Consider the following 55,775-nt stretch of genomic DNA (forward strand, 5'->3'; position numbering starts at 1 on the left):
CCCACCCGCTCATGTTCGGTGAATCCAAGCTCGCCCCGAGCTGCCGATCGACCGTGCCCGGCAGACTGAGACCGATGCCGAAGATGCGGTCGCCGCGGCGCCTGGAGTCGTCGAGTAGCTCATCGAGCCGTTTCACCAGGTCGGGCATCAGATCGTCCGGGCCCATGCCGGGCTCCTGATCGATCTCGGCGGTGGCGAGGATTTCGCCGGCGAGGTTGCACAATGCCAGCTGGGTGCGACTGCGCCCGATGGCCACCGCGAAGACGATGCCGGCATCGGCGTTGAACATGAGCTGCGTGGCCGGACGCCCGCCCGTCGACGCCACATGGTCGGGCTCGATCACCAGATTGTCGGCTTCCAGTGCCGCGATCCGCGTGGTCACCGCGGTACGGGACAGGCCGGTGATTCGGCCGATCTCGCTGCGGGTAATAGCCCGGTGATCCCGGATCACGGCGAACACTTCGCCGGCAGTAGGTGACACCGACGTGCCGCTGAGCGCCATGGCAGCCATTGAAGCAAGGCGGCACGTGCCGAGGCAAGCGTAAGTCACCACCACTTAGGTATTTGGAGTACGTAATGGGCTTGCAGAAAGTCCCAATGGGTGTATGGTTCGTTCTGAAACGATCAAGCGAGGAGCATCAGCAGTGACTATTCGGATCGGCGTCAACGGTTTCGGGCGTATCGGGCGTAACTTTTTCCGGGCCCTGGACGCACAAATTGCGCAAGGTAAGAACACCGATCTGGAGATCGTCGCGGTCAATGACCTGACCTCGACCGATGCGTTGGCGCATCTGTTGAAGTTCGATTCGATCCTGGGCCGGCTGCCCTATGACGTCCGCGCTGATGGCGACACGCTGATCGTGGGTGAGACCAAGATCAAGGCCCTGGCGGTCAAGGAAGGCCCGGCGGCGTTGCCGTGGGGCGATCTGGGTGTGGACATCGTGGTCGAGTCCACCGGTATCTTCACCGACGCCGCCAAGGCCCGTGGCCACCTGGAAGCCGGGGCCAAGAAGGTCATCATCTCCGCGCCGGCGACCGGTGAGGACATCACCATCGTGATGGGGGTCAACGACGACAAGTACGACGGCAGTCAGGACATCATCTCCAATGCCTCGTGCACCACGAACTGCCTGGGCCCGATCGCCAAGGTCCTCAACGACGAGTTCGGGATCGAGCGCGGGTTGATGACCACGATCCACGCCTACACCCAGGATCAGAACCTGCAGGACGGGCCGCACAAGGATCTGCGCCGGGCCCGCGCGGCGGCGATCAACATCGTGCCGACCTCCACCGGCGCGGCCAAGGCCATCGGCCTGGTGCTGCCCGAACTCAAGGGCAAGTTGGACGGGTACGCGCTGCGGGTGCCGGTGCCCACCGGGTCGGTCACCGATCTGACCGCCGAGCTGGGCAAGTCGGCGTCGGCTGCGGAGATCAACGCCGCGATGCAGGCGGCGGCCGAGGGGCCGCTCAAGGGAATTTTGAAGTACTACGACGCGCCGATCGTGTCGTCCGATATCGTCACCGACCCGCACAGTTCGCTGTTCGATGCGGGGCTGACCAAGGTCATCGACAACCAAGCCAAGGTCGTGTCCTGGTATGACAACGAGTGGGGCTACTCCAACCGCATCGCCGATCTGGCCGCGCTGGTCGGCAAATCGCTGTAGTCCGTACCTGGAGCCGATGCGCGATTCGCCCCTAGTCGGCGGGCCGCTCGTCGGCCAGGAGCAGCTGGTCGATGGTGCTGGTGCTCTCGGCCGACAGACCGGTGCGCCGCAGGGAGCTGACCAATTGTGCCGCAACGTTGTTGAGTCATTGTTCGGCCATTACGGCCCAAATCGGTTCAGGCCAGCAGTAATTCGGCATCGGTCGTCCGAGTGCCGGCTTCCCGGCCGACGGTCTAGTCGGTGAATTCGATGCGCACCGACACCGGCGCGGTCCCGTAGGACGCGATTCTCGGTCCGGCCGCACCGGACAGCCGCACGCGGGCACGCACGTCGTCCTCCGGCGCAAAAGTCGCGATGCCGGACCGCCATCGATCACCCTGCTGGAGGCGAACATTCGGATTGGCCTCGATGTTGGCACCCCAGCCCGACAGCGTGCCGTGCCCGCAGATGACCCATGCGCCGGTCTCGTCGAAGATCGGCGAAACCGGAACCCGCCGCAGCTGCCCGGTTTTACGACCGCGGGTTTCCAATTCGCTTACCTGCGTTGGGCGGACGGCGCCGAGACGCGCCAGACCCCGCACCGTCGGGTTGAGCAGGTAACGCCCGACCGCGCGGAACACCCGGAACTGTCGTTGCTCGGCGCGAGTGTGAACTGTTCCCACGAGCTTCCTCCTTGGCGGCCACGGCGATGGGCCCGATACGGTGAATATACCGATCGGTCTACCAATCGGCAAGGTCCTCATAGGCCTGGCATGAACTCGGCAACCGCGAGAATGCTCAGCACGACCAATGCGAGTCCGATCAACCCGCCCGCAGGAATCATGCTGCTGCACACCGCGATCCAGACGGCGAGCTGCGGCCACTCGAAAGGCTGGTTGCCGACCACGCCACCGCGGCGGGTCCGGAGCAGGTGAAAAGACGCCCACACGGCCGTTCCGACCGCCGCCACCGTGATGATCCGCAGCCCGACCGGCGTTGCCGCCATCGCAACACCGGCCGCTATCGCCGCGGCCGCGATTCGGCTCCACATCACCGTGGCGCCGAAACCTGTGCGGGCGCACGACTGACTGCGATCGGGCTCGCTGCGGTACCGCGGCAACCGGCCGTCGATACCCAACAGCCGCCACAACCAGCGGGTCCAGACGGTGCGCAAACCGAGGTCGTCGGCAGCGAGTCGGACGTCCGCGGCCGATTCGGCCAACATCTGCCTGGATCGAGCGCTGCGCCAGTAGGCAGCCTTGAAGACGCGTCGCGGTACCCCGAACTGGCGGGCGAATGCGCGTGGTGGTGCGATCATCTCGCCGATCAGCCAGCGAAGGTAGATCGGGAATGCCATGGCGTAGCACCACCGCCGCAACCGTCCCGCTGCCGGGATTCGTTGTGCCAGATAGTGGTTTGCGAACGAGATGTGCCTGGCTTCCTCGGCGAGGTGAATGGAGGTGACCTTGTTCAACAGCGGGGGCACTCCCGCTGAACCGCGATGCTGCAACGTCTGCTGGAAGTGCAACGGCTGTTCCCCGCACAGCACTCCGATGAACAGGAAGATATTGGCGTAGCCGCCGAGGAAGCCCAGGATCGGCCCGAAGAACCGGGATCCTCGGCGCATACCGGGAACGTCGGCGCCCGTGCGGTTGACGAACTCCTGGAACATCTGGATGTGGTGGCATTCGTCGGTCAGCTCATGGAGTAGGTACTGAAACACCACTGAACCGTTGGGCAAGGTGCCGGCGTGGTGAATCACGCCGCGGATCAACATCATCTCGAATTGCAGTGTCACCTTGAGGATGTTCGCGGCGAGCCAGCGGCCCATCGCGACGCGCCGCTCGAGGGGTTGCTGTGCGTACCACTCGGTGGCGGCGAGCGGAGCGATGTCGGAGTCCAGCTGCCAACGCGCGTCATCGGGGTCCAGTGCGTTTTCGGCGGCGTCCCAGTCGATGTCGATGAACGGATCGAAGCCCCGGCGCGTGCTCGCCCGGCAGAGCGCTGCGGCGATGTCGGTATCGAGTCCTGCCGCCGTACCGGTGTTCAGGTGTGACCTGGTCGATTCGGCGGCGGTAGGTGCGGTGAAGCCCACAGTCATGGCGTGACCTCCGTTGGTATCGAAGGGATCGGGATGCCGACGAGCGTGCTGCCAGGCATTTGCGCGCCGGTGTCCACCGCGTTGCGGCGTCGGCTCTTCGCGTGGGAAGTGTTGTCCCAGTGTGGGATACGCGGTCGACACCACGGCGAAACGTGGCAGAAACAGCGGGATTTCTATACTCGGCGATGCTCACCACGGACAATCAGGTGCCACTGCACGGCCTGGGCCCGCGCACGCGCCTGGGCGGCCTGGATCGCGGCGCGCTGGGCGCTGCCGATGTTGCGGCACAGTCCGTTTCGGCCATGGCGCCCTGCGGCGCCGCGGCGGCGAGCCCGATATTGGTCGCTGCCCACGGCGGTCCGGTCGTTGCGAGCACGGCCATTGCGTTCGCTCTCGCCCTGGTCCTGTCGTGGCTGGTTCGGGGATTCGCGCGGCGTGTGCCCGCAGCGGGTTCGCTCTATACGTACGTTGCCGTTGGCGTCGGGCCGGTGGCCGGGTTCGTCACCGCCGGTGCACTGTTGCTCGGCTACCTCGGCATCGGAATGGTCGCGGTCACCGAGTCCTCGGCGTTCGCGTTACGGTTGGCATCCTCGGTGGGGCTGACGGCGCACGGCTGGCTGGTCGCGGTCGGCGCGCTCGGGTTCGCAGTTGCCAGCGGGGTGGTGCTGGTTCGCGGTATCCGTCTGTCGGCGCGGGTCGCGCTGGTGACCGAGACCATCGCGGTGGGTCTGGTGGTGGTGGTCGCGGGGTGGCTGGTCTGGCATGGTGACGTACGCCGTCTACATGATTCGGTGCTGGCTCCCATCCTCGATCTCGGGCACCTGGCTGGTGGTGTCGCGGTCGCAATGGCGGCATTCGCCGGCTTTGAGACCGCGACAGTGCTGTCGGTCGAGACCCGCGCTCCGCTGCGCACTGTGCCAGCGGCAATCCGTGGCTCGCTGCTGCTGGCCGGGCCCGTCGTGATGCTTGCGACCTTGACCCAAGCCGGAACACCAAGCCAGACACCGACAGATTCGTGGTTCGGGGCACTGGCTGCCGAACCCGGTGGCCGGATACTGGTGCCGGCCCTCTACCTCGCGACGACGCTGTCGTCTTTCGCCTGCGCGCTGGCATTCACGACAGCGGCAGCCCGGGTCTTGCTGTCCCTGGCCCGCGAAGGCGTCTTACCGACGGCACTCGGCCACACCGATCTACGCAGCAAGGCACCAACCGTCGGGATCTGGGTGTGCACCGCGACCGTGTTCGGCGTGCCTTTCGCCATGAGTGCATGCGGTGCCGACCCGGCAGCGGCATGCGGCTCGCTGATGGCCGGCGCGGTCTGCGGCTACCTGCTGGCATATGCCGCACTGGCCGGCGCGATGCCCGCGATGCTGCGGCGCCTGGGCGAACCCAGCAGGGTGGCGTTGGTGATCGGACCGGCCTGCGCACTGGTTCTCACCGCCATGGTGGCCGAATTCTGGGGACTGACGATCACCGGTCCGTTCTGGATTGGAGCGGTAGCCGCCATGGCCTGGATGCTGCTGTGGGCCGCCGCCGGATGGCGATTGCGCAGCAGCCGTCCGGACGCGTTCGCGTCGATCGGCGCGCACGCGGGAACCGTCAGGTCCGAGGTCTGGCGTGGCTACTTGCGGGGCTCGTCATGACCCGAGCGCTGCGCCCCGACGCCGGTTCGCGTTCGGCGCTCGCCGCGCTGTCCATCATCGAAGAGGTCGCGGCCGCGGGACCCGGGATCACGGCGCTGGAGATCACGCACCGGCTGCGGATGTCCCGGTCCTCGGCGTACCGGTTGCTCGCCGTCTTGTTGGAGAGCGAATACCTGGTTCGTACACCGGATTTGGGCGGGTTCGCGCTGGGCCGCCGCATCGACCGGCTGGTCGGCATCCCCACCACTCCCGCGGACCGGTTACGCGAAGCAGTCGACGCCGTGCGCGCCGAAGCGCGGTTCGGCATACATCTGGTGCTGCATCGACCCAAGCGGCAGCCGGTATTGGAGCTGTTCGACATCGATCCGGATTTCCCGCTGTCCGATCCGGCCCGGGTCATCGCCGAACCCGAGTGCTCTGCCATCGGACGGATCGTCGCCGCCGATACCCGCGGTGAACGCCCGGCGTTCGCCACGCAGCGCGGGATTCTGGTGCCCGGACATGGTTGCCTGGCGCTCCCGATCCGCGGCACCGACGCCAGTCTCGTCGCCGTGTTGGCAGCCTCGGCACCGTCGCATCGCGTCGCGGACGCCGATACGTTGATGACGTTCCTTACGCCTCATGCCCGGGCGGTGGCGCTGGCGTGCACGACGCCAGGTTGACGCACGCGCTGCGGCACTACGGTTTCGGCGTTGACGCGATCGGCAGGAGGCTTTGCCGCGCGAATTGTTCGACCTGTTCATAGGTCTCCAATGGCGCCAGCACCGCAGGCGTGAGCAGGATCGAATGGGTGATGCGGACAAGGATTTCGGCTCGTGCGAGCAACTCGGGTTCCGGAACTGCCGCCACGTCGGGGCCACGGAGCACTTCGGCGGTCGCCGCGACGGCGCCGGCCAGCAGCGGTGAGGCTTCGAGGGTCAGTCGAGGCAGCACGGTGTCGGGCTCGATGTCCAGAAGCCGGTTCCAGACCGCATTCGTGCGCACCGTCTCGATCGTCGTGGCAAAACTGTGGACCACGCGATCCGCGAAATTGTCGGTGCGCGCCGCCGCGGCGCGCACCGCTTCGAACAGCTTCTGGGATTCGCGGATGAGCACCGCCGAGACAATCTCGTTCTTCCCGCCGACCCGTCGATAGATCGTGACGCGGCCGAGCCCCGCGCGCTGAGCGATTTCATCGACGGTCGCCCGCCGGATCCCAATCTTGGCGAAGACGTCCAACGCGGCGTCGAGGATCTCTTCGACGCCCTCATCACGGGCCGTGTCGAGCGCGAACAGATCGGTGTGCACGCACCTGACCATAGTCGATGCTGCAACATTGAAACAATTGTATGTAGTGTGTTTCACTGTAGCACGAAGGACTCAGAGCCGAGGAAGGCGTGTGATGGCGAGCAAAAAACCGGGACGAGTGGTGCGCGAGTACAACGACGAGGCACTGGCGATCAACGCCCGCCACGTCCACTTCGATTGGTCCGGCGTCCCGTTGGAGTACATCCCGGGCGAGGCCTATGCCACGCATTTCTGGAACGTGATGCACCTGGTCCTGCCTGAAGGCGAGCGGGCCATGGCCGACGTCTTCGGCCAGGCCCTGCCATACATCGACGACGAGCGCCTCAAAGAGGAAGTCATCGGATTCGTCGGACAGGAGGCGACGCACGCGGCCTCGCACGAGGGCTTCCGCAACTACCTGCGCGCACACGGTGTCGACGTCGGTGTGGTCCTGCGCCGCATCGACTTCGCGGTAGAGAAGATTTTCGGTGACCACGGGATCACCGGCCCCGCACGCAAGGCGTGGCTGAGCGAGCGCCTCGGGGTCTACGCGGCGGCAGAGCATTTCACCGCCGTCATCGGCGAATGGCTGTTGGACAACGAGGCCTTCGATCGCGCCGGCATCGACCCGACGATGCTGGACCTGCTGCGCTGGCACGGCGCCGAGGAACTCGAGCATCGCAATGTCGCGTTCGACGCCTACCAGTACGTCGACGGCGGCTACGCCCGCCGCGCGCGCACGGCCCTCATCGCATGTTCGGGCCTTGCACTGCTTTGGTTTTCGACGGCATCGCATCTGTACCGCAACGACGCGACGGTGCAGCGTCGTCGTCCGTGGCCCTTCGAGTACATCCGCGCCGCCCATCATGGATTGGTGCCGGGAGTGTCCTTCCTGTTCTCGCAGATGTACTTCTATCTACGACCGGGTTTTCACCCGTCGACGATGGGCGACATCAGCAAGGCAGTGCGGTACCTGGCGGTATCACCCGCGGCGCAGGCGGCGCACGTATGAACGAGCTCCTCGACCAACCCACATCTGTCGATGACCCGACGCCCGCGCTCAGGGCCATGGGGCAGTTGGCCCGCGGCTATTCGCGGTTGTTCACCGAGAGCCGCATCGCAGACCGCTTGTCGCCGCCCCGCCCGGTACGCCGGGCCGGATACGACGCGCGGCTCGAAGTCGTTGCGGCGGAACGCGTAGCCGACGACGTCGTCAGCCTCACCTTGAGCCGGGCCGACCGTTCACCGCTCCCCCGCTGGACGCCGGGCGCGCACATCGATGTGCTCACCCCGACCGGCCGGCAACGGCACTACTCGCTGATCGGTGACCAATTCGATCCCCTCCACTATCGAATCGCCGTGCGGCGCATCCCCGACGGCGCGGGTTCGGCCGAGCTGCACCGCGTCCGGGTCGGCGACACGCTGCGCATCCGGGGACCCCGCAACGCGTTCAGCCTGGCCCCCGCCGATGAGTACGTGTTCATCGCCGGCGGGATCGGCATCACGCCGATCCTGCCGATGGTGCGTGCGGCGGCATCCGGCCCCGCCCCCTGGCGCCTGGTGTACACCGGGCGTTCGCGCGCATCGATGCCCTTCATCGACGAGCTCACCGCCCTCGGGCCCGACCGGGTGCTCATCCGGCCCGACGACCAGTACGGCGCACCGGATCTGGCCGAATTGTGTACGACCGCTTCATCCCGCGCGGCGTTCTATGTGTGTGGCCCTCCCGCGATGATCGAACGGGCTCGCGAGGTCGCCACCGCCGCGACCGCGCCGGGCCGTCCCGCAGAGTTCCACAGCGAACGTTTCACCGCCGCACCGATCGTCGACGGCAGAGCATTCACCGTGCAGCTCACCGAATCGGGGCTCGCTGTCGACGTCGCCGCCGACGAGTCGGCCCTCGCTGCGATCCGCCGTGTCAAACCCGACGTGCAGTACTCGTGTCAGCAAGGTTTCTGCGGGGCTTGCCGCGTGCGACTGGTGGACGGGGTCGTCGAGCACCGAGATCGGGTGCTGACCCCCGACCAGCATGCCGACTCGATGATGATCTGCGTTTCCCGCGCCCAGGGTGACTCGATCTCCGTCGCGCTCTAGTCAGCCACCTGCACTCACCAAGGACACACCCATGACCAAACCCACTCCCACACATGTCCATACCGCGATCATCGGTGCCGGCTTCGGCGGGATCGGCGCGGCGATGCGACTCAAGGATTCCGGCGACAACGACTTTCTCGTATTCGAGCGGGCCACCGAGATCGGCGGAACCTGGCAGGCGAACACTTATCCGGGAGCGCAGTGCGACATCCCGTCGGTGCTGTATTCGTACTCGTTTGCCCCGAACCCGGACTGGACGCGCCTGTATCCGCTCCAGCGAGAACTGAAGGCCTACATCGAAAGATGTGTCGATGACAGCGGCATCCGGTCGCACATTCGGCTCGGGCACGACGTCACCGACGCCTCATGGGACGACCTGGCCCAGGTGTGGCAGATCACCGCAGGCGGTCAACATTTCACTGCCACCGTGATGGTTCTTGCCACCGGACCATTCAGTGAGCCGTCGATTCCGAATCTTCCGGGCCTCGAAGATTTCTCGGGCCCGGCCTTTCACTCGGCGGAGTGGCGCCATGACGTCGACCTGCGCGGAAAGGCGGTCGGTGTCATCGGCACCGGCGCTTCGGCCGTGCAGTTCATCCCGCGGATTCAGCCTGACGCCGCCGAACTGGTTGTGTTCCAACGGACCCCGACGTGGATCCTGCCACATCCGGACCGCCCGGTCGGGCCCGCGGTGCGTTCGGTGTTCCGCACGGCCCCGCTCGTCCAGCGCGCAGCCCGTTCGGCGGTCAGCTTGGTCCAGGAAGCGATGGTGCCCGGTCTGGTCCATCTGCCGGCGCTGCTCCAGCCGATGGCGGCCGTCGGCAGGTGGCATCTCCGCAGGCAGGTCCGCGACGAGAACCTGCGGGAAAAGCTGACACCGCGGTATGCGTTCGGATGCAAGCGACCGACGTTCTCCAATACCTATTACCCCGCGCTGGCCGCGCACAACACCGTCGTGGAAACCGCCGCGATCCGGCGGGTCACCAGAGAAGGGATCGAAACCGCCGACGGGCACCACCATCGCCTCGACGCCATCGTTTTCGGAACCGGGTTCAAACTGGCCCACAACGAAGGATTCACGCGGATCCACGGCCGAGATGGCCGCAGCCTCGCGGAGGTGTGGGCCGGCGGAGAGATGAAGGCGCACTTGGGCACCGTCATTCCGGGCTTTCCGAATCTGTTCATGATCCTCGGCCCGAACTCGGTGGTGTACACGTCGCAGATCGTGACGATCGAGGCGCAGCTCGACTTCGTACTCGACGCCATCGCGCAGATGCGGCGCCGCCAGATCCGCAGTATCGAGGTCTCGGACGACACCCTCGGAAACTTTGTCGCACAAGTCGACCGGCGTCTTGCAGACTCGGTGTGGAACTCCGGTGGTTGTCAGAGCTACTACTTGAGTCCATCAGGCCGCAACTTCACCTTCTGGCCCGGCTTCGTCTTCACCTTCCGGCACCAGATGCGGCGAATTCGCCTCGCGGAGTTCGATATCCGCTTCGCCACCATGCCGCCCGAGTCCGCTGACGCCGAGTTGGTGGTCGGACGATGACCGCACGTGCGGCGATGCCCCTTTCTGGCGCAGTGGTTTTCATCACCGGCGCGGCACAGGGCATCGGGTTCGAAGCCGCCTCCCGTTTCGTGGCGGCAGGTTCGCGAGTGGTCCTCATCGACGTCGATGCAGGGAAACTCGGGAAAGCCCAGGCACAGCTGGGGAACGAGACCATCGGCATCGTCGCCGATGTGCGCGATGCCGCGGCATTGACCGCCGCGGCCGACCAGGTGGTGCACACCTGGGGGCGCATCGATGTGGTGGTGGCCAACGCCGGCGTCACACCGCCGCCGGCCACCCTGCGCACCATCGAACCCGATGCGTTCCAACGAGTTATCGACATCAATCTGCTCGGTGCGGTGCACACCGTGCGCGCGACCACCGAGCACGTCATCTCCAGTCGCGGACACATTCAGCTGATCGGGTCATGTGCCGCGTTCGCACCGGGCATGGGCGGTGCGGCGTACATGATCAGCAAGGCCGGAGTCGAACAGCTCGGCCGGGCGTTGCGGATCGAGCTCGCTGCCCACCAGGTGACGGTCGGAATCTCCTACTTCGGAATTGTCGACACGGCGCTGGCCCGCACCACACTCGATGACGATCCGATGGGCCAACGCATCGGTGAACTGTTGCCCTGGCCGTTGAACAAGCGCATCGACGCCGGTCACGCCGCCGCGAGCATTGTCGACGCAGTCGGCCGGCGCAGAGCCAGCAGCACCGTGCCGCACGCATGGATTCCCTACGCCTGGCTTCGTGGTGTCATCAACGTGATCCTCGACCAGCAACTCGCCGCCAACCAGACGGTCGCCGCCATCATCCGGCAACTAGAGCGCTGACACGCTGCCTCGCAGCGGAAGCCAGATCACCGACCAGCACCAGCCGAAAGAACCGCCTCCAGAAAAGAGATGACACGATGGTCACCACCTCCGACGTGCACGGCCTGATCGCGACCGCCACGACATTCGCCCGGCGAGGCCTACGCGTGGCAGGGCGAGCCGACATCCCCGCTCGGGAGGTGCCGTCGTACGAGCAGGCCCGTGGGCCGCCGCACGCGCCATCGCGGGCGGCCGATGCCGACGTCGCGACAACGAATGACTCGCCGCAGTCGAACGATTCGTTGCACACCAAAATGGTGGGGCTGTTGGGTCGCTCGCTGGAGCAGAGCACATGCCAGACGCGGCTGGAGGTCTACGACCGTATCGTCGACCAGCTTGTTGCCGACGAGGCGAGGATTCTCCGTGCACTGTCGAACGGCACCACGTCTCCCCTTGTCAATGTCTATTCGCAGGCCCGGTGGTGGTCCATGCCTCGAGCCGTCCTGACCAATACGTCGCTGATCGGCCGCACCGCAGGCGTGACGCTGCCGGCCATGGCGCCGACCTACGTCGCCAACCTGTTGCGGCTCGGTCTGGTTGAAATCGGGCCCCAGACAGATGGATCCGAGCCCGGCTACGAGGTGCTCATGGCCGAACCGGGCGTTATGCGCGCCATCGCCGACGCGCAGCAGGAACGGCAGTCCGCTCGAGTGGAGCGGCTCAGTCTGCGCCTGTCAGACCTGGGCCGCGAGCTGTGGACGACAGCGATGGGCGGCAGGTCGCGGTAAGGCACGAGAATTCTCGAACTAGCTGGGCCACAACGCGTTCCGCCACAGTGCCGCCACCGCATCGGTGGTGCGATCGAGGTGGCCCGGCTGCGCGGCGACGCGCGCCGGCGCACAGCCGGCGACCGTCGCAGTGGTCAGAACACGTACCAGCGCGGGGAGATCGGTCGAGATCGGTTGGGCGCCTTGATGCACCTCGGCCGATACCATCGCCACGATGCGCTGGGTGATCGCGTCCTCTACGTCGGCGACGATGCCGGCGATCTCCGGTTCATAACCTGCCGACGCGCGACACGAGCCCCACACCGGGTCGTCAGCGGCCAGTGCGGCACGGATACCGGTGATGACACGTGCGATCAATGCCGGCGTGGACTCCCCCTGTGCCCGCAACGCGAACGACTGATCGAGCATCGCGGCAGTGGTGCGTCCATGCAGCAGTTCCGCGAGCGCGGAGTACTTGGATTCGAAATAGAAATAGAACGCGGTTCGCGTGACGCCGGCCTGCCGAGTGATCGCCTGTACCGAAAGCTCCGAGATCGGGTTTCGATCGAGCAGTTCGCGGAGCGCTGTCAAGATCGCGGTACGGGCGTGATCACCGCGGTTGGTGATAGGTGTCCGGTCCCGACCGGAGGCGCTTGAACCGTCGGGGGCAGTCGGACCGGCCGGGCAGCACGTGCCGCTGGGTTGACGTCGGGTTGCCAACATCACGGCTCTCTTTCTGTTGGACAAGGCATTTCGCGTAGCGCCGCACTTCCACCAAGGAGGAGGGCGACAACACCATCGTCGCCCGATTGAAACAATCATACGCAATATGTTCTACTGTTTCAGTCTGAGCCGTTGCGGCCGCACCTCGGTCCGGACTCCGCACGGCACTGCTGTGAAAGGGTTGTGGTGAGCGAAAGTCTGTGCGCGCATTTCCAACGCCGCGTTGCCGAACTCGGTGACACAGCGGCGATTTGCCGCGCCGACGGCACGGTAGCGCTGACCTGGTCGCAGTACGGCGATCAAGTTCGGCGGGTGGCCGCGGGTCTGACCGCGCTGGGTGTGCGGCGCGGCGATGTGGTGGCGATGATGCTCACCAATCGACCCGAGTTCCACGTTGTCGACGCGGCAGTGATGCATCTCGGTGCAGTCGGCTTTTCGGTATACAACACCAGCGCCGCGGCGCAGATCACGTATCTGTTCGAAAACGCCCAGCCGGCAGTCGTGGTCAGCGAAGCGCAATATCTGGAGAAGGTGCTGACTGCCTCATCGGGCACCGCTGTGCGCCACGTCATCTCGATCGACGACTCGAATCACGACGTGCTCACCCTCGACGAGGTAACTGCCGGGGGCGCCGAGGATTTCGACTTCGACGCCACTTGGAAGGCCGTTCAGCGTGACGACATCCTGACCCTCATCTACACCAGCGGGACCACAGGGCATCCCAAAGGCGTAGAGCTGACGCACGGCAACCTGCTGTACCAGCTCGAGGTGATCCCGAATGTGGTCGGTAATCTCGCCGGGGGTCGGGTGCTGTCCTATCTGCCGGATGCGCACCTGATCAATCGCTGGATCGGCCAGTACGCGCCGATGTACTTCGGTATCACGGTCACCGACGTCGACGACCCGAAGACACTGATCGACGTCCTGGGCCGCGTGCACCCGACGTTCTTCGTCGCGGTACCGATGCTCTGGTACAAGATTCGGGCTCGTGTCGAGACGCTCATCGCCGAGCAGACCGGACCGGCGGGCGCGCTCGCGCGGTGGGCCCTGGAAGCCGGCAAGAAGAAGGCGGCAGCCACCCTGGCGGGCGGCCGGTTGGGACTGCTCGACGAAGCAGCCGCCGCCGCGGCAGACGTGTTGGTGTTGTCCAAGATTCGCGCGCGCCTCGGAATGGATCAACTGAGCGCTGCGGTGTCGGGCGCCGCACCCATCGATGTTTCCGTACTCGAGTTCATGCTTGCGATCGGTGTTCCCGTGTTGGAGGCCTGGGGCATGTCGGAGACCTCCGCGGTCACGACCGTCAATCCCAGAGACCGGCTCAAGCTCGGCACGGTGGGTAAGGCGATCCCCGGCACACAGATCAAACTGGCCACCGACGGCGAGATTCTGGTCCGCGGATGTGGGGTGATGCGCGGCTACCACCTCGATCCCGGTCGCACCGCGGAAATCCTCGATGCCGACGGCTGGATCCACACGGGCGACGTCGGCTCGCTCGACGCCGACGGGTATCTGCGTATCGTCGACCGCAAGAAGGAGTTGATCATCAACTCCGGCGGAAAGAACATGTCCCCCAGCAACATCGAGGGCGCACTCAAAGCAGCCAGCCCGCTGATCGGCGCTGTCGCCGCCATTGGTGACAACCGTCCGCACATCGCGGCGCTGATCACGCTCGACCCCGATGCGGCCGCGGATTTCGCTTCCCGACACGGATTCGGCGGCGCCACCGTCGACGAAATGGTCGGCCACGAGGCGACACAGCAGGCGGTGTCCGACGCGGTGGCGTCGGCGAATAGCCGACTGTCCCGGGTGGAGCAGATTCGGAGCTGGAAAGTCCTGCCGCAGTACTGGATTCCCGGCGGGGATGAGCTGACGCCGACGCTGAAGCTGCGCCGCGCACCCATCGCCGAAAAATACGCCGCACAGATCGACGCGCTGTACACGCGTTGAACGAGAGGAACAAGACAGTGACCCACGCATCGACGACCGAACTCGCCGACCTGTCCGGTTTGGCCCGCGACTTCTTCACCAAGGAAGTCGCCCCGCGTCACGAGGAATTCGCCGCCGCCGGCGAGCCCGACCGCGCGTTGTATCGCCGTGCCGGCGACCTGGGGTTGCTGCTGATGTCGATCCCGGAGGAATTCGGCGGCGGTGGGGCGACTTTCGCGCACGAGGCGGTGCTCTTCCGGGAACAAGCCTATGCCGGTGACCTGTCCATGCAGTTGGGCGTGCACGCGGGCATCGTCCCGCATTACCTGAACGCCTACGCCACCGCCGAACAGAAGCTGCGCTGGCTGCCCAAACTCGCTTCCGGCGAATGGATCGGCGCGATCGCCATGACCGAGCCCGGTACCGGGTCGGATCTCCAGGCCATTTCGACGCGGGCCGTTCGTGTGGGAGACGAGTACGTGATCTCCGGCGCCAAGACGTTCATCTCGAACGGTGCGACATGCGACCTCATCATCATCGCGGCCAAGACCGATCCGCAGCAGGGTGCGGCCGGGTTGTCGCTGTTCGCCGCCGAGGTCCGCGACGATACTGCGGGATTCCAGCGCGGCCGCAAGCTGAAGAAGATCGGCCAGAAAGGGCAGGACACCACCGAACTGTTCTTCGACGAATTGCGCGTCCCGGCGGAGAACCTGCTCGGCGGGATCGAGGGCCGCGGCTTCGTCCAGTTGATGCAGCAGTTGCCGCAGGAGCGCCTGATCGTGGGCGTCGCCGCGCTGGGCGCGGTCGAAGCCGCATACGACCACACGCTGGCGTACGTCAAGGAGCGCCACGTGTTCGGGAAACCTCTCTTCGCCCTGCAGAACACGCGTTTCGAACTGGCCGAGATCGCCACCGTCATCGACGTCATGCGCACATTCGTCGACGACGCGATCCAGCGTCACGTCCGCGGCGACCTCGACGTCAAACGCGCCGCGCAGGTCAAACTCTGGTGCTCCGACCAACAGACACAAATCGTCGACCGCTGCCTGCAACTACATGGCGGCTATGGCTACATGGAGGAATACCCCATCTCCCGCCTGTTCGTCGACAGTCGGATCTCACGGATCTATGCCGGTGCCAACGAGGTCATGAAGGATCTCATCGCGCGCCACCTCTAGCCCGGACGATTCGACCGGCTCGGGCCGACCGGGTGTGAAACGCTCTACCCGTGCGAATGGACAGGTTCGGCCGGGCGGGGAGCGATTGATGGGCGGCCAGACACCGATGGCGCCCGGACCTCAGCGTGCTGGAGCCGAACGCGACATCCAGTTCGGAGTGCTGGGTCCGCTGCAGGTGAACGTCGGGTCAGCACCGATTCAGGTCGGTACGCCGAAACAGCGCGCGGTACTTGCCATGCTGGTCGCGAACGCCAACCGCGCCGTCAGTGCCGCGGACTTGATCACAGCGATCTGGGAAGGCGAACCGCCGGCCGCCGCACGCATCTCGGTGAGTGCCTATGTGTCGAATCTGCGCCGCCTCATCACCGAGGCGGGCATCGACGCCCACGCCGTCGTGGCCACCGCACCCAATGGCTACCGACTCGAAATCGCGACCGGGCAAAGTGATCTGGCCCGGTTCGCCACGGAGCAGCAAGCGGGGATCAACGCCGTGGCCGCTGGACGTTTCGAGGCGGCCAGCACACACCTGACCACCGCACTGGCTCAGTGGCGCGGCCCCGTCCTCGACGACCTGCGCGACTTCGCCTTCACCGATGTGCTGCGCAACGAGCTGGCCGAGGACAAAGTCCTCGCCCAGACGGCGCGGGCCCACGCCGAGATCGCCTGTGGCCGAGCCCATACCATCGTTCGGGAGCTCGAAACCCTGGTCGGGGAACATCCCTACCGCGAACCGCTCTGGGCTCAACTGATGACGGCGTACTACCTCACCGACCGCCAATCCGATGCGCTCGACACATATCACCGGCTCAAGACAACGTTGTCAGATGACCTCGGCATAGACCCCGCGCCGGCGCTGCGCACGCTGTACGAACAGATTCTGCGCCAGGAGCCGCTCGACGTACAGCGCAATGCCCAGGCCGCGGCCCAAACGGTCGTCGCTTTCGAACCCGGTGTGACCACCCTGATCAGCCCTGTCACCGCAGCCCTGCGCGACGTGCACGATCACCTTCATCGGCTCAGGGGTTCGGCCACCCGCATCGGACGCAGCCCGGACAATGACCTTGTCTTGGCCGACGACAAGGTGAGCCGGCACCACGCCGTCATCAACAACGCCGACACCGCCCACATCATCACCGACCTCGGGTCTGCCAACGGAGTCCATGTCAACGGAGAGCGAATCCGCGCCACGGCCGAGCTCCACGATGGCGACACCCTTCGAATCGGCAGTCAGGTGTTCGTGTTCCAGACGTCGCCGCCCACCACGCCGCAGGACGGTGGCCGAGTGTGACCGGACCTCAGCCGCCGTACTGCGGCTTCAGCTGACCCGCCAGCGCAGCCAGCGGGACGTTGGCCACGACGGTGCCACCGTCCATGGACCAACTGAAACGGTCTCGTGGACTTGGGCTTTCGCGGGACATCGGCTGGTCCGGCATGTAGAGGCGCAGGGAATCACCGGTGAGCGCGAAAGCGCGGTAGTTGCCCGAGTACCCGGGCCCGTCTCCGTCGGGCTGGAACTCCTCCACGGTGAACGGGTAGGTGCGCGGTGCGTGCGGCGGTGCGGCCGCGTCGAGGACCGGCGGCAGGATCGGGGCAGCGGCGGCCGAAACCGCCTGATTCGCATTGACTCCCGGCCGGAACAGGTCCGGTAGGTACAGCCGGCGGCCAGAGTTCATGTCGAACAGGAATGATCGGTAGGCGTTGTTGGCCTGGATACCGAAGGGCTCGAACGTCTCGTGCACCACCACCGACTGCAGCCCGCCGGGACCCGGGATGATCTCGTAGTCCGCACGCGCACTGCTGTCGCGCGGCGTGGTGTTTCCGGTCGCGCGCCACCCGTTGAACAGCCGGGTGTAATAGTCACGCAATACCGGTCCGGCAGTCGGGTTGTCGATCAGCTCGGCCGGAACGCGCAGCGTCAGAAGCATTTCCGCTTCGCGCTGAGACTTGACCACCGCGGTGCACGCACCACCGTCCCACACCGCGCCGAGCCCCGCGCAGAAGCTGTCGATAGCCGCGTCGGCAACCGGTGCAGCCGTGAAAGACGTCGTGGCAACTGTCGCACCCAAGGCAGCCAGGGCCGCCCGGACTCTACTTGCCACGTTTACCGTCCGCTCCGGCGAGCAGCACCTCGGCCGCCAGCCACCTGTCGCCCACCTTGCGCATCGTCATCGACACGCTGACGTAATCGGTCCGCTTCTCTTTCACCCCGGCGCTGGAGACGTCCTGCTTCACCGACAGCAGCACGTCGACGTCGTCGCCGCGCACGTCCTTGACCGCCCCGTCCTCGACCACGCCCGTCGTGCTGACCTTGTTGTCGATCAACATCTTCCGCATGGTCGCCGCGGCCTTGCTGTAGGCATCCTTGAACTCGCCCGTCGCCCCGCCCAGCACATCGGCGAAGTTCTTGTCGATCGTGCTCTGGTCGGTGGTCGTCAACATGACCGCGTAACCGCGTGCCGCCGCAAGGGCTTCCGCAGCCTCGGCGTCGCGCTGATGCTGGGCGTAGACCAGTGCCCACGCGGTGCCGGCGGCGGCCGACAACGCGATGACCACGACCGCCACGGCCCAGCAGAGGCTGCGCCGGATGGCATAGGTCTTCGGGGCCTTGGGCGCAGCGGCCGCCGCCGGCGTGGACGGTTCGGCCTCGCCGGTCTCGGCTGCGGCCGTGTCGACGTCGGGTACCTCGGTGTCCTTCTCGGTCACAGGATTTCGACCCTGCTGGCCAGCCAGCGGTCGCCGACCTTCTCCATGGTCATGTCGATGCGGTTGCGGTCGATGCGGGGGCTCGGGTTGTTCGCGTTGGTGATCGACTGATCGACGAACAGCAGCACCTCGACCTTGTCGGGCGTCGCCGACTTGACCGCCGCCGCGACGACGATGCCGGTTCCGGAGGCCTTGTTGTCGATCAGCACCTGCCGCAGCTGCGTGGCGCCCTGGCTGTAGGCGTCCTTGAACTCACCGGTGGAACCGTCGAGCGACTTGCGATAGTTCTCGTCGATGTTCTTGGCGTCCAACGTGGTCAGCACCACGGCGTAGTCCTTGGCGGCCTGCAGTGCCGCATCACTGGCGGCGTTGACCCGGTACTGCTCGTACTGCCGCCAGCCCAGAAAGCCCAGCGCTGCCACCAGAATCGTGAACAGCAACGCGCACACCACCGCCGCCAGCCCGACCCGGCGCTTCGATGCCGCCGCAGCTGGTTCCGTGGTCTCGGCCGCGGCGTCCGCCCCGGTCACGTCCGTTGTCTCAGCCGCAGTCGTCAGCTCGGTCGCCTCGGTTTCGGTGTCGTGCACCTGGTCGAATACGTCGGCGCTGCCAGCTCGTTTACTCATCACTTCTCGCGTGTCTCGTGGACCGTCAGTTCGGCATCGGGATCGGGTACGACGGACCCCCGTACGGGGTGTCGATCGTGTAGCCCGGGTAGTGCGGCGTCTTGTCGGTCACCGCGTGGGGGTCGTAGCCCGGCGGCGGACCGGCAGTGTCGTCACCCGGAGGCCGTGGCGCGTTGCGCGCACCGCGGACCAACAGCGATGGATCCTGATCCTCACAGTAGGTGTACTTGTACGGCTCGGGGAAACTCGCGTCCGACGGCGGGTGCCGCGGCAGGTTGTAGTCGCATCGGTACTTGGGGTAGATGTCAACGATCGCCCAGACACCGCCATCGTGAACGACGGACGCGAACCGGTCGATGAACGGATCCCGGTCGGGCCGCCAGATGTACTCGAGGCCCGGAATGCGTTGATAGATCACCTGCGAGGTCGTCGACAGGTTGCCGAGGATCTGCACCACGTTCTGCCGGTTGTCGGCGATCAGGTTGTCCAGCGTCGCCAACTGCGGCTCACCGCGCTCGACCAGGGTGCGGAAACCGCCGTCCATCTTGTTCACACCGTCGAGCACCTTGGTCAGATCGTTCGTGGTGGCGGCCAGGCCCGGACGCACATCGGCGACAGTGCTGAACACGACGCGCGTGGTACGAATCATGCTCACGGTCTCCGGCAACACCGAATCCACGGTGTTGGCCAACAAACTCGCGCCGTCCAGGATCGCGGCAAGCTTGCGTGGGCCGTCCTTGGTGACGTGCAACTCGTTGAACATCTTGCCGAGCTTGTCGGCATCGAGCTGCGCCAGCGCACCGCGGCTGTGGTCGATGATGTGCGGCAGGGTCACCGGGATGCTGGCCTGCTTGCCGGAGATCACCGCACCGTCAGTGAGATACGGTCCGCCGCCGTGCTCCGGCCGGAAGTCCAGGTACTGCTCCCCCGCCGCCGACAAGCCGGAAACCCGCACCGGGCTGTCGGTCGGGATGTGGGCAGACGAGTCGACGGAGGCCACCGCCTCGACACCGTTCTTGGTGAGGTTGACCGCCGCAACGTGACCGATCGGGATGCCGCGCAACGTGACATCCTGATTGGCCAGCAGCCCACCGGATTCCGGCAGCATGATCCGGATGGCGATGGTCCGGTGGAACGGGTTGAACCGCAGACCGTCGATGGCGATGTAGCCGAAAGCGATCACGGCAGTGGCCAGCAAGCCGAACAGCGCGAGCACCACCTTGCGGCTCGCCACCGCCTTCACGATGCGAATGACGAACGCCACCAGGCTGTTCAGCGCGTTCATCGGGTTCGGTCCGATCCGTAGATGCGGCCGAGCAGCATGTTCCATTCGTAGCGCAGGCTGCCGATCATCAGGTGCCAGTCGGTGCCGTCGGGTCCGTGGATGCCCGGGTCACCCGCGTAGTTCTTGTCGGGCAGTGCACCGATCGCGATCTTCGAGATCTCCGCCTGCACGTGCACGGCGGTGGAACTGGTGGCCTTGACCAGGATGCCGATCAGCCGGTTGAAGGCGGTCAGCGAGATGTTCGGGTCCATGGCGATCTCGTTGAACACCGCCGACAGCTTGTTCACATCGGCAGCGACACTGCGGGTGTCGGTGCCCTGCATCGACGGGAACTTGGACAGCTGCCGCGTGATTCGACCGACGTTGTCCACCACGTCCATGATCCGCGTGGTGATGTCGGAGATGACCGCCAGCGCGGGGGCGCCGGCGGCCAGCGCGGTGTCGATGCTCTGCTGATGCCGGGCGACCTCGGCCGCCATGTTCGACGTGCTGCGCAGCGTCGCATCCAGTTGCGCTGTCCGCGCCGTCATCTTCGCCAGGAACTGGTTGGTCTCCGAGATCAGCCCGGCCAGCTTCTCGCCGCGCCCGCCGACCACGCGGCCGGCGCCGTTGACATCGGTGGTCAGGGCGCGGATGGCGCCGCCGTTGACGAGCATCGCCAGCGAGTTGAGGAGTTCCTCGACCGTCGGGGCCGCGGCCGTGGCCCCCAACGGGATGGTGTCGCCGTTGCGCAGCAACGCTCCGCTGTCTGCCTTGTCGTCCGGCGGACGAATCTGGAGGAAGACGTCGCCCAGCGGTGTGGCCGAACGCAATTCGGCGGTGCTGCCCACCGGCAGCGGTACATCGCGACGGATCCGCATGGACACCTTGGCAGTGAAGTCCACGGCCTCGATCGACGTGACCTCACCGATGTCCGCGCCGTACAGCCGCACCTTCGCCTTCGACGGCAGGTTCAGCGCGTCGGTGAACACCGCATTGAGGTCGTAGGTTCCGCCTCTGGATCCGGGGGACGGCAACGGCACGCTGTCCAGGCCCGCGGCGCAGCCCGTCATCAGCAGGACGCCGCCGAGAACGCCGGCCCAGCGCGCCCCTCGCACAACCGATTTCACGCTCATCGCGTCGGCCCTCCCGGAGCGGGCGCAGCCGGGGCGGGTGCAGCCGGGGCCGATGCGCCGGGCTTCGGCGGCTCACCCTGACCCGACGGGCCGATACCGTTGGCCATCAGGTCCATCATCGACGTCAAGCCGAAGTCCGGACCGTAGTCCTGCAATGTGCCGGTCGCACAACCCAATTGCTTGAGGCCCATCAGGTTGCAGAGTTCCTTGTTCAGCTGGTTGTACGCCAACAACTTGTCGGTCAGCAGGTGGCCACGGATGCTGCCACCCACCGGGTCCAGCACGTTGTAGACGTTGTCCAGGGTCAGTGGCAGGACGTCCAGCGTCTCTTCCAACTCGCGCTTGTTGTCCGAGAGGGACCGCATTACCGGGTCCAAGTCGGCGAACGCGCCCTTGAGCTGGTCACGGTGACGCTCCAGCAGCCCGCTGACCTCTTCGAGGATCTCGTTGGCCTTGGCGCCTGTGCGCCCCGACCCGAGATTCTGGTCGGCGAGGATGTCGCTCAGTTGATGAACGTTGCTGCCGAATCTGCGCACGGCGTCGTCGTTTTCGGCCGCAGATTGGGTCAGGTCCGAGACACTGCGAATGATCTCCTGCAGATTCTTCTCGGTCTTGGCTCCACCGTCGGGTCCGACCTTGAGGGCCTCCGACAACTTGGTCAGCGTCGACTTGATCTGGGTGCTGTTCTCGGAGCTGATCCGGGAACCCAGGTCCACCAGATCGCCCAGTGGCCCACCGCCCTGCGGGTTGCCCTTCAGGGCGGTGCCCAGTTTGTCGATCATCGACAGCGTCTTGTCGAACTCAACGGGAGTCCTGGTGTGGCCCAACGCGATCAGATCGCCGTCCCGCAGCTTGTTCCCACCACGGTAGGGCGGGGTCAGCTCGACGTGCCGGTCGGTGAGGATCGAGGCGGAGACGGTGGCCGCCGTGACGTCGCTGGGGATCGGGATCTTCTTGTCGATGTCCATGGTGACCTCGATGTAGCCACCCTTGTTCACCACCGAGTCGACCTTGCCCACCTGCATGCCGAGCACCGACACCGCGTTGCCGGGATACAACCCGACGGCGTCCTGGAAATGCGCTGTCACGGTGATGTTGCGCTGCCACATGCGCGGCGCCACGGCGGCCGCGGTCGTCACCAGCGCGACGATCGCGATTACGGCGATCGCACCGATCATCAAGGCGCGCTTACTCATTTGCAGTCCTTGAAGTATTCGACGATGTTGAACTGGCGGGCCCGGCCGCTGATCGCGCACATCCAGGAATCCACCATGATGCCGGCGGGCAGGGTGATGTCGGCACCGTTGCCGCTACCCGTGAGGTTGGCGATGTTGCGCGCAGTGACCGGTGCGACCTGCAGGATGCTGCGGACCAGTGCGTCGTGATCGGCGAGCAGCTTGGCGAATTCGTGCAGGTTGGTGATCAAGGCGTCCAGTTGCGGCTCGTTGGCCAGCAATGTGTGGGCCCGGTCGGCCAGCAGCGTCACCCCGTCGAACAACCGCTGCATCGCGGCCCGCCGGGTGGTGATCTCGCCGAGAATCTGGTTGCCCTGCAGCACAAGTGCGCCGAGGTCGGCCTTCTGCCGATGCAACAACGCAGCGATGGTGTCGGCGTTGGTGATCAAGGTGCCGAGCTGGTCACGGCGGGACTGGATGACCCCGGCCAGCGAGTTCAGGTTGGTGAGCGCCTCCGGCAGGGCGTCGGGCACACCCTGCAGGCTGCCACTCATCACGCGCACCGACTCGGCGATCTTGTCCGCATCGAGCGGCGACAGCGTGCTGGTCGCACCCTCGAGCGTCTTCTGCAGGTCGTACGGCACCTCGGTATGACTCAACCTTGATTGTGTTGCCGGCGAGGTGGCCCGCGCCCGCCGGGCTGATCTCCAGGTACCGCGAACCCAAGATGGTCGTGAGTTTGATGGCCGCACGTGTTTCTGTGCCCAGCCGGACGTTCTTGTCGGCTTTGAACGTCACCACCACGTGGTCACCGGCCAGCTCGACGTTCTGCACCTCCCCGACGTTGATGCCCGCGATGGTGACGGCGTTTCCGGATTTGATCGCGGCGGCCTGAGCGAACTCGGCGGTGTACTGCTTCTTGCCGACGTCCAGGATGCTGACCAGCACCACGGCGGCGACCATCACGACGATGACCGTCAAGCCGATCACACCGAGCCAGAACTTGTTGTAGTCCTCCAGGACTCGCTTGCGCCCACCCGGGATGCTCGCCGGGCGCAGCGGACCACCGAACAGGCTGCTCATCGGCACACCGCCGTGTGCCAGGTCTCGTTGCCGTTACCTGGCGTGGCCGCGACGACGAACCGGCGGAACCAGTTGAGCAAGCCGCGCCACAGGCCGAAATCGAGGTCGCAGACGTAGACGTCGATGTAGGTACCCTCCTGGCCCGCGCGGGCAAGTCCCTTGAGCAGCAACGGCACATTGGCCAACGCATACCCCAGGCGGGCCTTGCCGTCGGTCACGCTGTACTTCAGGAAACCCGGCTCGCGGTCGATGAACTGCTGCATCTGCGGGGTGATCGCGTTGACGATCGCCGAGAGTCGCGTGACGTTGGCAGTGATCGACCCCACCGAGGAGACCAGCTCGTCGCGCCGGCCGTTCAGGGCGGCGATCGACACCGAGGTTTCGTGCAGCATCGTCTCCAGATTGGCGCTCTGCGCGGCCAACGTCGTCATCAACCGGTCCAGGTTCGCGATCAAATCCCCCAGGGCCGCATCGGGACCCGCGAGCGTCTGCGTCAGCACCGACGCCTGGGTCGTCAGCGTCAGCAGCGACCCCTGGTTGCCCTGGAACGCCGTGATGATGGCGTTGGTCAGGTTGTCCACCTGCTGCGGGTCGAGCTCGGTGAACAGCGGCTCGAAACCGTTGAGCATGTAGGAGATGTCGAACGACGGATTGGTCCGGCTCTCCGGAATCTGCGCTCCGACAGCCAGTTTGCGTTTGTCGCCCTCACCCTGACTCAAGCCCAGGTACCGCTGACCGATGATGTTCTGGTAGGTCACCGAGGCCAGCGTGTTGGTGTACAACGTCTGATTGCTGCGCACCTGGAACGAGACCTTGGCCTGGTTGTCCGGCGTCAGCTCGATCTTGTCGACCCGGCCGACGCGCACCCCGGCCACTCGGACGTCGTCGCCTTCGGCCAATCCCGAAACGTCGCTGAAGATCGCCGAATAGCTCGAGGTGGGCCCGGCGACGTTGCGCTGCAAGGTGGCGAAGACCATCCACGTGACGGCCACGGAGAAGACCAGGAACAGCGTCAGGAACACGACGGTGCTGCGCTTCAACTTCATGGCTGCCCCTCCGGGATCGGGGTGACCTGCACGTCCTGTCCGCGGGCCACCGGGCCAAGCAGCAACTGCGTGGCGGAAGTGGCCGGGCCACCGACGATCTGGCTCAACTGGTCCTTCTCACTCGGGCTGCCGACCGGCCCCACGGTGCCGCCGTAGAGGGGCGCGGACTGCTGCTGCACCTGGCCGCCAGGTGCGGGTGCGCCGGCTTCGGCCGGCAACGGCGGGCCCGGGGGCACGGGCGTGGCCTGCGGCCCGGGCGCCGGTGCCGCCTGCGGTGCGGGTGGCGCGTTCGGGTCCGGCGGGCCGGGGAACTCCGGCACGATCGGAACCGAAAAGCGCGGCGGCGCAATGTTGGGACGGTTCTCGGTCACCCACGGTGGGGTTGCCATCCCCATCGATTCCAGGCCGGGCTTGAGGTCGGGCGCGGTCGGGGTTTCGGGTGCGGTCTTGCAACTCGGCCCCTCCATCGCGCCGTACCGCGGGCAGTCCGCCCGGGTGTACTGGCGCGACGGGTTCATCGAGATGACGGCCTTCCACACGATGTGGCCGGTGTCCTGGTTGACGCCCTCGTCGTAGACCTTGTTGGCCAGCGCCTGCAATCGTGTTGAGACGCCGTGGAATTCACCGGCGTGGTCGGCCAGCACGCCGAGTGCCGGCGTCAGGCCGGTGCTCACCTGGATCATCCGGTCACTCTGGTGCTCGAACGCATCACCCAGCGTGCCCGTAGTGTTCAGGCCACCAGAGAGGAAATTGGTCAGCTGCGTGCGCTTCTCGGCGAACGTCCGCATCGGCTGTACCGAACTGTCCAGCGCGGTGAACAGGTCCGGCGACACTGTGCGCAGACTCTCGGCCGCGGCCTTCAAGGCGGACAACGTCGTCGGGCCGGTGTCGTCGGACTTGACCACCGTATTCAGTTGCTGCATCACGGCATTGACATCGTGGCCCGCATCGGTGAGCTTCTGGCCACGGCCGTGGGTGGCCTCGGCGATGGCCGCGAAGACACCGACGTTGTTGGCATCCGGTGACTGGCCGACAGCCTTGAGCAGCTGGCGCAACTTGGCCAGCACGTTCTGGAACAGCACCGTCGGCAAGGTCTGGTCCTCGAGCACCACGTCACCGGAACGGATGGGCCGCGCCCCGTCGCCGTTCTGCACGAGCTGCACCGCCGACACCGCAAAGATGTTGGCGGGCACCACGCGCGCGGTGACGTTGTCAGGGATCTGCGCGGCGAACTGCGGCTGGATGTTGACGTGCACCACGTTCGGCTGGCCGTGCTGCGACGGCGTCACACCCGACACCATGCCGACGATGACACCGCGGAACTTGACGTCGGACCGTTCCGGCAGGCCGTCACCGATGTTGATGAGCTTGAGCTCCACCCGGACGAAATCGTCCAATTTGCCTTGCGATTTCACCACCATGAGGACCGCGGCGAACGAGGCGATCACCGCGAAGCACAAGCCGATGACGCCCAGTTTGCGGTCGGTCGAACCGCGCGGGTCGTGGTCGAACGAGTTGCCCATCAGCCACCGAACCTTGCACCGCTGATGACGCCCCACAGCGCCATGGTGAGCAGCATGTTGACGATCATCACGACCGTGACACTGCCGCGCATCGCGCGGCCGGCCGCCACGCCGACGCCGGCCGGGCCGCCGGAGGCGAAATAGCCGTAGTAGCACTGGATGGTCGACGAGATGAACACGAAGATCACCGCTTTGACGGTGGCGAACAGCACGTCGCGGCCCTCGAGGAACAACCCGAAGTAGTGCAGATAGGTACCCGTGGACTGACCGGCCACCACGCTGACCAACTGGCACGACAGGTAGGCCAGGGCGAGGGCCGCGAGGAACAACGGGACCACCGCGATGACCGAGGCCACCACCCGCGTCGCCACCAGGTAGGCCACCGAGTTGATGCCCAGGGTGTCCAGCGCGTCGATCTCGTCATTGATCCGCATGGCGCCGAGCTGTGCGGTGAACCGGCAGCCGGCCTGTGCGATGAAGGCCATCGCGATCATCGCCGGCGCGAGTTCTCGGGTCGTCGCGAAGGACGAGACCAGGCCCGTCGCCGGCCCCAGTCCCAACAGGTTCAGGGCGTTGTAACCCTCGACGGCGACCAGCGCGCCGGCCGTGACACCGAGCACGCCGGCCACGTTCAGCGTGCCGCCGCCCACCACGATGGAGCCGTTGCCCCAGGTGATGTCGGACAGCAGCCGCAGCAGTTCCTTGCGGTAGCGCAGCCACATCGTCGGGATGGCCAGCACGACCTTGCCGAAGAACTCGATCATGTGGCCGGTGCGCCCGGCCGCCTTCAGCAGTCCGTTGCCGACCGCGGTGAACGGCCGCAACAGCTGCGGAGTGAATGTTGAGGGAGCCGCCATGTCAGATCGACGTCTTCGGGAACACGATGACGTACAGCTGGCTCATCACCACGTTGACGATCATCATCAGCAGCACCGACTCCACCACGGCGGCGTTCACCGAGTTGGCCACACCGGCCGGACCGCCGCGGGTGTCCAGCCCCTTGTGGCAACTGATCACCGCCACGATGACGCCGAAGACGATGGCCTTGACCATCGCCAGGGCGAGGTCACCGACGGTGGAGAACGACGAGAACGTCGCGATGAACGAGCCCGGTGTGCCGTTCTGCAGGTAGACGTTGAACATGTAGCTCGCCAGGTAACCGACGAAGCTGGTGACGCCGGTCAGCAGCACACCGATGAGAACGAGGGCGACCAGCCGCGGCACGACGAGGCGCTGGATCGGGGACACGCCCATCACCTCCATGGCGGAGATTTCCTCACGCATGGTCCGCGATCCGAGGTCCGCGCAGACGGCCGAACCGACCGCCGTCGCCAGCAGCAGCGAGGCCACCAGGGGCGCGCCCTGCCGGATGACCACCAGCCCGGTCGCCGCACCCGACAGGGACGACGCGCCGACCTGGCCCGCGAGCAACGCGAATTGGATCGACAGCGTCACGCTGATCGGGATCGTCACCAGAACCGTTGGGGTGAAGGCGGTTCCGGCCATGAACGCGGCCTGGTCCAGGAATTCGCGCACCTGGAAGCGGCCCTTGACGATGTCGAAGAACAGGTACTCCAGTGTCCGCAGGCCGAGGACGATCTGCCCGCCGGCGGTACTCAGCGATGCGATCGGGTGGTTCTGCAGATAACGCTTGACCCAGTCGATGGCCTCGGCGATGGCGCCCCACTTCGCCAGTCCCCTTGGTTGTGCCTGGTCGGTCATCGGGCTGCCGCTTCCTGGCCGGACTGCGGCCACTCGGTGGCGATGCCGCGGCACACCAGTTCATTGCTTGCGATGGTCTGTGCGAGCAACTCCTCGCGGCTCGGCTTCTGTCCGTAGCGAAGGGCGATGCCGAAGGGGATGGCGCAGATTGTCTGGGCGGTGGCGCGCACGTCGACGTCGGCACGGATGTAGCCCTGATTGATGCCGTCCCGGAGCATGTTCGCCAGCACACGGGCGCCGTCGTCGAAGAGCCGCTGGAACTCCTCGGTCATCTGCTGGTCGACGCCGGCGGCCTGCACGACGATCAACTGCATCAGGCGCGGTTCATCGGCGAGGAGTTCGCTGTACGCCATGCCGATGCCGAGAAGATGGTCACGGAATTCGGTGATGGACGTCAGGCGTCCCGGCGTCGAGTCGCCGATGGCCGCCAGCACCCGGGCATTTACCTGGCGCACGGCGTGGTCGACGATGTCGCGCTTGTTCTCGAAGTACCGGTAGAACATCGAATGGCCGGACCCGAGTCGCTTGGCGATGTGACTGATGGAGGTCTGGTGATATCCCCGCTCAGCGAACTCCGCCAATGCCGCTTCGATGACTTCTTCGCGTACCAGCTCAGCGCGTTTCGCCCGCTGGCGTTCCGCCATGGTCGCGCGCGCCTCGCCTGTCACGCGGATCACAGTAGCGTATCGATTCCGGTTTCGGACACAGTCTTCGCGAAACGGAATGAATTGTCTCGCGGGTAGGCCTTGGCGCGCCGCCGGTTTGCTGAAGTTCGCAGTTGACGTTGCCGCTGCACAGTAGGGCGGGTTCCTCGACCGTGGGGCTGTTTGGGCATTTTCACCAAATACCCACAGCTTCGAGCGGCGCTGTGGTAGGCGACAGCGCCGCACTATCCTGCCCCCATGGCAATGGATCGGATCACCGTCGAAGTTCGAGATGGCATCGCCTACGCGACGCTCAACCGGGCCGACAAGATGAACAGCCTGGACCTGCCGATGCTGGAAGCGCTCGCCACGGTCCCCGATCGATTGGCTCGCGACCGTTCTGTACGCGTCGTGATTCTGCGTGGCGACGGGCGGGCGTTCTGCACCGGGCTGGACTTCGCCGGAGCGAAGTTGCAGGGATTGAGCGCCGTGCGCAACTTCGGCAAGTTCCCGGGGCAGAAGACCAACCTGTTCCAACAGGCCTGCTGGGCTTGGCGCGAGTTGCCGGTTCCGGTGATCGCGGCCGTACACGGCCACTGCTACGGCGGCGGCCTGCAGGTGGCCCTGGCCGCGGACTTCCGAATCGCGACGCCGGACTGCAAGCTGTCGGTCATGGAGGCCCGCTGGGGCCTGATCCCGGACATGACCGGGTCGGTGACTCTGCGCGAGCTCCTGCCGATGGATGTGGCCAAGCGGCTCACCATGACCGCCGAGGTGTTTTCCGGGACCGATGCCCTGGGCTACGGACTGGTCACCGCCGTCGCCGACGACCCGCTGCTGGCCGCCGAGGAGCTGGCCGCCCAGCTGATCGAGCGGTCCCCCGACGCGCTGGCCGCCACCAAGAAACTGTTCGACGCGACCTGGACGTCGCCTCCGCGCTGGGCGTTCTGGACCGAATCGCTCTTGCAATTACGGCTGCTGCGGGGGCGCAATCACCGGTTGGCGCGCAAGGCGGGGCGCGACGGCAGTCCGGTTTGGGCGCCGCGGTCGCTGGGCTGAAGACCAGCCTTGGCGTCCGGCTTCGACTTGGGATCGGGCTTTGGCGTCAGTGCCTTCGTCGCTTTCGTCAGACCGTTGGCGAGCCCGGCCAACGGGTTGGGGAACTGCCCCGATGACTGCGACGGCGGCGTTTTCTTCGGCTTCTTCGGCGGCGTCTGGGCGATGGTGACCTCGGGTGTGACGGCCGACGTCGTCACGGGCTTCGGCGCCGCCACCGGGGTGAAGGCACCGGGCTGCATGGCAGCTGCGCGGACCTTGTTCGCCTCGGTGACGATGGTGTTCGCGACGACGTTCGCGGCGTTGGTCACCACGCCACCTGCGGTCTGGACGCCCGCCATGAACGCGCGCAGCGGATTGCCGCTGTTCGCCAGTTCCTGAGCCACCGCATCAGGTACATGGAACGCGCCGGCAAGGAAGAAGTTCAAGCCCGGGAAGATCACGGCCGCAACCACATTGATGACTCCGATCACCGCGACCTGGAACACGCCGCGCGGCATGACCGTCGGCTCCGGGTTCCGGACGACGGGCGCGTTGAGCGCGTCGTAGGTCTGCTGGCGGAACTGCTGGAACGCGTCGAGCACCGCGCCCGGACCGGCGGGGATCGCGGGAGGAATGTTGAGCAGACCCACCACGCCGACTTCGAAAGCGTTGAGTGCCCGCTTCGCCGGAATGGCGGCGTCGGCATCGATCGCCTTGTCCATGGCGGCGGCCGTGGGTCCCGTCATCGATGCCGCGGCGATGCCGAGAGCCTTGAGCGGTCCGTTCGCCGCCAACGCGGAGAGGAACACCCCCGGCTCCTGCAGCGTCGTGGTGACACCGGTCGTGACGGTCTGCGCCAGCAGCGGGCAGATGATGGAGCAGTAGATCCCCTGGTTCTTCACGAAGCTGGTGATCAGCCCGCCCGGCGGAACTGTTGCGGCCAAACGGATTTCCCTCGTCACGGCCGGCGGCGAAGCATGGCCGGAGGCGGGCGGGGCGGGCGGCGCCGGTGCGATGACGGCCATGGCGACGGCGGTCGCGGCGAGAGCAGTGGGCAGGCGTGCGGACAGTTGCATCGTGATCCCCTTGCGCAGCGGTGTACGGGTACCACGATCCGGCGGGCCACTCGGTTCAATCGGTGCGGGAATCGATCTGCGCGGCCAGTGCGCCGAGGCTGATGAGCAGGTTCCTCGTCGGCGGCTGCGCAAGGTCGGCGACCGTGGTGGTGTTCAGCGACGCGTAGAACGCCGCTTTGGCCTGCGCCAACGCCGCGCGGAGCCGGCATGCCGACTGCAGTGGGCAATCCAGCCCACTGCAGTCGACCAGCTCGGTGTCACCATCGTCTTCCAGTGACCGCACCACGTCGCCCAGACGGGCGGTGCGACCGGCCGCGGTGAGGGCAAGCCCGCCGCCGCGACCGCGGTCGGCGTCCAGCCACCCGGACGCCGCCAGGTGCGCACACGCTTTGGTCGCGTGCGTGTAGGAGATCTGCATGTCCTCGGCGATCTGCCGCGTCGAAATCCGCTGCCGGCCGTCTTCGGCGGCCAGCCGGATCAAGATCCGCAGCCCGACGTCACTGAAACCGGTCAACCGCACATGACCACGCTATTTAATCGTCATTTCTGATGCAAATAAAGATGCAGGTGGGCGGCGCCCCTGCCCGGCAGGAACGCCGCCACACCAACGCGTGCCGGTCAGCCCGCCAGGTGCTTCTTGAGCTCGGTCCGGGCGAGAGCGTTCTTGTGCACCTCGTCGGGCCCGTCGGCGAAGCGCAGCGTGCGGATGCCCGCGTACATCGCGGCGAGCGGGAAGTCCTGCGACACCCCGCCGGCGCCGTGCACCTGGATGGCTTTGTCCAGAATCCATTGCACGGTGAGCGGCGTGGCGATCTTGATGGACTGAATCTCGGTGTGCGCGCCGCGGTTTCCGACGGTGTCCATCAGCCAGGCGGTCTTGAGCACCAGCAGCCGGAGCTGTTCGACGCGAACACGGGACTCGGCGATCCAGTCCCGGATCACGCCCTGCTCGGCAAGCGGCTTGCCGAACGCGACCCGGCTCGCGGCCCGCTGGCACATCATCTCGATGGCGCGCTCGGCGACGCCGATCGCCCGCATGCAGTGATGGATGCGGCCCGGTCCGAGACGGGCCTGGGCGATCGCGAACCCGCCGCCCTCTTCACCGATCAGATTGGACACCGGCACCCGCACGTCAGTGAACCGCAGCTCGGCGTGCCCGCCATGGTCGTGGTCGTCGTACCCGAACACTTCCATGCCGCGCAGCACCTCGAGGCCCGGGGTGCCGCGGGGCACCAGGATCTGCGACTGCTGGCGGTGGCGTTCGGAGGTCGGGTCCGTCTTGCCCATCACGATGAACACCGTGCAGTTGGGATTCATCGCGCCGGTGATCCACCACTTGCGACCGTTGATCACGTACTCGTCGCCGTCCCGCACGATGGACAGCTCGACGTTGGTGGCGTCCGAGCTCGCCACGTCGGGTTCGGTCATGGCGAAGGCGGACCGAATCTCGCCGTCCAGCAACGGTTCGAGCCACCGGCGCTGCTGCTCCTCGGTGCCGAATTCGTTGAGCACCTCCATGTTTCCGGTATCCGGGGCGGCGCAGTTGAACACCGCGGGCGCCAGTTGGATACTGCGGCCGGTGATCTCGGCGAGCGGGGCGTACTGCAGGTTGGTCAGGCCCGCGCCCTTCTGCCCCGGCAGGAACAGATTCCACAAACCGCGACGCCGGGCCTCGGCGCGCAGCTCGGTGAGGACCGGGACACTGTCCCACGCCCACCGGTTGTCCAGGGCGCCCAGCTGCTCGTGGAACGTCTTCTCGGCGGGATAGACGTGGCTTTCCATGAACGCCGTGAGTTCGGCGATCATTTCGTTGGTCTTGGCGTCGTACGCGAATTCCATGTCAGTGCTCCTTGAGTGCGTTGAGGCCGGCGTCCAGCAGGAAGTGCACCGCGTCACCGGCGAACGAGAATCCGTCACCGACGGTCTGCCCGTTGACATAGCGGTAGTGGATACCTTCGAAGATGCCTGCCATCTTGAAGAAGGCGAGACCGAGGTAGAAGCCGAAATCACCTAGCGGACGGTCGATTCCGGCGTGGTAGCGGTCGATGATCTCCTGTTCGGTCAGGAAGCCGGGGGCTTCGCTGACATCGGAGACCTCCCCGTTGCCCGATGCGGCCAACTGCCCGTAGGCCACCATCAGCGCGAGATCGGTGAGCGAGTCGCCGATGGTGGCCAACTCCCAGTCGATGACGGCGGCGGGCCGGTCCGCGGAATCGAACAGCACGTTGTCGAGGCGGTAGTCGCCGTGCACGATGCCGGGTGCCGAATCGGCCGGAACCCGCTGCGACAGCGCGTCATAGAGCTTTTCCATGACGGGCAGGTCCCGGGTGCGGGCCGCCGCGAACTGCTTGTGCCACCGGCCGACCTGACGCCCGAGGAACCCTTCGGGCCGGCCGAAGTCCGCGAGCCCTACCGAGGCGGGATCGACGGAATGCACCGCGACCAGGGTGTCGACGAGTCGCTCCGAGATGAGCCGGGTGCGCTCGGCGCCCAGCGCCGTCAGTTCGGCGGCCTGCCGGTAGGGCGTGCCGTCGATCTCGGCCATCACATAGAAGGGTGCGCCGAGCACGGAAGCGTCATCGCAGAATCCGTACATCGCGGGCACGGGCACCGCGGTGGGCGCCAGCGCCGACATCATCCGATATTCGCGACTCATGTCGTGGGCCGTGGCGAGCAACTCGCCCACGGGAGGCCGGCGGACGATCCACGACGAATCGCCATCTGTGACACGGTAAGTCAGGTTCGACTTGCCACCGGCGATCAACGTCGCCGACAGCGTGGCACCGGCGTCGGGCATGGTGGCCGACAGCCACGCACCGAGGCGGTCCAGGTCCAGCCCCGGCAGTTCGAGATGCGTGTCGGCGGCCATCAGACGCCGCCGCCCAGCAGCACGCCGCCGTCGATCGTCAGGGTCTGACCGGTCATCCAGCCGGCGTCGTCGGACAGCAGGAACGCCACCACCGAGCCGATATCTTCCGGCACCCCAAGGCGTTTGAGCGCGTAGTGCGAGCTGACCTCTTCTTCGCGGCCTTCGTACAGCGCCGTCGCGAAGCGCGTCTTGACGACGGCGGGCGCGACGGCGTTGACGCGGATGTTCGGACCCAGCTCGACGGCCAGCTCCTCGGTGAGGTGGATGACCGCGGCTTTCGAGACCCCGTACAAGGCGATGCCCGGCGCCGGGCGCAGCCCGGCAATCGAGGCGACGTTGACGATCGCGCCGCCGTGCTCACGCTGCCAGGCCCGGTTCACCTTCTGCACCCACGACAGGGCGGAGAGCACGTTGACTTCGAGAATCTTGCGCGCGGCGTCCATGTCGATGTCCATGAGCGGCCCGTACACCGGGTTGATGCCGGTGTTGTTGACGAAATAGTCGACGGTCCCGAACTTTTCGAGGGCCTTGGCCACCACGGCATCCTGATGCTCGGTGTCGTCGCCGCGGCCGGCCACGGCCAGCGCGACGTCGGGGCCGCCAAGGTTCTCGACGGCGGCGTCGAGCGCTTCCTGTTTGCGGGCGGTGATCACCACCTTGGCGCCTTCGTCGACCAGACGCTGGGCAATGGCGAATCCGATGCCACGACTGGCACCCGTGACGATCGCGGTTTTTCCTTCGAATCGCGTGCTCATGTCAACTTCCTCGTGGGGTTGGCGGAACATGGCCCCACTACGTGGGACACATAGGCGAAGTGTGCCACACTGGCACACAGCGGCGCAATGTCCCATAATGGAGGGATGTCCGGAGTTGATTCGACGACGCCCGCCCCGTCCGCGCGACTGGGCACGGCCTTGAGCCGCCAGGCCGCGGTCGACGCGGCGACCCGGCTGTACCTGGCAGGCGAGCCGGTCGACATGTCGGCACTGGCCACCGAACTCGGCATCGGTCGCTCAACCCTCTACCGGCTCGTCGGTAACCGGGAAGACCTGCTGGCCACCGTGCTGGCCGAGGCCACCGAACGCACCTTTCGGCGCACCGTCGCCGACATGGCCGCCGAGGCCGGAGCCGACGCCGGACCACCCGGCGGCACCGAATACATCCTTGCGGTGATGGACCGGTTTCTGAATGCGGTTGTCGACGCGAAACCGCTGCAGGCGGTGTCGCAGCGCGAGCCGCTCCTGATCGTGCGGCTCATGCTGCTGCCCGGTCTCGTGGAACAGACCGCGGGGCGCCTGGTGGGGGAACTCCTCGACGCCGAGGTGGCCGCCGGCCGAATGGAACTACCGCTACCCACCGCCACTTTCGGCCTCGCGCTCATCCGCATGTGCGACGCGCATCTGTATGCGCCGCTGCTGGGCGGCGGCGCCCCCGAGATCGGTACCGCGCTCGACCTGGTGGCCGCCCTACTCGGCCACAGCCACCCCGGTGAGGGCTGAATCCTGTTGTGACAGAGAGCCCGACGCCAGGGCAGCCAGATTGTCTGCCACTTCAGCTTCCCAGCGCTCGATGGAATGCGTGGTGTCGATCTCGTACTCGAAGCGGTCGGTCATATCCGGTGTCACGTCTTCGACGTCGACATAGAACTGCTCGTACCAGCGGCGCTGCTGATATACCGGTCCGTCTTCCTCGGTGAGCAGTGGGTTGTCGATGCGGGCCTTGTGCTTCCAGATCTCGACGTCCTGCTCGAAACCGGTCTGCACTCCCTCGATGAAAGTCCGTGCGAGTTCGGCGTTTTCCTGTTCGGTCAGGCCGGGCAGCTTCTTGACGATGGCACCGTACTGCAGCACGAACGAGTTCGGGCTGACCGGATAATGCGAGTTGATCAGGATGGTGTCGACGGTCATCCCGTTGGCCACGCTGCGCAGCCGGTCGATCATGTACGAGGGTCCGAAATACGAAGCCTCAGAATAGAGAATCGACGTGGGGTCATGGAAGGTGCTGACGACCATGTCATCCCGCGGCGTCGAGTCCATCACCTGGGTGGCGACATGGCCTTCGAAGATGTTCTTGAAGTTCCGGGGAAATGCGTAGTGCACGTAGAAGAAATGCGCCATGTCGACGTTGTTGTCGACGATCTCGCGGCAGTGCGAACCTTCGATGAGCTGAATGTTCCAGGTCCAGTCGGTCCAGGCGTCCGTGCCGTATCCCTCGATCTCGGGGATGTCGACCTCCGGCGGCGGGGCGTTGCCCTGCGGGTCGTTCCAGACGAAGAGCTGCCCGTTGCGTTCGAGCGTGAGCCACGAGCGGGTGCGCGCCAGCCGCGGCGTCCGCTTGGCGTAGGGCACCAAGGTGCATTTGCCGTCACCGCCCCAGCGCCAGTCGTGGAACGGGCACGCGATCGAGTCGCCCTTGACGCTGCCGTACGCGAGGTTGCCACCCATGTGGCGGCAGTAGGCGTCGAGCACGTTGAGCCGGCCCTGACTGTCGGCAAAGACCACCAACGACGTACCGAACGCGTCGATCTGATGGGGCGCACCGTCATTGAAGTCACGGATCAGGCCGAGGCAGTGCCAGCCGCGGGCGAACCTGGTCGGGTTCTCCCCCGCCTCGATCTGCCGGACGTCCGGCTGCTCCTGGTCCGTGACCGACATACGCTCCTCCATCGTTGTTCTCACCGGGGTTCGATCAGTGCGGGCATCGGTGCGGTGAGCAGACCGACGACCATCGCGACGATGTTGTCCCTCGCCTCGGCTTCACTCAGGGCACCGCGGACCGCGTCGCGATGCTCTTCCACATGACGTTCGTGGTCGGCGAGCAGCGTGTACATGACCGAGGCCATTGCCGCCATGCGTTGGCGCCGAAGCGCTTCCGGTAGGTGATCGAGTGCCCTCAGCAGCCGGGTCGTGAGGATTCGGGTGGCCGGCCATTGCTCCGCCGTGAGGGTGAGTTCGGCCATGACCGGATGATGGCGCACGCGTTCGAGAAAACGGGCGTAGTGGCTCGACCCATCGGAATACGGAGTGTCGAACAGCGGCTCGACCAGGATGGCCACCAGGGCGGTGATGCTGTCGTCAGGCTCCCCGGCACTTTCGTGGTCGGCCAGCAGTGCCAGCCGCGCCTGCTCCAACGGGGCCTGGCGATGACCAATGATGGCCTTGATCAAGCCGTCTCGCGATCCGAAGTGATAGTGGACGGCCGAATTGTTCCGCTGACCCGCAGCCACCGCGACGTCGCGCAGCGACACCTCGGGGCCGAATTCCGCGATCAGGCGTTCGCCGGCGAGAAGCAGCTGAATGCGTGCATCGGTCCGACTCACAGGCGTCAGTGTAGTTCTCGCGCTTCAGAATGCAATCACCAATGCTTGACCATTTAAGCGAACGCGCTTAGTTTGAGGTGGTTCGTCCAGTCGCACAGCCGGCTTCCCGGAAGGAAACCCATGACCGTCTCGTATGGACCGATCTGCCAAACCGCCTGGGTCACCGAAGACATCGAGGCAACCGAGCAGTTGCTGAGCAAGCAGTTCGGCGTCGGTTCATGGGTCCGGTTGCCCAACATCGAGTTCGGGCCGGAAACCTGCCGCCTGCACGGGGAACCCGCAGATTTCACTGCCCACATCTCGATGTCCTACTCGGGCGACATGCAGCTGGAGCTGATCCAACCGGTGCGCGGCGTCAGCATCTACACCGAATTCCTGGATCGCAGCGGACCGGGTCTGCACCATGTGTGCTTCGAGCCAGGTGATTTCGATGCGGCCGTCGCGTCGGCACAGGAACAGGGACTGGCCATCGTGCAACAGGGTGAGATGTCCGGCGGATTGATGCGTTTCGCCTATGTCGACGGAGCGTCGGCCGGCGTGCCGTACATCGAACTCGGCGAGTTCAGCCCCGAGATTCGGGCGATGTTCGAGCACATCAAGAAGACCTCGGCGGGTGCGTGATGATTCCGGAAACAGTATCTGCACAGAGTGTTTCGTCGTTCTCAGATGAGGTCGACGTCCTGGTGGTCGGACTCGGCATGGCAGGCGGATGCGCGGCCGTCGAAGCAGCCTCGTCGGGTGCGCGCGTACTCGTGCTGGAGCGGGCCGCGGTGGCCGGCGGCACCACGGCGATGGCGGGCGGCCACTTCTATCTGGGCGGCGGCACCGTGGTGCAGGAGGCCACGGGCCACAGCGACTCCGCCGCCGAGATGGCCGCCTATCTGACCGCGGTCTCGAAAGATCCTGTGCCGGACCTGATCAACGCCTACTGCGAGGGAAGCGCCGAACATTTCCGGTGGCTGGAAGCCCTCGGATTCGAGTTCGAGCGCAGTTACTACCCCCACAAGGCCGTCATTCAGCCGGAGACACAAGGACTGATGTACACCGGCAATGAGCAGGTGTGGCCGTTCCGCGAGCAGGCGACTCCGGCCCCACGGGGCCACAAGGTCCCGGTACCCGGCGATACCGGCGGAGCGGGCATGGTCGTCAAGCTTCTTGTCGAGCGACTGGGCGAACTCGGCACGGAAATCCGTTACGAGACGGGGGTGTCCGCCCTCGTCGTCGACGGCGACCGCGTCGTCGGCGCAACCTGGAAGCACTTCGGTGAGACAGGCGCAGTGCGGGCGAAGTCCGTCGTCCTGACCACCGGCGGCTTCGTGATGAACCGCGAGATGCTGGCGCAGCATGTGCCGCGTCTGGCCGACGACCGCGTTTTCGCCTTGGGCAGCACCTACGACGACGGCATCGGTATCCGTATGGGCCAATCTGTCGGTGCCGCAACCAAATACCTCGACCAGGCGTTCATGACCGCCCCGGTCTATCCGCCCGCGACGCTCCTCACCGGCCTCATCGTGAACCGCAACGGGGACCGGTTCGTCGCCGAAGACTCTTATCACGCGCGAACTTCCGCCTTCGCCCTCGAGCAGCCCGACAGTGTCGCGTACCTCGTCGTCGATTCACGACATGTCGAGATGCCGACGATGCCGTTGGTTCAGTTGATCGACGGCTGGGAGGAAGTCGCCGAGATGGAAGCTGCCCTCGGTATCCCGGCCGGCCGGCTGCAGTCCGCGCTCGACAGGTACAACGCGGGTGCGGCGCGTGGCGAGGACCCCGACTTCCACAAGGCCGCAAAGTATCTCGAGCCGCAGGACGTCGGCCCATGGGCGGCATTCGACTTGAGTCTGGGCAAGGCGTTCTACAGCGGCTTCACCCTCGGGGGCCTGGCGATCTCGGCCGACGGTGCGGTGCTACGCGACGATGGCAGCGCCATTGCCGGGCTGTACGCAGCCGGCGCCTGTGCCTCCACCATCGCGCAGGACGCCAAGGGGTACTCCAGCGGCACCCAGCTGGGTGCGGGCTCGTTCTTCGGGCGGCGCGCGGGGCGCGCTGCTGCCCGAGCGGCAACCCGGGAGGAATGTCGGTAGCGTTGATCGGACAATGACCGGATCAGTCGACCTGCCCACCGTCATGCCCGCCGCGTTCATCGGGCATGGCAGTCCGATGAACGCCGTGGAACGCAACCGGTACACAGCCGCATGGACGGAATTCGGCCAGTCGGTGCCACGGCCCCGGGCGATCCTGGTGATCAGTGCGCACTGGTACATCAACGCCACCGCGGTCACCGCGATGGCGCAGCCCCGCACCATCCACGACTTCTACGGCTTCCCACAGGAGTTGTTCGGTGTGCAGTACCCGGCGCCGGGACTGCCCCAGCTGGCCGACGAGATCGCCGAGACCGTCAAACCCACCTGGGTCGGCGCTGACCGGGACAGCTGGGGCATCGACCACGGCACCTGGTCGGTATTGGTGCATGCCTTCCCGGATGCCTCGATCCCGGTGGTGCAGTTGTCGATCAACGCCGAGAAGCCGCTGGAGGAACACGTCGCGCTGGGCGCACAACTGGCCGAGTTGCGCAGCCGCGGCGTGCTGATCGTCGGCAGCGGCAACATCGTGCACAACCTGCGGGCCATGAACACACGGCTTCCCGACAGCGGATTCGATTGGGCCACAAGGTTTGACGATGCAGCGGCCGATCTGCTGACCGCCGCACCCGCGGACATTCTGCGCCTTCGGGAACATCCCGACTTCGCCGCCGCCGCACCGACACCGGACCACTTCATCCCGATGCTCTATTTCGCCGGGCTGTGCGCCGCCGCCGACACCCCTGCGCACGTGCTCGTCGACGGCTATACCTACGGGTCGCTGTCGATGACGTCGTACACCCTGACCTGACAGGCGCTCACGCTGTGCTGGTGGCGTCAACCTCTGTCGCACCAGCGGGTTTCAGCGCCTCGGCCGCCGTCGCGTACGCGTGGCGGTGGTTGAGGAACTGATGACGCGCATTTTCGCCGACCAGCGTCCGCACCTCGTTCATCAGGGCGCGCCTGCCTTGGGGTCTGCGTCGCAGGAGCCGCCCCGCCGAGCCGAACAACCGGCCCGGGCTCAGCACCTGCGACGACTTCTCCCGGTGCGTGAAGAGATCGAGGAACCGCCCGATCTGCCCGTTGTCGTGCAGGTCCGCCACCATCTGCGGGAAGACGGCCGGCACTCGGCCCGCCTTGCCCAGATCGTCGGCGAACCAATAATGATCGGAGAATTCGTGATCGCGCCACCGGCCCACATCGTCAGCGCCGCGTCCTGCACCTCCAGTGAACCGCCCAGCCCCGCCATGATTTTCGGCACCGCCGCGTCGACCTGTGCGAACGCGTCACCGATCCCCCGGCCCGGCGCCGGGTCCTTGAAATGGCCGGCGTCGCCGACCAACATCCACCCCGGCCCGCACGGGTCCCGGAAGAAACCGTTGTAGTGGACCATCCCGAACAACTTGCCGACCCGCTGAGCACCCTCAAGCGCCTCGGCCACCGGTTCACAACTGAGGGCGTGTTCCATGAAGCTGCGTTCGAGGTTGGCGCGGAATCGCGGGAGCTCGCTCAACTCGGGGATCACGATGACCTGATACAGCCCGTTGTCGGCTGCGGCGCTGATCACGAACTTGTCGGCCCACCGATGGAACACATTGGTCGGTTCCGCCGGCATGTTCGCGCCCTCGAAGAAAGCCCAGTACGCGAACCGTTGATTGGGCACGACGTTGTACTTCCGTGCCGCAACAAGATTGGCGACGGTCGAGTTACGACCGTCTGCGCCGACGACCAGCCGGGCACGCAGCTCGTCCTCCCGGCCGCGAGTCCGGACGCGCACGCCGGTGACCCGGCCGTCGTCCTGCACCAGGCCCGTGACATCGGCAGCCATTCGCACTTCAGCCCCCGCCTGCTCGGCGGCACCGACGAGGATCGGGTCGAGCAGGGTGCGCCGGACCGAGGCACTACCTCCGACATCGCCTGCGCGTTGTGGCCATTCGACATTGAATCGGAAGTCCTCGGCGCGGGAATTGGACCGCATCATGAACGGCGCACCGGTTGCGTGCAGCTGATCCGTCACGCCGAGCCGATCGAGGAAAGCCAACCCGTCGGCCTCGAAGATGTGGGTCGACAGGGTGTCTCGCGGAAATGTCGCGCGTTCGAGTACCGCAACGTTCACACCCTGCCGCGCCAGCATCGTGGCCAGCGGCGAGCCGGCACATCGAGCGCCGACGATGACGACATCAAATCCCTGGGCCAACATGGTTGCTCCCGAAGTTCGCACTGCGCCGAGGCAGGCCGCACCCGGCGCAGCTGGGGAAAGCGTACGCCGCACAATGCGTGACGTACAGCAATTCTTCAGGACTTTGCCGTGCTTACCTGAAACGGAATTTCGCCGGTTTTATCACAGCGCCGTCAATGCCACGACGCGCTAGACCCGTTGTTCCACAGCAGTTCTGACGTAACTGTGGTTGCGCGCGACGATGGCGTACTCACGCCGCCGACAGGCCGGCGTGCCATGAATTGCATCAAAACTGTTCGCTTGCAACTGGATTCGTCACCGTAGCGCTCAAGATGCCGGTCGTGGAGTCCGCCGAAAACTGCGAAACCTGTTGTGCGCACGTACTGCTGCGCACAGCAGCGGCGCTACGACAAAGCGGGTCCGGGAGTCGGCGACGTCGTAGTGGAGGTCGACGGAACCGAACTGGGAGGCTGCAATCCGTAGCCGGCCTGCGGGCCCGGCGGCGTGCCGTACGTCTGCGGAGGTCCGGGCAATGCGCCGTAGCCCATTTGCGGGTTGGTACCGGGCTGCGGGCCATACGCCGGGAACTGCGAGCCGTACCCGGGCGGTGTCAGATGCGAGCCGGCAAGGAGCTTCGACGCCACGAAAGCCGCTGCCTGGTCCGTGTAAGCGGGAACATAACCCTGCGTGTGTCCACTCCAGGAATTGCCCGCACCGGCGTGGCAGATCGGGTCGGCAGGATTACAGAGGTCGATCGCCTTGGGACTGAGCGGTGAGTTCTGGGTCGGCGGCGCTCCGTCGGTGCGGTCTGCCTGGTTGCCGAAAGTAGCGACGGCCGCGATGTTCTTGTTGTACTCAGGCGGCAACGGATCACCCCAGTTGATACCGGAGAAGCCGGCCACGATGTTGACGACGCTCGCGCCTTGCGAGTAGCCACCCAGAACGATCTTTGTATCGGGGCAAGCCGACGCCGTGGACTTGATGTGAGCGATCGCGTCCTTGGCCCCCTCGCCACTGTGCCGCTGCGTGATGGTGGCCTTGTAGTTCACCGCATACGACCTGATGGTCAAGCCGCCGGCCTGCTTGCGCAGCGCATCAACGAGGGCATCCCCGACCCGGCCCATACCTGCCGGCTCGTCGGTGCCGCGCGCGAAGATGACTTCGGCGTCGGGACAGTCGTCGGCAGCAGCCACCGGAGTCGCACCGGTGATGATGAGCGGGGCCGTGACGGTCAGCAGCACCGCAGCGCCGGCAACGCCTGAGCTACGGAGGTGGCGAATCAGCATCTGCACATCTTACCCGCATGCAGGAAAGTAAGACAAACCCCTGAACTGCAAATATCTTCCAACCAGCAATCAGAACTCCGCCCGCGGACCTCGCTGAGGCGCGTTTCCGGCAAACCTCGCGCCTGCGATTCTGGCCACACGCAACGGGGCTCCGCAGGCGGTAACCGGTATAGTCGCCGGCGTGGGTGCTCGTTCTGACCAGGCTCCCGCACCCATGGTGCGGGCGTACTCGTCGTGCACCCCGACTTTTCTCTCCTCGATCTGGAACCGCGCCCGCCTGGCGCCGCTGAACAAATTCGCGCGCTGATTCTCGCTGCCCGAACGTTCCCTTTTCCTGTGATGAGAAATGAAGCCATCTCTCTGCGCCGTTGCGGCGTCGCTGTACCTCGCTGAGTACACCCTCTATTCGAATTCCTCCGCGACCGTCCTTCTGAACGCGTCGATCGCGGACTTCTTCCATCTGCCCTACGGCCGTGCCGCGTACGTCGGCGTGGCCTTCCTGGCCGGTTTCTGCGCGACCCTGCTGCCGGCCGGCCTGCGGCTGCACCGATGCCGGCCGATCACCACGTTCTACGTCAGTTCGGCGGCGCTCGCGGTGCTCGGCATCGCTGCGAGCCTCAGCCCTTCGTTCTCGGTACTCATCATCGTCCGGTTCCTGCAGGGCGCGGTGTCGGCCGTGCTGGCACCGCAGTTGTTCCGCATCGCGCGGCAACAGTTCTATCCCGATCACCACACGGCATTCCTGGGCACCTGGGGGCTGGTGGTATCGGCGTCGGCGTTGTGTTCACCGTTGATCACCGCGGTGCTCAACGACGCGTGGGGGTGGCGGGCCTTCCCCTACGAGACGGTGCTGACCACGTTGGTGTCGATTCCACTGCTGGCGTGGGGCGCACATGGCGGGGCAGCTGCGCCCGACTCCGCGGCCGAGAACTCCCGCCGGGGCAGGGGTTTGATCATCGGCGTCGGGCTGGCGCAGGTCGCCATCTTCCTCGCGGTCGGGGCGACCACCGAGCCGGCGACCAAGGTCCTGCTCAGCGCGCTGGCGACGGGGCTGGGCGTCGTGGTCATCGCCACCTGCCGATCGTCGGCGGGCGACGAGGCCCGGCAGCCGGTGCTGTACCGCAGCCTCCTGATCGTCTTCGTGGCGGGCATCGCGACCAACGTGTTCACCTTGGTGGTGATCTATGTCCTACAACGGATGCAATCGTTCAGCTCCTACCGGGCCGCGCTCGTTCTGGTACCCATGGCGGTGGTCGCGGGCCTGCTGCCGATTTCGAAGTTCGGCCGTCCCGGCGATACCGCGAAGAACATCCGGCTGGTGAGTTACGGCGCGGCGTGCCTGGCACTGGCCGGTTGCTGGGTCGCAGTGACCGCCGACGAGGTGGACTCGTTGCTGATCGGCGCCACGGTGATGGGCGGCGCCATGGGCTTCCTGTGGAGTTCACTGGCCACGAACGTGCTGACGAATTCCGTTCGGGTCACGTTTGATTCGGCGGTGTACCACTACCTGCGGGCGTTGGGGGCGGCTATCGGGGTGTCGGTCGGTGCGACGGCAATCGGCGACTTCGAGAGTCCGCACCGGCTGTTCGTCTTCGCCGGAGCGTTGATCGCCGTCGTCGGCGTCGTAGCGTCCGTCGCGGCACGGTCGGTCACTCGTGTCGAGGTCCGGCGGTGATGAGCGACATCGTTTTCGCCTGGCCTCCCGGGCAGCTCACCACGGACCCACGCCTGGCCTACAACGGAATCTCGAAAACCTATGTGCGCCAGGTGTTCGAGAGCCTCGTCGACGTCAACCCGGTGACCGCGCAGGTGCGGCCGTGGCTGGCGTCGAGTTGGTCGCGTCCCGATCCGCTCACGGTGGAACTGACGATTGCGCCCGGCCGGCGCTTCTCCGACGGGGTCCCGTTGACCGCCACCCTCATCCGAAACAGCTTCTGCGACATCATGACTGATCTCGCGGCCAGCACTCCCCTGCCGTCGGCTGTTGCTGCGCTCGCCGGACTGTCCGCTGTCGAATCGCACGGCGATACCGTCGTGTTCCGGTTCGAGCGGCACAACGCCGCGTTCCTGCACAGCCTGGCCGGCGTGAACCTGGCGGTCAGCAAGCCGTCTGCCGGTGACGTGCGCCTGGGCACTGGGGCGTGGGTGCCGGTAGATACGGGATGCCTCACCAATGGCAGGCACCGCCTATTGTTCGGCGCGGGTTACGACGGACCGGCCGACGTGCGCGCCGGTGCCACAGCCGGCTTTCTCACCGCCGAAATCCACCACCCGGGAATCAGTTATGGCTTGTGCCCCAACGTCTCCCGCGGTCCGCTCGCCGATCCGCGAATCCGGCGCGCACTGTCGCTGCTGATCGATCGCGAGCGACTGCGCCCGATCCTGCAGTCGTGCGGCTACGCCGTGGCGAGCTCGGTGCTCACCCCGACCGCGCAGCACCACCTCGACTGCTCCGCGCAGCTTCGGCGCGATACTGCGACGGCACGGCGACTACTCGATTCGGCCGGCGCCGACGCGTTGCGGTTCGAGGTGGTGTTCAACAGCTCGTTCTCCCCGATCGACCGCGAACTGTTGTCGGCCGTTGCCGAACACTGGGCCGATCACGGCGTCGAGCTGGCACTCCGCGACGTCGACTTCGGCGAGCTCCGGTCGCGGCAGCAGGCGAGGACCTACGATTTCCGGTTCTTCTATTACACCGCAATCGATCCCGATGCGCTGCGCTATCAGTTCGCGATCGAGCAACGCAACGCGATGTGTCGTACCGAACGCGAACACCTCGACGACCTGCTCGACGCGCAATTGCACTGCCCCGACCACACCGAGCGCCGAAAGCTGGTGCATGACATCCAGCGCCGGCTCATTCACGACGGGCTGTGGCTGCCGATCGGCAACGTGCGCACCGTCGTCAGCCACCGACCGGACACCGTGCCCCGACTCGCGCTCGACGCCGAGGGCCTGGCGCGCTTCCCCCATCTGTAGAAAGGCACACCGTGTCAGACCACACCACCGCACCAATCGTCATCGTCGGCGCAGGCCTGGGCGGGCTCGCCGCAGCAATTGCGTTCCACCACAATGGCCACCACGCCATCGTGGTGGACAAGACCCGTGAGCTCGGCGAGGTCGGCGGCCCGCTCGGCATCTCGCCACCGACGCTGCGACTGTTCAGCGAATGGGGCATGCTCGAGCAGTTCAACCAGACCTCCTCGGCGACGCGGTATTTCGAGACGCACGATCAGAGTGGTCACGTGGAATCCGTCACCGACTACGCGGCGATCCCGGAAATCGGTGCCGAACACGGCCGGTTCGGATACGCCGATACCGAGCTGTCACCACGCACCGTGCACCGGGCCGATCTGCATGCCTTGATGGTGGCGCATCTCGGCCGCGACCGAATTCGCCTGCGCCACCGCCTGACCGGGATCGCCGAGCACGACGAACACGTCGCGCTCACCTTCACCGACGAAACCGTCCTGCGCGCTCCGTTGGTGATCGGCGCCGACGGGCTGCGGTCCACCGTGCGTGGGCTTTTCAGCGATGACTCGATCCACTACTGCGGTTCGGTGATCTTCCGCGCCGTCAGCCCCGTCAACTGTCTCGGTACCCGCCCGAACGACCGGTTACGCTCGTGGCATTCGGCCGACTACGCCAAACACGTCATCGCAATGCCGGTGCGCGCGGGCCGGCAGGTAGCGGTCGACGCCACCCTCGGCATCGATGAACCACCACTGCACCTGTGGTCGGCGCGCGCGGACCTGGCAGCGTTGGCGAGGCAATTCGACGGTTTCGAACCCGTTGTGGGCGAGCTGATCCGCGGCGCCACCGGTCCGGTGTACATGCACCCCGTCTACGACCGCGACCCCGTCGACCGCTGGACCACCGCCCGCGTCGCGCTGCTCGGTGATGCCGCGCATCCGATGACGCCGTTCGGCGGGCAGGGCGCCAATCAGGCGATCCAGGACGGTGCCGAGCTCGCGCGTCAACTGACCGATGCTGGCGACGGTGATGTCGCCGCAGCACTCCAGCGCTACCAGGCCGTCCGGACCGCGCAGACGGCGGAGATTCAGCGCTCAGCGCGGCAGCTGGCCTCGCGGCGGGCGACCATCGCGATGCGACTGACCGACGTGCTGGTCGACGCCTAGCCCCGCAGACCATGAAACATGCCGAGGCAGTGGCCTAACGCTTCTCGCTGCCCCCGACACGCGCGATCAACCGGGCGAACCACTCGCGAAAACGCACATGCCGCGGCTGCTTCTCGTCTCCGGTCACGTCGACCCAAGATCCCGCACCGTACTTGTTGGTCTGCGCAGACCCGGAGCGGACGATCTCAAGCGAACCGTCGGTGTGCTTGATGTAGCGGTCAGCGAAGCGTGCGAATTCGTCTACTGCACCGCCGTCGCGCGTGACGTGGACGGTCATGATGAAAATCCAATCTCTAGCGTTTTCCTCGTGACTGCGTTGAGCCAGCGAGTTGCCTTGCGGTCAAACACGTTCAGGCGAGGCATGCGCGACGACAGTCGACGCCGCAGTTTGAGGCGTCATCGCGACGCTCCGCTCTCGGCCGGGAATCGGCCAGATCAGTTCAACTCGGCGACGAAACAGCTTCGAACAGCCGCATGCGAGATACCGCCGATTACCCCACACTACGCCGGATCGGCGTGACCTCGCAGAGATTCATGGTGACCGTCGTATGGTGCGTACGGCAGCTGAGCAATATCAGTGCGATGTACTTACGGTGCAACAGTATTGAGATCAGACACCCGATTCCGGCGGTTGGACTCGGTGTGCGGAGCCAACGCCAGCCAGTAGAGCGCGACCACCGCCGGCGGCGCCAGCAGCGGCAGCCACGGCAGGTCCGGATTCACCGCGGTGGCGACGACGCCGATGAGTGTAAAACCAAGCATGCCAAGCAGTGTCGGCCTGGTCATGGTGACCACCCCGGCGCCCGCCGCATGTCGCAACAGCAGGTACGCGGCCGCGGACAGTCCCGATAGTGCCGCGACCAGCGCCGGCGAGTCGGACAGAGCCAGTACCACCACCGTGAGCAGTACAGCCCCCGTCGCCGCAGCCCGGAACGCCAGCCCGGTAGCCACCGCCGCCAGTGCCGCAACGGCAACGATTAAGGCCATGCCCTGGGCCTGGATACCGGCCACCGCGACCATGAGGACACCGAAGCCGGTCGAAAGCGTCCGGGCACCAGGCTGACCCAACCGGGTTGCCGCGTCGGTCGTCATCGCGTCACCGCCTCGCGGCCCGCCGGCGCGCCGGCATCAACCGCAGCGCCTGGTCCAGAGTGGCAGTCGACGGCCACGGCACGACGTCGACGCCGACGATCCCCATGTCGCGGTACATCGCGTGACGCTGCAGCGCCCACATGCGGGCCAGCGTCGCATCGTGCTCGCCGTCGAACGGCGGCCCTTCCAGCACGTCGACGGCCACCACGGTGTGCCGGCGGTTCCGCAACTCGGTGAGCGCCAACGCGAATGCGGTGTCGAGCAACGTCGAGAAGGCGAACACGATCGCGCCGGGTGGGACGGCCGCACGCGGCGCCAATGTGCCTGTCGTCGTTTCGTATTCACGCCCAACGCACATCGCGGCATCGAGTACGCGGTAGAACTGGCGCTGGCCGATGTCGGCGCCGATCCACCGCGGCCGCGCGCTACCGAGCGCGACGATGCCGGCGCGGTCACCGTTCCGCAGCGCGCTCTGCACCACTTGCGCGGCGCCGAGCACGACTCGCTCCATGGCGGCGGACGCCGGTCCGAGAGGCTGCATGCTCGTATCGATGAGCACGACCACGTCGGCGGCACGGTGGGTCAACCGTTCGGTGACGTGAAGCCGGCCCCGGCGGGCGCTCACCGGCCAGTTGATGGTGCGCAGCTGGTCGCCGGGCAGGTAGGCACGGACGTCCGCGTACTCGACGCCCGGTCCGACGTGGCGAGTGAGGTGCGTGCCGAGCCGGTCGGGCAATTCGATGCGCGGTACCGGTGTCGATTGGGGCGGGGCAACGGGAAAGACGAAGACTTCGGCGGCTTCGACGGTGCCCGTCCCGGCCAGTAATCCCCCGCCCGCCACCGCGTCGACCCTGGCCCGGATCGGATAACGGCCCCAGCGTTCGGCCCGCACCACGACGGTCTGCCGCGGTGCGGCACGGCCCTCGAGAACCTCGATGTCCATTCCGGATTCGACGGACACCGTCACCTCGGCCGCGACGGCCGGCGCATCCGTCGTCGCCCACACCGTCAGCTCCGGTTTGTCGTTCTCGAAGCACCGGGTCAGGCCGGGCCGCCCCTGTACGTACACCGTGGCGGACGGGCGCTGCCAGCTGACCGAGCACAGCACACCGAGCAGCGGCGCCGCGAAGGCGATGAGCTGCCACCGCGGGCCGAGCACCGCCACGGCGAGGGCGATGCCGGTGCAGGTGGCGATGGCCTTCGTGAGCGAGGATGCACGCCAACGCAATTCGACTTCGCGGGGTTCGGTTGCACTCGTCACGACGGCCCACCGCGTGTCCGCGGCACAGGCAGGCGTTGCAGCAGCTGTGCCACGATGTCGCTGCCATGGACGCTGCGTACCCACATCTCCGGCTTGAGACTGATCCGGTGCGAAATCACCGGAATGGCAAGTGCTTTGACGTCCTCGGGAATCACGTAATCCCGGCCGAAAAGCAGGGCACGCGCACGGGCGAGTTGCACGAGATCGAGCTCGGCCCGGGGGCTGGCGCCGACGACCACCTGCGGGTGACTGCGACTAGCTGCCGCCAGCGACACCACGTAGTGCAGGACGTCGTCATGCACCGTCACCTGCTCGACCGACTCGCGCATGGCAAGCAGATCATGGGCATCGACAATCTGATTCACCATCGGTTCGGCGGAACCACGTTCGAGACGGCGGCGCAGCATCACCGTTTCGTCGGCACCGGACAGGTACTTCAGTTCGACTCGGACCGCGAACCTGTCGAGCTGTGCCTCCGGCAGCGGGTAGGTGCCCTCGTACTCGATGGGGTTGTCCGTGGCGAGAACGATGAACGGCGCGGGCAGCCGGTGAGTTTCGCCGTCGATGCTCACCTGACTTTCCGCCATGGCCTCCAGCAGCGCGGCCTGGGTCTTCGGCGGCGTCCGGTTGATCTCGTCGCCCAGCAGCAGGTTGGTGAAGATCGGCCCGCGCCGGAACTCGAACCGGCCGGACTGCATGTCGTAGATAGTCGAGCCGAGCAGATCGGCGGGCAGCAGGTCCGGGGTGAATTGCACACGGGTGAAGGCCAGGCCCAATGCTCGCGCAAAAGACTTGGCGATCAACGTCTTCCCCAGTCCCGGGAGGTCCTCGATGAGCACGTGGCCACCCGCGAGCACGGCGGTCAGGATGAGGGTCAGCGCGGCTCGCTTCCCCACCACCACGCGTTCGATCTCGTCGAGCACCGCCTCGGAATGGGCCGTCGTCAGCTCTGCCGGCATCGTCATAGCCGCTCCAATCGGTGCAGGATTTCATCGAGCGTGGCCCGGCCCGGTCCCGGCTCGCCACGGCTGGACCGGCGGACATCGTGCGGATCCACCCACTGCCACAACTGATCCCCGAATACCATCCGCCCGGTCGCTTGCATCGCGGCCGGATCCCTGGCCTGCTGCGGACCGGTCGCCATGAAGAACTCCCGCGCCAACGTGGGCCGCAGGTGTTGATCCCAGTCGCCGCGCGTCGTCTCCGACCATTGGATCAGCGTTTCGGTGCGAACGATCCAGTCCCGCAACGACTCTTCCGCGTCGTTCCCGGCCGGTTCGACGAACCGCGGTCCGCGGTCGACGAGCCGGCGCCGGACAGCCCACAGCACGAACACTGCGACAACCGCGGAGACCCACCCGACCGCTCGGCGATCTCCGAGGACGAGCATGAGCAGTTCCGCTCCGATCACCAACGTAATCCCGACGATCCCAAGCCTCTTCATGTCAGGCTCCGCAACTCGTCGAGTACCCGGAGCAGCGCCCCGGCGGCGATCTCTCGGTGATGCTCGGTCATGACGTGCGGGCTGAAGCGCGCCTCGGCGAACAAGGCGACCAGCTCGGTCGCGCTGCCGGCATGCAATGCATGGTGTTCGACGGCCCGGGCGAGCACTTCAGACGGCGTGTCCGATTCCTGCGGCGCGGCGCCCGGAGCGTCCGCCAGAGCCCGCTCCATTGCGGCGTAGCAGGCGATGATCGACTCGCGCGGACCGCGGCTGCGGTCGCCGATCTCGGCCAGGCCGAATTCCGCTGCCCGCGTGAGGGTTTCCGGTGTGGACTCCCCGACCATCGGTTCCGGGCCGTCAGGGACCGGCGGCTGCGGTTCGGGAGCACGCCGGCTTCTGCGGACCAGGACACCGCCGACAGCCCACAGCAGCAACATCATCACGGTGGCGGCGAGCAGGTAACCGAAGACGCTGGGCTCCTGTTGCCGAGGTACTGCCGGCGGCTGTGTCGGTGCCGGTGACGGCGGCGGTGAGGGCACCGGGTTGATCGGCGCTCTGTTCTGCGGGGGTTCCGCGAAGGGCAGGACAGGCAGTTGCAGCAGCTGCAGATGTGACAGCAGGAGAAGGATCACCAGCCAGGCGAGGAACACCCCGCCCCCGATCAGCAGCAGACGGCCTACGGGCTTCCAGGTGAGCTTGCCGTCGAACGATCCCGGCAACTGGAAGGTCGCCGACGCGCCGGCCGTCCTCGGACGCCGGCGTGATGCGATGAAGCCGATCGCGACGATGAGCACCGAGACGACGAGCACCGTGTCGATGCCAACCTGGCCCGCGGTGCTGCTCGCCGGCTTGTCGGGGTGCGGGTGACCGCTGCCGGGCAGATACCCGCGCAGCGCCAGGGACACGACGAACAGCAGCACGATCAGCGCGACCACGCGCCCCAACGCCCTGTCGCTACCGTTCATCGGTACACCGCTCGATCGTTCGCCCTGCCTCCATCGTGGCACGTCACAGCCGCCGAAACTGCCGAACAAGCTCGATCCCCTCACGACCTGACGTTCCTCGTCTGGCCGAGGGAATCGAGTTGTGGAAATGTGAGGCGCTCGATCGGAGGTCCGAAGTGAAATGGGCAGCAAGGTCACTGTGCGCAGCGGCGACGGGCGTGGTGCTGGCCGCGTCGGCATGCAGCCTGGAAGGCGCGCGCGGTAACTACGGCACCGGCCCGGACGCGATCATCACCGTCAACGGCGGTGAGCCGCAGAACGGTCTGGTGCCCACCAACACCAACGAGAACATGGGTGGTCGCATTGTCGACTCGTTGTTCACCGGCCTCTACAGTTACACCGCCGACGGCACGCCGGTATTGGCGAACGCGGCGTCCGTGGACACCACCGACAACCAGCACTACACCGTTCACCTCAAGCGCGACTGGACCTTCACCGACGGCACCCCGGTGCGCGCCGAAAACTACGTCCGCGCATGGAATTTCGGTGCGGCCACCATCAATGCGCAGCTGCAGCAGAGCTTCTTCTCACCGATCGAGGGTTACGACGCCGTCGCCGCCGAGGGTTCCCCGCTGACCGACATGTCGGGCTTGAAGGTGGTGGACGACTACACCTTCACGGTGCGCCTCACGAGCCCCAACATCGACTTCAAATTGGGGCTCGGGTTCACGCCGTTCAAGCCGTTGCCCGACGTGTTCTTCGCCGAAGGCGCCGCCAAGTTCGGCGAGCATCCCGTCGGGAACGGCCCCTACATGCTGAAGAGCCCGGACGCCTGGCTGCACAACGTCAAGCTCGACGTCGTGCGCAACCCGAACTACAAGGGTCCGGACAAGCCGAAGAACGGTGGCCTGAGTTTCATCTTCTACAGCAGCTTCGACACCGCGTACACCGACCTCGAGTCCGGCAACCTCGACGTGCTCGACACCGTGCCGGTGAGCGCGCTGGGCACGTACAAGAAGGTGCTCGGCAGCAGGGCGCTGACCAAACCGACCGCCCAGAATCTGCAACTCGGCATCCCCTATTACCTGCCGCATTTCACCGGCGAGGAGGGTCGCCTGCGACGCACGGCTATTTCGATGGCGATCAACCGGCCCGAGATCATCAAGGCGATCTTCCGCGGCGCCCGCGGTGCGGCGCAGGACTTCACCGCCCGGTCGCTACCAGGCTGGGATCCGAACATCCCGGGCAACGAGGTGCTGACGTTCGATCCGGTCAAGGCCAAGCAGCTGTGGGCGCAGGCCAACGCGATCGCCCCGTGGTCCGGCACCTTCGAGGTCGCGTACAACTCCGACGGCGATCACCAGGTGTGGGTGGACGCGCTGTCGAATCAGTTGAAGAACACGCTCGGCATCGACGCGCACGGCGCTCCGCAGCCGACGTTCAAGCAGGTCCGCGACGCCATCACCAAGCGGACCATTCGGACCGCGTTCCGCAGCGGATGGCAGGGCGACTACCCGTCGATGATCGAGTTCCTGCAGCCCCAGTTCGTGACCGGCGCCGGCTCCAATGACCCCGTCTACAACTCACCGGCGTTCGACGCGAAACTGGTCGAGGCCGAACGGGCGCTCGACCCGAACCAGTCGTATGCGTTGGTCAATCAGGCCCAGGCGATCCTGCTGCACGATCTGCCGGTGATCCCGCTGTGGGACTACACGGCGGCCGGCGGCGTCGGGCCGGGTGTGACGGCCCAGCTGACCTGGAACGGTCTGGCCGATTTCACCCAGATCACCAAGGGCGACGTCACCGAGAACACCAAGGGATAACCGATGCTGAGATACGGATTGAGCCGGGTCGGACAGCTGGTGATCGTGTTCTTCGGCGCCACGTTCCTGATCTATGCGCTCGTCTTCCTGCTGCCCGCCGACCCGATCTCCGCGCTGGGCGGCGGCAAGCCCATGTCGCCCGCGCTGATCGCAACGCTGCGCGCGCAATATCACCTGGATCAGCCCTTCTACCTGCAGTACTGGCACTACATCAGCGGCGTGTTCCGGTTGGACTTCGGCACGTCCTTCTCGGGCCAGCCGGTGTTCGACGTGATGAAACGCGCCTTCCCCGTGACGGTCGACCTCGCGCTCATCGCGATCGCCGTCGAGGCGGTGTTCGGTGTGACGTTCGGCGTGCTCGCGGGTCTGAACAAGGGAAAGTGGTTCGACACCACGATCCTGATCGTGACGCTCCTCATCGTCGCCGTCCCGATTTTCGTGATCGGATTTGCCGCTCAGTACCTCTTCGGGGTGCGCTGGCAGCTCGTCCCCGTCACCGTCGGCGGCCACCTCGACGTCTATCACCTGCTGCTGCCCGGATTCGTGCTCGGTGCAGTGTCATTCGCCTATGTCGTCCGGCTGACGCGTTCGTCGATCGCGGAGAACCTCTCGGCGGACTACGTGCGGACCGCCACGGCGAAGGGCTTGTCCCGACCGCGGGTGATCCTCGTGCACGTGCTCCGCAACTCGCTGATCCCGGTGGTGACGTTTCTCGGCGCCGACCTCGGGGTGCTGATGGGCGGCGCGATCGTGACGGAGGGCATCTTCAACATTCCAGGCGTCGGCGGAACCATCTATCAAGCGGTGATCCGGGGCGAGTCGTCGACCGTCGTCTCGTTCGTCACCGTGCTCGTGCTCATCTACCTGGCGTCCAACGTGGTGGTCGACTTGCTCTACGCCGCCCTCGACCCGAGGATCCGCTATGCCTGAGACCCCGACCCACGCCACCCCGTACCCCGGCCAGGAGCGTTTCGTCGCGGGCCCCGACGCGGTCAGCGTCGGGGCTGTCGACGCGGTCGCCGCCGACGTGGATCCCGCAGGCTTCTGGAAGTCGGCGTGGCTCGAGTTGCGAGCCAAGCCGCAGTTCGTCGTGGCGATGGTGCTGCTGGCGCTGATCGTCGTCGTCGTGCTCTTTCCGGGACTGTTCACCAGTCAGGACCCGCACTACGGCTCGCTCGAGCAGTCGCTGCTCCCACCCAGCTCCGAACACTGGCTCGGGACCGATCGGCAGGGATACGACATCTACACCCGAACGATCTACGGCGCCCGCGCTTCGGTGGCGGTGGGCGTGCTGACCACGATCGTCGTGGTCCTGATCGGCGGCCTGCTCGGCGCCGTGGCCGGGTTCTTCGGTGGCTGGATCGACTCGGTGATCGCACGGCTGGCGGACATTTTCTTCGGCATCCCGCTGATCCTGGCGGCGGTGGTCACGATGCAGATGATCAGCTCCCGCACGGTGTTCACCGTGGTGATCGTGCTCGCGATCTTCAGTTGGCCGCAGATCGCGCGCATCGCCCGGTCGGCCGCGATCGCGGTCCGCAACGAGGAGTTCATCACGGCGGCGCGCTCGCTGGGCGCGTCCCGGGTTCGCACCCTCTTCACTCACGTCATCCCCAACGCGCTGGGTCCGGTGATCGTCGTCGGCACCATCTCGCTGGGGATCTTCATCGTCACCGAAGCGACGTTGTCGTATCTCGGCATCGGATTGCCGTCCACGGCGGTGTCGTGGGGCATCGACATCGCGGCCGGGCAGCAGTTGCTCCGCGAGGGCACGCCGATCCTGTTCTACCCCGCCGCGGCGCTGGCGATCACCGTGCTCACCTTCATGATGCTCGGTGACGTCCTGCGCGACGCGCTGGACCCGAAGGCGAGGACCCGCTGATGACGGTGAATGACGGAGCTGCACCGCTGCTCGACATCCGAGACCTGCAGGTCGCGTTCCGGGTGCAGGGCAAGTCGGTGCCCGCGGTGCGAGGCGCGAGCCTCACCGTTTTCCCGGGGCAGACCGTGGCCATCGTCGGAGAGTCCGGGTCGGGCAAATCGACCACGGCCGCGGCGGTGCTCGGCCTGCTGCCGGGGACCGGCACGGTGACCGGCGGTCAGATCCTGTTCGACGGCCAGGACCTGGCCGCCGCGTCCCGCCGCGACTTCGAGAAGATCCGCGGCAGCGGCGTCGGGCTGGTTCCACAGGACCCCAACACCAACCTCAACCCGGTGTGGCGCGTCGGATTCCAGATCCGCGAAACCCTGCAGGCCAATGGCGCGGCGAAGCGGGGTGACGCGCGCAAACGCGCCATCGCTCTGCTCCGCGAAGCGGGCATGCGCGACCCCGACAAACGGGTCAATCAGTTCCCGCACGAGTACTCGGGCGGCATGCGCCAGCGCGCGCTGATCGCGATCGGACTCGCGTGCCGACCGAAGCTGCTGATCGCCGACGAACCGACCTCGGCCCTGGACGTCACCGTGCAGCGGCAGATCCTGGACCACCTCGAGGAGCTGACCACCGAGCTCGGTACAGCGGTCCTGCTCATCACGCACGACCTCGGCCTGGCTGCGGAACGCGCCGGCCACCTGGTCGTCATGTACAAGGGGCGGGT

General features: G+C 66.2%; 57 protein-coding genes and 1 pseudogene (2 of these 58 only partly in view). 24 read left to right on the forward strand and 34 right to left on the reverse strand.

Annotation, left to right across the window (positions count from 1 at the left end; all coding sequences use genetic code 11):
- A protein-coding gene (locus ACJEIK_RS19785; protein WP_409430164.1) for an ROK family protein crosses the window boundary here: on the reverse strand, positions 1 to 502 show its 5' end (the start). The gene continues 698 nt to the left of window position 1, outside the view; only the first 502 of its 1,200 coding nucleotides appear in the window; its start codon is at positions 500 to 502; the stop codon falls past the left edge of the window.
- Between the two features lie 142 nt (positions 503 to 644).
- On the opposite strand from ACJEIK_RS19785, the gene gap reads away from it, so the two are divergent.
- Positions 645 to 1,664, forward strand: a complete 1,020-nt coding sequence (gene gap, locus ACJEIK_RS19790; RefSeq protein WP_409430165.1) for a type I glyceraldehyde-3-phosphate dehydrogenase — start codon at positions 645 to 647, stop codon at positions 1,662 to 1,664.
- Positions 1,665 to 1,897: 233 nt separating this feature from the next.
- On the opposite strand, the gene ACJEIK_RS19795 is transcribed toward gap, so the two are convergent.
- Both ACJEIK_RS19795 and ACJEIK_RS19800 read right to left on the reverse strand, forming a co-directional pair.
- Positions 1,898 to 2,326 carry a nitroreductase family deazaflavin-dependent oxidoreductase gene (locus ACJEIK_RS19795; RefSeq protein WP_061003204.1) on the reverse strand — a complete coding sequence of 143 codons (429 nt, stop codon included), beginning with the start codon at positions 2,324 to 2,326 and terminating at the stop codon, positions 1,898 to 1,900.
- Positions 2,327 to 2,403: 77 nt separating this feature from the next.
- Positions 2,404 to 3,744, reverse strand: a complete 1,341-nt coding sequence (locus ACJEIK_RS19800; protein WP_409430166.1) for an AurF N-oxygenase family protein — start codon at positions 3,742 to 3,744, stop codon at positions 2,404 to 2,406.
- 185 nt (positions 3,745 to 3,929) lie between these two features.
- Between ACJEIK_RS19800 and ACJEIK_RS19805 the strand changes: the two genes are divergently transcribed.
- Positions 3,930 to 5,387 (forward strand): APC family permease, encoded by a 1,458-nt coding sequence (locus tag ACJEIK_RS19805; RefSeq protein WP_064859919.1) that lies wholly within the window; start codon positions 3,930 to 3,932, stop codon positions 5,385 to 5,387.
- The gene (locus ACJEIK_RS19810; protein ID WP_064859920.1) at positions 5,384 to 6,049 is read left to right on the forward strand and encodes a helix-turn-helix domain-containing protein; all 666 of its coding nucleotides are present in this window, start codon (positions 5,384 to 5,386) and stop codon (positions 6,047 to 6,049) included. The genes ACJEIK_RS19805 and ACJEIK_RS19810 overlap by 4 nt, the downstream gene beginning before the upstream one ends.
- A gap of 16 nt (positions 6,050 to 6,065) precedes the next feature.
- On the opposite strand, the gene ACJEIK_RS19815 is transcribed toward ACJEIK_RS19810, so the two are convergent.
- Entirely contained in the window at positions 6,066 to 6,674 is a 609-nt protein-coding gene (locus ACJEIK_RS19815) for a TetR/AcrR family transcriptional regulator (RefSeq protein WP_020103107.1), read from the reverse strand.
- Positions 6,675 to 6,768: 94 nt separating this feature from the next.
- Here ACJEIK_RS19815 and ACJEIK_RS19820 point away from each other — a divergent pair, with 94 nt between their 5' ends.
- The 5 genes from ACJEIK_RS19820 to ACJEIK_RS19840 all read left to right on the forward strand — a co-directional run bounded on the left by ACJEIK_RS19820 (position 6,769) and on the right by ACJEIK_RS19840 (position 11,899).
- Positions 6,769 to 7,665 carry a metal-dependent hydrolase gene (locus ACJEIK_RS19820; protein ID WP_082762359.1) on the forward strand — a complete coding sequence of 299 codons (897 nt, stop codon included), beginning with the start codon at positions 6,769 to 6,771 and terminating at the stop codon, positions 7,663 to 7,665.
- Positions 7,662 to 8,747 (forward strand): PDR/VanB family oxidoreductase, encoded by a 1,086-nt coding sequence (locus ACJEIK_RS19825; RefSeq protein ID WP_061005928.1) that lies wholly within the window; start codon positions 7,662 to 7,664, stop codon positions 8,745 to 8,747. Before ACJEIK_RS19820 ends, ACJEIK_RS19825 begins: the two co-directional genes overlap by 4 nt.
- Before the next feature lie 31 nt (positions 8,748 to 8,778).
- Entirely contained in the window at positions 8,779 to 10,296 is a 1,518-nt protein-coding gene (locus ACJEIK_RS19830; protein ID WP_409430167.1) for a flavin-containing monooxygenase, read from the forward strand.
- Complete coding sequence (locus ACJEIK_RS19835) at positions 10,293 to 11,132, forward strand: short-chain dehydrogenase/reductase (RefSeq protein ID WP_409430168.1); 840 nt, start codon at positions 10,293 to 10,295, stop codon at positions 11,130 to 11,132. Before ACJEIK_RS19830 ends, ACJEIK_RS19835 begins: the two co-directional genes overlap by 4 nt.
- Positions 11,133 to 11,209: 77 nt before the next feature.
- Positions 11,210 to 11,899 (forward strand): Abi-alpha family protein, encoded by a 690-nt coding sequence (locus tag ACJEIK_RS19840; RefSeq protein WP_167838156.1) that lies wholly within the window; start codon positions 11,210 to 11,212, stop codon positions 11,897 to 11,899.
- A gap of 18 nt (positions 11,900 to 11,917) precedes the next feature.
- On the opposite strand, the gene ACJEIK_RS19845 is transcribed toward ACJEIK_RS19840, so the two are convergent.
- Positions 11,918 to 12,469, reverse strand: coding sequence for a TetR/AcrR family transcriptional regulator (locus tag ACJEIK_RS19845; RefSeq protein WP_167838157.1), 552 nt, complete (start codon positions 12,467 to 12,469; stop codon positions 11,918 to 11,920).
- A 318-nt stretch (positions 12,470 to 12,787) separates the two neighbouring features.
- Here ACJEIK_RS19845 and ACJEIK_RS19850 point away from each other — a divergent pair, with 318 nt between their 5' ends.
- The 3 genes from ACJEIK_RS19850 to ACJEIK_RS19860 all read left to right on the forward strand — a co-directional run bounded on the left by ACJEIK_RS19850 (position 12,788) and on the right by ACJEIK_RS19860 (position 16,993).
- Positions 12,788 to 14,548 (forward strand): AMP-dependent synthetase/ligase, encoded by a 1,761-nt coding sequence (locus tag ACJEIK_RS19850; protein WP_061005980.1) that lies wholly within the window; start codon positions 12,788 to 12,790, stop codon positions 14,546 to 14,548.
- 17 nt (positions 14,549 to 14,565) lie between these two features.
- The gene (locus ACJEIK_RS19855; protein WP_061005938.1) at positions 14,566 to 15,705 is read left to right on the forward strand and encodes an acyl-CoA dehydrogenase family protein; all 1,140 of its coding nucleotides are present in this window, start codon (positions 14,566 to 14,568) and stop codon (positions 15,703 to 15,705) included.
- Positions 15,706 to 15,793: 88 nt separating this feature from the next.
- Positions 15,794 to 16,993, forward strand: coding sequence for a BTAD domain-containing putative transcriptional regulator (locus ACJEIK_RS19860; protein ID WP_409430169.1), 1,200 nt, complete (start codon positions 15,794 to 15,796; stop codon positions 16,991 to 16,993).
- Positions 16,994 to 17,000: 7 nt separating this feature from the next.
- On the opposite strand, the gene ACJEIK_RS19865 is transcribed toward ACJEIK_RS19860, so the two are convergent.
- From ACJEIK_RS19865 to ACJEIK_RS19925, 13 genes and pseudogenes are all read right to left on the reverse strand, one after another.
- Entirely contained in the window at positions 17,001 to 17,804 is an 804-nt protein-coding gene (locus ACJEIK_RS19865; RefSeq protein ID WP_409430170.1) for a hypothetical protein, read from the reverse strand.
- Positions 17,794 to 18,408 (reverse strand): Mce protein, encoded by a 615-nt coding sequence (locus ACJEIK_RS19870; protein WP_267323664.1) that lies wholly within the window; start codon positions 18,406 to 18,408, stop codon positions 17,794 to 17,796. The genes ACJEIK_RS19865 and ACJEIK_RS19870 overlap by 11 nt, the downstream gene beginning before the upstream one ends.
- Positions 18,405 to 19,034 carry an Mce protein gene (locus ACJEIK_RS19875; RefSeq protein WP_409430171.1) on the reverse strand — a complete coding sequence of 210 codons (630 nt, stop codon included), beginning with the start codon at positions 19,032 to 19,034 and terminating at the stop codon, positions 18,405 to 18,407. The genes ACJEIK_RS19870 and ACJEIK_RS19875 overlap by 4 nt, the downstream gene beginning before the upstream one ends.
- Positions 19,035 to 19,059: 25 nt before the next feature.
- Positions 19,060 to 20,364 carry an MlaD family protein gene (locus ACJEIK_RS19880; RefSeq protein ID WP_409430172.1) on the reverse strand — a complete coding sequence of 435 codons (1,305 nt, stop codon included), beginning with the start codon at positions 20,362 to 20,364 and terminating at the stop codon, positions 19,060 to 19,062.
- On the reverse strand, positions 20,316 to 21,434 hold the full coding sequence (locus ACJEIK_RS19885) for an MlaD family protein (RefSeq protein WP_409430173.1): 1,119 nt from the start codon (positions 21,432 to 21,434) through the stop codon (positions 20,316 to 20,318). The genes ACJEIK_RS19880 and ACJEIK_RS19885 overlap by 49 nt, the downstream gene beginning before the upstream one ends.
- Positions 21,431 to 22,630 (reverse strand): MCE family protein, encoded by a 1,200-nt coding sequence (locus ACJEIK_RS19890; protein WP_409430174.1) that lies wholly within the window; start codon positions 22,628 to 22,630, stop codon positions 21,431 to 21,433. Before ACJEIK_RS19890 ends, ACJEIK_RS19885 begins: the two co-directional genes overlap by 4 nt.
- Positions 22,627 to 23,268 (reverse strand): MCE family protein, encoded by a 642-nt coding sequence (locus ACJEIK_RS19895; RefSeq protein ID WP_409430175.1) that lies wholly within the window; start codon positions 23,266 to 23,268, stop codon positions 22,627 to 22,629. Before ACJEIK_RS19895 ends, ACJEIK_RS19890 begins: the two co-directional genes overlap by 4 nt.
- Before the next feature lie 97 nt (positions 23,269 to 23,365).
- Positions 23,366 to 23,692 (reverse strand): annotated as a pseudogene (locus ACJEIK_RS19900) (MlaD family protein); the annotation flags it as partial.
- Positions 23,689 to 24,738 (reverse strand): MlaD family protein, encoded by a 1,050-nt coding sequence (locus ACJEIK_RS19905; protein ID WP_064859927.1) that lies wholly within the window; start codon positions 24,736 to 24,738, stop codon positions 23,689 to 23,691. The pseudogene ACJEIK_RS19900 and the gene ACJEIK_RS19905, both read right to left, overlap by 4 nt.
- On the reverse strand, positions 24,735 to 26,261 hold the full coding sequence (locus tag ACJEIK_RS19910) for an MlaD family protein (RefSeq protein WP_064859928.1): 1,527 nt from the start codon (positions 26,259 to 26,261) through the stop codon (positions 24,735 to 24,737). Before ACJEIK_RS19910 ends, ACJEIK_RS19905 begins: the two co-directional genes overlap by 4 nt.
- Positions 26,261 to 27,118, reverse strand: a complete 858-nt coding sequence (locus tag ACJEIK_RS19915; RefSeq protein ID WP_138250000.1) for an MlaE family ABC transporter permease — start codon at positions 27,116 to 27,118, stop codon at positions 26,261 to 26,263. The genes ACJEIK_RS19910 and ACJEIK_RS19915 overlap by 1 nt, the downstream gene beginning before the upstream one ends.
- Position 27,119: 1 nt before the next feature.
- Positions 27,120 to 27,983, reverse strand: a complete 864-nt coding sequence (locus tag ACJEIK_RS19920) for an ABC transporter permease (protein ID WP_110783998.1) — start codon at positions 27,981 to 27,983, stop codon at positions 27,120 to 27,122.
- On the reverse strand, positions 27,980 to 28,627 hold the full coding sequence (locus ACJEIK_RS19925; protein WP_163693257.1) for a TetR/AcrR family transcriptional regulator: 648 nt from the start codon (positions 28,625 to 28,627) through the stop codon (positions 27,980 to 27,982). The genes ACJEIK_RS19920 and ACJEIK_RS19925 overlap by 4 nt, the downstream gene beginning before the upstream one ends.
- 264 nt (positions 28,628 to 28,891) lie before the next feature.
- Between ACJEIK_RS19925 and ACJEIK_RS19930 the strand changes: the two genes are divergently transcribed.
- Entirely contained in the window at positions 28,892 to 29,686 is a 795-nt protein-coding gene (locus tag ACJEIK_RS19930; RefSeq protein ID WP_133426955.1) for a crotonase/enoyl-CoA hydratase family protein, read from the forward strand.
- On the opposite strand, the gene ACJEIK_RS19935 is transcribed toward ACJEIK_RS19930, so the two are convergent.
- The 5 genes from ACJEIK_RS19935 to ACJEIK_RS19955 all read right to left on the reverse strand — a co-directional run bounded on the left by ACJEIK_RS19935 (position 29,620) and on the right by ACJEIK_RS19955 (position 34,365).
- A complete protein-coding gene (locus tag ACJEIK_RS19935; protein ID WP_409430176.1) occupies positions 29,620 to 30,741 on the reverse strand; it encodes a hypothetical protein in 1,122 nt (373 codons plus the stop codon). The two genes, ACJEIK_RS19930 and ACJEIK_RS19935, sit on opposite strands and share 67 nt — an antisense overlap.
- A 55-nt stretch (positions 30,742 to 30,796) precedes the next feature.
- A complete protein-coding gene (locus ACJEIK_RS19940; protein WP_409430177.1) occupies positions 30,797 to 31,261 on the reverse strand; it encodes an RrF2 family transcriptional regulator in 465 nt (154 codons plus the stop codon).
- Between the two features lie 98 nt (positions 31,262 to 31,359).
- On the reverse strand, positions 31,360 to 32,580 hold the full coding sequence (locus tag ACJEIK_RS19945; RefSeq protein WP_409430178.1) for an acyl-CoA dehydrogenase family protein: 1,221 nt from the start codon (positions 32,578 to 32,580) through the stop codon (positions 31,360 to 31,362).
- A 1-nt stretch (position 32,581) separates the two neighbouring features.
- A complete protein-coding gene (locus ACJEIK_RS19950) occupies positions 32,582 to 33,610 on the reverse strand; it encodes a phosphotransferase family protein (RefSeq protein WP_409430179.1) in 1,029 nt (342 codons plus the stop codon).
- Positions 33,610 to 34,365: an SDR family oxidoreductase gene (locus ACJEIK_RS19955; RefSeq protein WP_409430180.1), complete on the reverse strand. Its 756-nt coding sequence runs from the start codon at positions 34,363 to 34,365 to the stop codon at positions 33,610 to 33,612. Before ACJEIK_RS19955 ends, ACJEIK_RS19950 begins: the two co-directional genes overlap by 1 nt.
- Before the next feature lie 105 nt (positions 34,366 to 34,470).
- Here ACJEIK_RS19955 and ACJEIK_RS19960 point away from each other — a divergent pair, with 105 nt between their 5' ends.
- Entirely contained in the window at positions 34,471 to 35,109 is a 639-nt protein-coding gene (locus ACJEIK_RS19960) for a QsdR family transcriptional regulator (protein ID WP_409430181.1), read from the forward strand.
- Here the strand turns inward: ACJEIK_RS19960 and ACJEIK_RS19965 are convergent.
- The gene (locus ACJEIK_RS19965) at positions 35,077 to 36,264 is read right to left on the reverse strand and encodes a Rieske 2Fe-2S domain-containing protein (protein ID WP_409430182.1); all 1,188 of its coding nucleotides are present in this window, start codon (positions 36,262 to 36,264) and stop codon (positions 35,077 to 35,079) included. The genes ACJEIK_RS19960 and ACJEIK_RS19965 overlap by 33 nt on opposite strands.
- A 20-nt stretch (positions 36,265 to 36,284) precedes the next feature.
- On the reverse strand, positions 36,285 to 36,929 hold the full coding sequence (locus ACJEIK_RS19970) for a TetR family transcriptional regulator (RefSeq protein ID WP_409430183.1): 645 nt from the start codon (positions 36,927 to 36,929) through the stop codon (positions 36,285 to 36,287).
- A 120-nt stretch (positions 36,930 to 37,049) separates the two neighbouring features.
- On the opposite strand from ACJEIK_RS19970, the gene ACJEIK_RS19975 reads away from it, so the two are divergent.
- Genes ACJEIK_RS19975 through ygiD form a run of 3 tightly spaced genes read left to right on the forward strand, consistent with a single transcriptional unit; the run spans position 37,050 to position 39,821 of the window.
- Positions 37,050 to 37,550, forward strand: coding sequence for a VOC family protein (locus ACJEIK_RS19975; RefSeq protein WP_409430184.1), 501 nt, complete (start codon positions 37,050 to 37,052; stop codon positions 37,548 to 37,550).
- Positions 37,550 to 39,013, forward strand: coding sequence for an FAD-binding protein (locus ACJEIK_RS19980; RefSeq protein WP_409430185.1), 1,464 nt, complete (start codon positions 37,550 to 37,552; stop codon positions 39,011 to 39,013). The genes ACJEIK_RS19975 and ACJEIK_RS19980 overlap by 1 nt, the downstream gene beginning before the upstream one ends.
- A gap of 13 nt (positions 39,014 to 39,026) precedes the next feature.
- A complete protein-coding gene (gene ygiD, locus ACJEIK_RS19985; protein ID WP_138250005.1) occupies positions 39,027 to 39,821 on the forward strand; it encodes a 4,5-DOPA dioxygenase extradiol in 795 nt (264 codons plus the stop codon).
- Positions 39,822 to 39,828: 7 nt separating this feature from the next.
- Here ygiD and ACJEIK_RS19990 read toward each other — a convergent pair whose 3' ends face one another.
- The 3 genes from ACJEIK_RS19990 to ACJEIK_RS20000 form a co-directional block, all read right to left on the reverse strand.
- Positions 39,829 to 39,963 (reverse strand): hypothetical protein, encoded by a 135-nt coding sequence (locus ACJEIK_RS19990; RefSeq protein WP_256370081.1) that lies wholly within the window; start codon positions 39,961 to 39,963, stop codon positions 39,829 to 39,831.
- 68 nt (positions 39,964 to 40,031) lie between these two features.
- A complete protein-coding gene (locus ACJEIK_RS19995) occupies positions 40,032 to 41,210 on the reverse strand; it encodes an NAD(P)/FAD-dependent oxidoreductase (RefSeq protein ID WP_135355308.1) in 1,179 nt (392 codons plus the stop codon).
- Positions 41,211 to 41,593: 383 nt separating this feature from the next.
- A complete protein-coding gene (locus ACJEIK_RS20000; RefSeq protein WP_135355309.1) occupies positions 41,594 to 42,475 on the reverse strand; it encodes a cutinase family protein in 882 nt (293 codons plus the stop codon).
- A gap of 181 nt (positions 42,476 to 42,656) precedes the next feature.
- Here ACJEIK_RS20000 and ACJEIK_RS20005 point away from each other — a divergent pair, with 181 nt between their 5' ends.
- Genes ACJEIK_RS20005 through ACJEIK_RS20020 form a run of 4 tightly spaced genes read left to right on the forward strand, consistent with a single transcriptional unit; the run spans position 42,657 to position 46,614 of the window.
- Complete coding sequence (locus tag ACJEIK_RS20005; RefSeq protein ID WP_256370082.1) at positions 42,657 to 42,782, forward strand: hypothetical protein; 126 nt, start codon at positions 42,657 to 42,659, stop codon at positions 42,780 to 42,782.
- Positions 42,783 to 42,821: 39 nt separating this feature from the next.
- A complete protein-coding gene (locus ACJEIK_RS20010) occupies positions 42,822 to 44,150 on the forward strand; it encodes an MFS transporter (RefSeq protein WP_135355310.1) in 1,329 nt (442 codons plus the stop codon).
- The gene (locus tag ACJEIK_RS20015; protein WP_135355311.1) at positions 44,150 to 45,454 is read left to right on the forward strand and encodes an ABC transporter substrate-binding protein; all 1,305 of its coding nucleotides are present in this window, start codon (positions 44,150 to 44,152) and stop codon (positions 45,452 to 45,454) included. The genes ACJEIK_RS20010 and ACJEIK_RS20015 overlap by 1 nt, the downstream gene beginning before the upstream one ends.
- Positions 45,455 to 45,465: 11 nt before the next feature.
- Entirely contained in the window at positions 45,466 to 46,614 is a 1,149-nt protein-coding gene (locus tag ACJEIK_RS20020; RefSeq protein WP_064860802.1) for an FAD-dependent oxidoreductase, read from the forward strand.
- Positions 46,615 to 46,648: 34 nt separating this feature from the next.
- Here the strand turns inward: ACJEIK_RS20020 and ACJEIK_RS20025 are convergent, their stop codons facing one another.
- The 6 genes from ACJEIK_RS20025 to ACJEIK_RS20050 form a co-directional block, all read right to left on the reverse strand.
- Positions 46,649 to 46,891 carry a hypothetical protein gene (locus tag ACJEIK_RS20025; RefSeq protein WP_064860803.1) on the reverse strand — a complete coding sequence of 81 codons (243 nt, stop codon included), beginning with the start codon at positions 46,889 to 46,891 and terminating at the stop codon, positions 46,649 to 46,651.
- A 311-nt stretch (positions 46,892 to 47,202) separates the two neighbouring features.
- Positions 47,203 to 47,706, reverse strand: coding sequence for a hypothetical protein (locus ACJEIK_RS20030; protein WP_064860804.1), 504 nt, complete (start codon positions 47,704 to 47,706; stop codon positions 47,203 to 47,205).
- 4 nt (positions 47,707 to 47,710) lie between these two features.
- Entirely contained in the window at positions 47,711 to 48,967 is a 1,257-nt protein-coding gene (locus ACJEIK_RS20035; protein WP_064860805.1) for a DUF58 domain-containing protein, read from the reverse strand.
- Positions 48,964 to 49,932, reverse strand: a complete 969-nt coding sequence (locus ACJEIK_RS20040) for an AAA family ATPase (protein WP_064860806.1) — start codon at positions 49,930 to 49,932, stop codon at positions 48,964 to 48,966. Before ACJEIK_RS20040 ends, ACJEIK_RS20035 begins: the two co-directional genes overlap by 4 nt.
- A complete protein-coding gene (locus ACJEIK_RS20045) occupies positions 49,929 to 50,411 on the reverse strand; it encodes a hypothetical protein (protein WP_064860807.1) in 483 nt (160 codons plus the stop codon). Before ACJEIK_RS20045 ends, ACJEIK_RS20040 begins: the two co-directional genes overlap by 4 nt.
- Entirely contained in the window at positions 50,408 to 51,376 is a 969-nt protein-coding gene (locus ACJEIK_RS20050; protein ID WP_064860808.1) for a DUF4129 domain-containing protein, read from the reverse strand. The genes ACJEIK_RS20045 and ACJEIK_RS20050 overlap by 4 nt, the downstream gene beginning before the upstream one ends.
- A gap of 155 nt (positions 51,377 to 51,531) precedes the next feature.
- Between ACJEIK_RS20050 and ACJEIK_RS20055 the strand changes: the two genes are divergently transcribed.
- The 4 genes in view from ACJEIK_RS20055 to ACJEIK_RS20070 are tightly spaced (at most 3 nt apart) and all read left to right on the forward strand, a layout consistent with a single transcriptional unit that may run on beyond the window.
- Positions 51,532 to 53,178, forward strand: a complete 1,647-nt coding sequence (locus ACJEIK_RS20055) for an ABC transporter substrate-binding protein (RefSeq protein ID WP_374704231.1) — start codon at positions 51,532 to 51,534, stop codon at positions 53,176 to 53,178.
- A 3-nt stretch (positions 53,179 to 53,181) separates the two neighbouring features.
- Positions 53,182 to 54,108 carry an ABC transporter permease gene (locus ACJEIK_RS20060; RefSeq protein WP_061004353.1) on the forward strand — a complete coding sequence of 309 codons (927 nt, stop codon included), beginning with the start codon at positions 53,182 to 53,184 and terminating at the stop codon, positions 54,106 to 54,108.
- The gene (locus tag ACJEIK_RS20065) at positions 54,101 to 55,060 is read left to right on the forward strand and encodes an ABC transporter permease (protein ID WP_064860810.1); all 960 of its coding nucleotides are present in this window, start codon (positions 54,101 to 54,103) and stop codon (positions 55,058 to 55,060) included. Before ACJEIK_RS20060 ends, ACJEIK_RS20065 begins: the two co-directional genes overlap by 8 nt.
- On the forward strand, positions 55,060 to 55,775 hold the 5' end (the start) of the coding sequence (locus ACJEIK_RS20070; RefSeq protein ID WP_064860811.1) for an ABC transporter ATP-binding protein. It continues 976 nt past the right edge of the window; 716 of the gene's 1,692 nt are visible here — the first part of the coding sequence; it begins with the start codon at positions 55,060 to 55,062; its stop codon lies off the right edge, out of view. Before ACJEIK_RS20065 ends, ACJEIK_RS20070 begins: the two co-directional genes overlap by 1 nt.

The sequence above is a fragment of the Mycobacterium sp. SMC-16 genome (assembly GCF_046250085.1).
Taxonomy (GTDB): domain Bacteria; phylum Actinomycetota; class Actinomycetes; order Mycobacteriales; family Mycobacteriaceae; genus Mycobacterium; species Mycobacterium phocaicum.

Bases quoted from the DNA above. Each gene is read 5' to 3' on its own strand.
- ACJEIK_RS19860 (WP_409430169.1), top strand. From the start codon at position 15,794: ATGGGCGGCCAGACACCGATGGCGCCCGGACCTCAGCGTGCTGGAGCC.
- ACJEIK_RS19980 (WP_409430185.1), top strand. From the start codon at position 37,550: ATGATTCCGGAAACAGTATCTGCACAGAGTGTTTCGTCGTTCTCAGAT.
- ACJEIK_RS19920 (WP_110783998.1), bottom strand. From the start codon at position 27,983: ATGACCGACCAGGCACAACCAAGGGGACTGGCGAAGTGGGGCGCCATC.
- ACJEIK_RS19800 (WP_409430166.1), bottom strand. From the start codon at position 3,744: ATGACTGTGGGCTTCACCGCACCTACCGCCGCCGAATCGACCAGGTCA.
- ACJEIK_RS19880 (WP_409430172.1), bottom strand. From the start codon at position 20,364: ATGGAACATGCTGCTCGGCCGCATCTACGGATCGGACCGAACCCGATG.
- ACJEIK_RS19935 (WP_409430176.1), bottom strand. From the start codon at position 30,741: ATGCAACTGTCCGCACGCCTGCCCACTGCTCTCGCCGCGACCGCCGTC.
- ygiD (WP_138250005.1), top strand. From the start codon at position 39,027: ATGACCGGATCAGTCGACCTGCCCACCGTCATGCCCGCCGCGTTCATC.
- ACJEIK_RS19830 (WP_409430167.1), top strand. From the start codon at position 8,779: ATGACCAAACCCACTCCCACACATGTCCATACCGCGATCATCGGTGCC.
- ACJEIK_RS20045 (WP_064860807.1), bottom strand. From the start codon at position 50,411: ATGAAGAGGCTTGGGATCGTCGGGATTACGTTGGTGATCGGAGCGGAA.
- ACJEIK_RS19890 (WP_409430174.1), bottom strand. From the start codon at position 22,630: ATGAGTAAGCGCGCCTTGATGATCGGTGCGATCGCCGTAATCGCGATC.
- ACJEIK_RS19955 (WP_409430180.1), bottom strand. From the start codon at position 34,365: ATGAGCACGCGATTCGAAGGAAAAACCGCGATCGTCACGGGTGCCAGT.
- ACJEIK_RS19810 (WP_064859920.1), top strand. From the start codon at position 5,384: ATGACCCGAGCGCTGCGCCCCGACGCCGGTTCGCGTTCGGCGCTCGCC.
- ACJEIK_RS19820 (WP_082762359.1), top strand. From the start codon at position 6,769: ATGGCGAGCAAAAAACCGGGACGAGTGGTGCGCGAGTACAACGACGAG.
- ACJEIK_RS19885 (WP_409430173.1), bottom strand. From the start codon at position 21,434: ATGAGCGTGAAATCGGTTGTGCGAGGGGCGCGCTGGGCCGGCGTTCTC.
- ACJEIK_RS20065 (WP_064860810.1), top strand. From the start codon at position 54,101: ATGCCTGAGACCCCGACCCACGCCACCCCGTACCCCGGCCAGGAGCGT.
- ACJEIK_RS19910 (WP_064859928.1), bottom strand. From the start codon at position 26,261: ATGGGCAACTCGTTCGACCACGACCCGCGCGGTTCGACCGACCGCAAA.
- ACJEIK_RS19835 (WP_409430168.1), top strand. From the start codon at position 10,293: ATGACCGCACGTGCGGCGATGCCCCTTTCTGGCGCAGTGGTTTTCATC.
- ACJEIK_RS19930 (WP_133426955.1), top strand. From the start codon at position 28,892: ATGGATCGGATCACCGTCGAAGTTCGAGATGGCATCGCCTACGCGACG.
- ACJEIK_RS19960 (WP_409430181.1), top strand. From the start codon at position 34,471: ATGTCCGGAGTTGATTCGACGACGCCCGCCCCGTCCGCGCGACTGGGC.
- ACJEIK_RS20040 (WP_064860806.1), bottom strand. From the start codon at position 49,932: ATGACGATGCCGGCAGAGCTGACGACGGCCCATTCCGAGGCGGTGCTC.
- ACJEIK_RS19995 (WP_135355308.1), bottom strand. From the start codon at position 41,210: ATGTTGGCCCAGGGATTTGATGTCGTCATCGTCGGCGCTCGATGTGCC.
- ACJEIK_RS20060 (WP_061004353.1), top strand. From the start codon at position 53,182: ATGCTGAGATACGGATTGAGCCGGGTCGGACAGCTGGTGATCGTGTTC.
- ACJEIK_RS19950 (WP_409430179.1), bottom strand. From the start codon at position 33,610: ATGGCCGCCGACACGCATCTCGAACTGCCGGGGCTGGACCTGGACCGC.
- ACJEIK_RS19965 (WP_409430182.1), bottom strand. From the start codon at position 36,264: ATGTCGGTCACGGACCAGGAGCAGCCGGACGTCCGGCAGATCGAGGCG.
- ACJEIK_RS19805 (WP_064859919.1), top strand. From the start codon at position 3,930: ATGCTCACCACGGACAATCAGGTGCCACTGCACGGCCTGGGCCCGCGC.
- ACJEIK_RS20015 (WP_135355311.1), top strand. From the start codon at position 44,150: ATGAGCGACATCGTTTTCGCCTGGCCTCCCGGGCAGCTCACCACGGAC.
- ACJEIK_RS20000 (WP_135355309.1), bottom strand. From the start codon at position 42,475: ATGCTGATTCGCCACCTCCGTAGCTCAGGCGTTGCCGGCGCTGCGGTG.
- ACJEIK_RS19975 (WP_409430184.1), top strand. From the start codon at position 37,050: ATGACCGTCTCGTATGGACCGATCTGCCAAACCGCCTGGGTCACCGAA.
- ACJEIK_RS19945 (WP_409430178.1), bottom strand. From the start codon at position 32,580: ATGGAATTCGCGTACGACGCCAAGACCAACGAAATGATCGCCGAACTC.
- ACJEIK_RS20025 (WP_064860803.1), bottom strand. From the start codon at position 46,891: ATGACCGTCCACGTCACGCGCGACGGCGGTGCAGTAGACGAATTCGCA.
- ACJEIK_RS19875 (WP_409430171.1), bottom strand. From the start codon at position 19,034: ATGAGTAAACGAGCTGGCAGCGCCGACGTATTCGACCAGGTGCACGAC.
- ACJEIK_RS20010 (WP_135355310.1), top strand. From the start codon at position 42,822: ATGAAGCCATCTCTCTGCGCCGTTGCGGCGTCGCTGTACCTCGCTGAG.
- ACJEIK_RS20050 (WP_064860808.1), bottom strand. From the start codon at position 51,376: ATGAACGGTAGCGACAGGGCGTTGGGGCGCGTGGTCGCGCTGATCGTG.
- ACJEIK_RS19915 (WP_138250000.1), bottom strand. From the start codon at position 27,118: ATGGCGGCTCCCTCAACATTCACTCCGCAGCTGTTGCGGCCGTTCACC.
- ACJEIK_RS20030 (WP_064860804.1), bottom strand. From the start codon at position 47,706: ATGACGACCGACGCGGCAACCCGGTTGGGTCAGCCTGGTGCCCGGACG.
- ACJEIK_RS19825 (WP_061005928.1), top strand. From the start codon at position 7,662: ATGAACGAGCTCCTCGACCAACCCACATCTGTCGATGACCCGACGCCC.
- ACJEIK_RS19840 (WP_167838156.1), top strand. From the start codon at position 11,210: ATGGTCACCACCTCCGACGTGCACGGCCTGATCGCGACCGCCACGACA.
- ACJEIK_RS19905 (WP_064859927.1), bottom strand. From the start codon at position 24,738: ATGAAGTTGAAGCGCAGCACCGTCGTGTTCCTGACGCTGTTCCTGGTC.
- ACJEIK_RS19990 (WP_256370081.1), bottom strand. From the start codon at position 39,963: ATGAACGAGGTGCGGACGCTGGTCGGCGAAAATGCGCGTCATCAGTTC.
- ACJEIK_RS19925 (WP_163693257.1), bottom strand. From the start codon at position 28,627: ATGGCGGAACGCCAGCGGGCGAAACGCGCTGAGCTGGTACGCGAAGAA.